This window comes from Nocardioides sp. (assembly GCF_044226305.1).
Lineage (GTDB): Bacteria > Actinomycetota > Actinomycetes > Propionibacteriales > Nocardioidaceae > Nocardioides.
Genome location: NZ_JBGAHF010000014.1, coordinates 57,383 through 113,010 on the forward strand (window position 1 = coordinate 57,383; position 55,628 = coordinate 113,010).

At 73.7% G+C, this 55,628-nt stretch carries 57 protein-coding genes (2 of these 57 running past the window's edge); 16 read left to right on the forward strand and 41 right to left on the reverse strand.

Features of this window, described 5'->3' with window-relative positions:
- Window positions 1-925: the 5' portion of an L-threonine 3-dehydrogenase gene (tdh, locus tag ACILQ5_RS15040; protein ID WP_395658832.1), read on the reverse strand. Its footprint begins 116 nt before the window's first position; the window shows 925 of its 1,041 coding nt (coding positions 1-925); it begins with the start codon at window positions 923-925; its stop codon lies beyond the left edge, outside the window.
- 111 nt (window positions 926-1,036) lie between these two features.
- Here tdh and ACILQ5_RS15045 point away from each other — a divergent pair, with 111 nt between their 5' ends.
- From ACILQ5_RS15045 to ACILQ5_RS15055, 3 genes are read left to right on the forward strand one after another with little or no spacing between them, the layout of a single operon-like run.
- A complete protein-coding gene (locus tag ACILQ5_RS15045) occupies window positions 1,037-1,933 on the forward strand; it encodes an alpha/beta hydrolase family protein (RefSeq protein WP_395658833.1) in 897 nt (298 codons plus the stop codon).
- Window positions 1,934-1,978: 45 nt separating this feature from the next.
- Entirely contained in the window at window positions 1,979-2,914 is a 936-nt protein-coding gene (locus ACILQ5_RS15050; RefSeq protein ID WP_395658834.1) for a hypothetical protein, read from the forward strand.
- A complete protein-coding gene (locus ACILQ5_RS15055) occupies window positions 2,911-3,153 on the forward strand; it encodes a hypothetical protein (protein WP_395658835.1) in 243 nt (80 codons plus the stop codon). Before ACILQ5_RS15050 ends, ACILQ5_RS15055 begins: the two co-directional genes overlap by 4 nt.
- Here the strand turns inward: ACILQ5_RS15055 and hisF are convergent.
- The 7 genes from hisF to hisD are packed head-to-tail and all read right to left on the reverse strand — an operon-like array spanning window position 3,113 to window position 8,614.
- Window positions 3,113-3,874: an imidazole glycerol phosphate synthase subunit HisF gene (gene hisF / locus ACILQ5_RS15060; RefSeq protein WP_395658836.1), complete on the reverse strand. Its 762-nt coding sequence runs from the start codon at window positions 3,872-3,874 to the stop codon at window positions 3,113-3,115. The genes ACILQ5_RS15055 and hisF overlap by 41 nt on opposite strands.
- Window positions 3,871-4,626 carry a bifunctional 1-(5-phosphoribosyl)-5-((5-phosphoribosylamino)methylideneamino)imidazole-4-carboxamide isomerase/phosphoribosylanthranilate isomerase PriA gene (gene priA, locus ACILQ5_RS15065; RefSeq protein WP_395658837.1) on the reverse strand — a complete coding sequence of 252 codons (756 nt, stop codon included), beginning with the start codon at window positions 4,624-4,626 and terminating at the stop codon, window positions 3,871-3,873. The genes hisF and priA overlap by 4 nt, the downstream gene beginning before the upstream one ends.
- A 4-nt stretch (window positions 4,627-4,630) precedes the next feature.
- Window positions 4,631-4,960, reverse strand: coding sequence for a hypothetical protein (locus ACILQ5_RS15070; RefSeq protein ID WP_395658838.1), 330 nt, complete (start codon window positions 4,958-4,960; stop codon window positions 4,631-4,633).
- Window positions 4,957-5,589, reverse strand: a complete 633-nt coding sequence (gene hisH / locus ACILQ5_RS15075) for an imidazole glycerol phosphate synthase subunit HisH (protein ID WP_395658839.1) — start codon at window positions 5,587-5,589, stop codon at window positions 4,957-4,959. Before hisH ends, ACILQ5_RS15070 begins: the two co-directional genes overlap by 4 nt.
- 13 nt (window positions 5,590-5,602) lie before the next feature.
- A complete protein-coding gene (hisB, locus tag ACILQ5_RS15080) occupies window positions 5,603-6,202 on the reverse strand; it encodes an imidazoleglycerol-phosphate dehydratase HisB (RefSeq protein ID WP_395658840.1) in 600 nt (199 codons plus the stop codon).
- Window positions 6,199-7,311, reverse strand: a complete 1,113-nt coding sequence (locus tag ACILQ5_RS15085; RefSeq protein ID WP_395658841.1) for a histidinol-phosphate transaminase — start codon at window positions 7,309-7,311, stop codon at window positions 6,199-6,201. The genes hisB and ACILQ5_RS15085 overlap by 4 nt, the downstream gene beginning before the upstream one ends.
- A 4-nt stretch (window positions 7,312-7,315) precedes the next feature.
- Window positions 7,316-8,614 (reverse strand): histidinol dehydrogenase, encoded by a 1,299-nt coding sequence (gene hisD / locus ACILQ5_RS15090; RefSeq protein ID WP_395658842.1) that lies wholly within the window; start codon window positions 8,612-8,614, stop codon window positions 7,316-7,318.
- Between the two features lie 82 nt (window positions 8,615-8,696).
- Here hisD and ACILQ5_RS15095 point away from each other — a divergent pair, with 82 nt between their 5' ends.
- Together ACILQ5_RS15095 and ybaK are read left to right on the forward strand one after the other, a co-directional pair.
- The gene (locus ACILQ5_RS15095; RefSeq protein WP_395658843.1) at window positions 8,697-9,362 is read left to right on the forward strand and encodes an LON peptidase substrate-binding domain-containing protein; all 666 of its coding nucleotides are present in this window, start codon (window positions 8,697-8,699) and stop codon (window positions 9,360-9,362) included.
- Between the two features lie 8 nt (window positions 9,363-9,370).
- Window positions 9,371-9,862, forward strand: a complete 492-nt coding sequence (ybaK, locus tag ACILQ5_RS15100) for a Cys-tRNA(Pro) deacylase (protein ID WP_395658844.1) — start codon at window positions 9,371-9,373, stop codon at window positions 9,860-9,862.
- Here ybaK and ACILQ5_RS15105 read toward each other — a convergent pair.
- The 26 genes from ACILQ5_RS15105 to mraZ form a co-directional block, all read right to left on the reverse strand.
- Window positions 9,849-11,402, reverse strand: coding sequence for a DUF3352 domain-containing protein (locus tag ACILQ5_RS15105; protein ID WP_395658845.1), 1,554 nt, complete (start codon window positions 11,400-11,402; stop codon window positions 9,849-9,851). The two genes, ybaK and ACILQ5_RS15105, sit on opposite strands and share 14 nt — an antisense overlap.
- Before the next feature lie 9 nt (window positions 11,403-11,411).
- Complete coding sequence (locus ACILQ5_RS15110) at window positions 11,412-11,954, reverse strand: hypothetical protein (protein ID WP_395658846.1); 543 nt, start codon at window positions 11,952-11,954, stop codon at window positions 11,412-11,414.
- Window positions 11,951-15,508 carry a DNA polymerase III subunit alpha gene (gene dnaE / locus ACILQ5_RS15115; protein ID WP_395658847.1) on the reverse strand — a complete coding sequence of 1,186 codons (3,558 nt, stop codon included), beginning with the start codon at window positions 15,506-15,508 and terminating at the stop codon, window positions 11,951-11,953. Before dnaE ends, ACILQ5_RS15110 begins: the two co-directional genes overlap by 4 nt.
- A gap of 151 nt (window positions 15,509-15,659) precedes the next feature.
- On the reverse strand, window positions 15,660-16,367 hold the full coding sequence (locus ACILQ5_RS15120; RefSeq protein WP_395658848.1) for a GNAT family N-acetyltransferase: 708 nt from the start codon (window positions 16,365-16,367) through the stop codon (window positions 15,660-15,662).
- Entirely contained in the window at window positions 16,357-17,298 is a 942-nt protein-coding gene (locus tag ACILQ5_RS15125; protein ID WP_395658849.1) for an RluA family pseudouridine synthase, read from the reverse strand. The genes ACILQ5_RS15120 and ACILQ5_RS15125 overlap by 11 nt, the downstream gene beginning before the upstream one ends.
- On the reverse strand, window positions 17,295-17,873 hold the full coding sequence (lspA, locus tag ACILQ5_RS15130; RefSeq protein WP_395658850.1) for a signal peptidase II: 579 nt from the start codon (window positions 17,871-17,873) through the stop codon (window positions 17,295-17,297). Before lspA ends, ACILQ5_RS15125 begins: the two co-directional genes overlap by 4 nt.
- The gene (locus ACILQ5_RS15135) at window positions 17,846-18,973 is read right to left on the reverse strand and encodes a TraR/DksA family transcriptional regulator (protein ID WP_395658851.1); all 1,128 of its coding nucleotides are present in this window, start codon (window positions 18,971-18,973) and stop codon (window positions 17,846-17,848) included. The genes lspA and ACILQ5_RS15135 overlap by 28 nt, the downstream gene beginning before the upstream one ends.
- Window positions 18,974-19,124: 151 nt before the next feature.
- Window positions 19,125-19,865: a DivIVA domain-containing protein gene (locus ACILQ5_RS15140; protein ID WP_395658852.1), complete on the reverse strand. Its 741-nt coding sequence runs from the start codon at window positions 19,863-19,865 to the stop codon at window positions 19,125-19,127.
- A gap of 92 nt (window positions 19,866-19,957) precedes the next feature.
- Window positions 19,958-20,251 carry a YggT family protein gene (locus tag ACILQ5_RS15145; protein ID WP_395658853.1) on the reverse strand — a complete coding sequence of 98 codons (294 nt, stop codon included), beginning with the start codon at window positions 20,249-20,251 and terminating at the stop codon, window positions 19,958-19,960.
- A gap of 6 nt (window positions 20,252-20,257) precedes the next feature.
- Window positions 20,258-20,746, reverse strand: coding sequence for a cell division protein SepF (locus ACILQ5_RS15150; RefSeq protein WP_395658854.1), 489 nt, complete (start codon window positions 20,744-20,746; stop codon window positions 20,258-20,260).
- Between the two features lie 37 nt (window positions 20,747-20,783).
- Window positions 20,784-21,500, reverse strand: coding sequence for a YggS family pyridoxal phosphate-dependent enzyme (locus ACILQ5_RS15155; protein ID WP_395658855.1), 717 nt, complete (start codon window positions 21,498-21,500; stop codon window positions 20,784-20,786).
- Window positions 21,497-22,183, reverse strand: coding sequence for a polyphenol oxidase family protein (locus ACILQ5_RS15160; protein WP_395658856.1), 687 nt, complete (start codon window positions 22,181-22,183; stop codon window positions 21,497-21,499). The genes ACILQ5_RS15155 and ACILQ5_RS15160 overlap by 4 nt, the downstream gene beginning before the upstream one ends.
- The gene (gene ftsZ / locus ACILQ5_RS15165) at window positions 22,180-23,352 is read right to left on the reverse strand and encodes a cell division protein FtsZ (RefSeq protein ID WP_395658857.1); all 1,173 of its coding nucleotides are present in this window, start codon (window positions 23,350-23,352) and stop codon (window positions 22,180-22,182) included. The genes ACILQ5_RS15160 and ftsZ overlap by 4 nt, the downstream gene beginning before the upstream one ends.
- Window positions 23,353-23,602: 250 nt before the next feature.
- Window positions 23,603-24,343 (reverse strand): cell division protein FtsQ/DivIB, encoded by a 741-nt coding sequence (locus tag ACILQ5_RS15170; RefSeq protein WP_395658858.1) that lies wholly within the window; start codon window positions 24,341-24,343, stop codon window positions 23,603-23,605.
- Entirely contained in the window at window positions 24,340-25,680 is a 1,341-nt protein-coding gene (gene murC, locus ACILQ5_RS15175) for a UDP-N-acetylmuramate--L-alanine ligase (RefSeq protein ID WP_395658859.1), read from the reverse strand. Before murC ends, ACILQ5_RS15170 begins: the two co-directional genes overlap by 4 nt.
- Window positions 25,677-26,765, reverse strand: a complete 1,089-nt coding sequence (gene murG, locus ACILQ5_RS15180) for an undecaprenyldiphospho-muramoylpentapeptide beta-N-acetylglucosaminyltransferase (RefSeq protein ID WP_395658860.1) — start codon at window positions 26,763-26,765, stop codon at window positions 25,677-25,679. The genes murC and murG overlap by 4 nt, the downstream gene beginning before the upstream one ends.
- An 11-nt stretch (window positions 26,766-26,776) precedes the next feature.
- Window positions 26,777-28,027, reverse strand: a complete 1,251-nt coding sequence (gene ftsW, locus ACILQ5_RS15185) for a putative lipid II flippase FtsW (protein ID WP_395658861.1) — start codon at window positions 28,025-28,027, stop codon at window positions 26,777-26,779.
- 26 nt (window positions 28,028-28,053) lie between these two features.
- Complete coding sequence (murD, locus tag ACILQ5_RS15190; RefSeq protein ID WP_395658862.1) at window positions 28,054-29,520, reverse strand: UDP-N-acetylmuramoyl-L-alanine--D-glutamate ligase; 1,467 nt, start codon at window positions 29,518-29,520, stop codon at window positions 28,054-28,056.
- Between the two features lie 10 nt (window positions 29,521-29,530).
- Window positions 29,531-30,631: a phospho-N-acetylmuramoyl-pentapeptide-transferase gene (mraY, locus tag ACILQ5_RS15195; RefSeq protein WP_395658863.1), complete on the reverse strand. Its 1,101-nt coding sequence runs from the start codon at window positions 30,629-30,631 to the stop codon at window positions 29,531-29,533.
- Complete coding sequence (gene murF / locus ACILQ5_RS15200; RefSeq protein ID WP_395658864.1) at window positions 30,628-32,004, reverse strand: UDP-N-acetylmuramoyl-tripeptide--D-alanyl-D-alanine ligase; 1,377 nt, start codon at window positions 32,002-32,004, stop codon at window positions 30,628-30,630. The genes mraY and murF overlap by 4 nt, the downstream gene beginning before the upstream one ends.
- Entirely contained in the window at window positions 31,992-33,491 is a 1,500-nt protein-coding gene (locus ACILQ5_RS15205; protein WP_395658865.1) for a UDP-N-acetylmuramoyl-L-alanyl-D-glutamate--2,6-diaminopimelate ligase, read from the reverse strand. Before ACILQ5_RS15205 ends, murF begins: the two co-directional genes overlap by 13 nt.
- A 23-nt stretch (window positions 33,492-33,514) precedes the next feature.
- On the reverse strand, window positions 33,515-35,275 hold the full coding sequence (locus ACILQ5_RS15210) for a peptidoglycan D,D-transpeptidase FtsI family protein (RefSeq protein WP_395658866.1): 1,761 nt from the start codon (window positions 35,273-35,275) through the stop codon (window positions 33,515-33,517).
- A gap of 42 nt (window positions 35,276-35,317) precedes the next feature.
- Window positions 35,318-35,908, reverse strand: a complete 591-nt coding sequence (locus ACILQ5_RS15215; protein ID WP_395658867.1) for a hypothetical protein — start codon at window positions 35,906-35,908, stop codon at window positions 35,318-35,320.
- A complete protein-coding gene (gene rsmH, locus ACILQ5_RS15220) occupies window positions 35,905-36,867 on the reverse strand; it encodes a 16S rRNA (cytosine(1402)-N(4))-methyltransferase RsmH (protein WP_395658868.1) in 963 nt (320 codons plus the stop codon). The genes ACILQ5_RS15215 and rsmH overlap by 4 nt, the downstream gene beginning before the upstream one ends.
- 2 nt (window positions 36,868-36,869) lie before the next feature.
- A complete protein-coding gene (locus ACILQ5_RS15225; RefSeq protein ID WP_395658869.1) occupies window positions 36,870-37,058 on the reverse strand; it encodes a hypothetical protein in 189 nt (62 codons plus the stop codon).
- A 298-nt stretch (window positions 37,059-37,356) separates the two neighbouring features.
- Window positions 37,357-37,791 carry a division/cell wall cluster transcriptional repressor MraZ gene (gene mraZ, locus ACILQ5_RS15230; protein WP_395658870.1) on the reverse strand — a complete coding sequence of 145 codons (435 nt, stop codon included), beginning with the start codon at window positions 37,789-37,791 and terminating at the stop codon, window positions 37,357-37,359.
- A gap of 379 nt (window positions 37,792-38,170) precedes the next feature.
- Between mraZ and ACILQ5_RS15235 the strand changes: the two genes are divergently transcribed.
- From ACILQ5_RS15235 to ACILQ5_RS15245, 3 genes are read left to right on the forward strand one after another with little or no spacing between them, the layout of a single operon-like run.
- Window positions 38,171-39,160: an AAA family ATPase gene (locus ACILQ5_RS15235; protein ID WP_395658871.1), complete on the forward strand. Its 990-nt coding sequence runs from the start codon at window positions 38,171-38,173 to the stop codon at window positions 39,158-39,160.
- A gap of 7 nt (window positions 39,161-39,167) precedes the next feature.
- On the forward strand, window positions 39,168-40,442 hold the full coding sequence (locus ACILQ5_RS15240) for a DUF58 domain-containing protein (protein WP_395658872.1): 1,275 nt from the start codon (window positions 39,168-39,170) through the stop codon (window positions 40,440-40,442).
- Window positions 40,439-42,841, forward strand: coding sequence for a transglutaminaseTgpA domain-containing protein (locus tag ACILQ5_RS15245; protein ID WP_395658873.1), 2,403 nt, complete (start codon window positions 40,439-40,441; stop codon window positions 42,839-42,841). The genes ACILQ5_RS15240 and ACILQ5_RS15245 overlap by 4 nt, the downstream gene beginning before the upstream one ends.
- A 256-nt stretch (window positions 42,842-43,097) precedes the next feature.
- Here the strand turns inward: ACILQ5_RS15245 and ACILQ5_RS15250 are convergent, their stop codons facing one another.
- From ACILQ5_RS15250 to ACILQ5_RS15265, 4 genes are all read right to left on the reverse strand, one after another.
- Complete coding sequence (locus ACILQ5_RS15250; protein ID WP_395658874.1) at window positions 43,098-43,538, reverse strand: DUF3040 domain-containing protein; 441 nt, start codon at window positions 43,536-43,538, stop codon at window positions 43,098-43,100.
- A 170-nt stretch (window positions 43,539-43,708) separates the two neighbouring features.
- Entirely contained in the window at window positions 43,709-44,449 is a 741-nt protein-coding gene (locus tag ACILQ5_RS15255) for a class I SAM-dependent methyltransferase (protein WP_395658875.1), read from the reverse strand.
- A gap of 74 nt (window positions 44,450-44,523) precedes the next feature.
- Window positions 44,524-44,955: an SAV_6107 family HEPN domain-containing protein gene (locus ACILQ5_RS15260; RefSeq protein WP_395658876.1), complete on the reverse strand. Its 432-nt coding sequence runs from the start codon at window positions 44,953-44,955 to the stop codon at window positions 44,524-44,526.
- 189 nt (window positions 44,956-45,144) lie between these two features.
- Entirely contained in the window at window positions 45,145-45,594 is a 450-nt protein-coding gene (locus ACILQ5_RS15265; RefSeq protein ID WP_395658877.1) for a hypothetical protein, read from the reverse strand.
- A 62-nt stretch (window positions 45,595-45,656) separates the two neighbouring features.
- Here ACILQ5_RS15265 and ACILQ5_RS15270 point away from each other — a divergent pair, with 62 nt between their 5' ends.
- The 4 genes from ACILQ5_RS15270 to ACILQ5_RS15285 all read left to right on the forward strand — a co-directional run bounded on the left by ACILQ5_RS15270 (window position 45,657) and on the right by ACILQ5_RS15285 (window position 49,292).
- Window positions 45,657-46,130, forward strand: coding sequence for a YbaK/EbsC family protein (locus tag ACILQ5_RS15270; RefSeq protein ID WP_395658878.1), 474 nt, complete (start codon window positions 45,657-45,659; stop codon window positions 46,128-46,130).
- A gap of 3 nt (window positions 46,131-46,133) precedes the next feature.
- Window positions 46,134-47,510, forward strand: a complete 1,377-nt coding sequence (locus ACILQ5_RS15275; RefSeq protein WP_395658879.1) for a hypothetical protein — start codon at window positions 46,134-46,136, stop codon at window positions 47,508-47,510.
- A gap of 23 nt (window positions 47,511-47,533) precedes the next feature.
- On the forward strand, window positions 47,534-48,814 hold the full coding sequence (locus ACILQ5_RS15280; RefSeq protein ID WP_395658880.1) for a phytoene desaturase family protein: 1,281 nt from the start codon (window positions 47,534-47,536) through the stop codon (window positions 48,812-48,814).
- 79 nt (window positions 48,815-48,893) lie between these two features.
- Entirely contained in the window at window positions 48,894-49,292 is a 399-nt protein-coding gene (locus ACILQ5_RS15285) for a hypothetical protein (protein WP_395658881.1), read from the forward strand.
- A gap of 17 nt (window positions 49,293-49,309) precedes the next feature.
- Here the strand turns inward: ACILQ5_RS15285 and ACILQ5_RS15290 are convergent, their stop codons facing one another.
- Complete coding sequence (locus ACILQ5_RS15290) at window positions 49,310-49,888, reverse strand: SIMPL domain-containing protein (protein WP_395658882.1); 579 nt, start codon at window positions 49,886-49,888, stop codon at window positions 49,310-49,312.
- An 11-nt stretch (window positions 49,889-49,899) separates the two neighbouring features.
- Complete coding sequence (gene metF / locus ACILQ5_RS15295; protein WP_395658883.1) at window positions 49,900-50,781, reverse strand: methylenetetrahydrofolate reductase [NAD(P)H]; 882 nt, start codon at window positions 50,779-50,781, stop codon at window positions 49,900-49,902.
- Between the two features lie 62 nt (window positions 50,782-50,843).
- Here metF and ACILQ5_RS15300 point away from each other — a divergent pair, with 62 nt between their 5' ends.
- Window positions 50,844-51,917, forward strand: coding sequence for a polyprenyl synthetase family protein (locus ACILQ5_RS15300; RefSeq protein ID WP_395658884.1), 1,074 nt, complete (start codon window positions 50,844-50,846; stop codon window positions 51,915-51,917).
- An 11-nt stretch (window positions 51,918-51,928) separates the two neighbouring features.
- Here ACILQ5_RS15300 and ACILQ5_RS15305 read toward each other — a convergent pair whose 3' ends face one another.
- On the reverse strand, window positions 51,929-52,315 hold the full coding sequence (locus ACILQ5_RS15305) for an Rv2175c family DNA-binding protein (protein ID WP_395658885.1): 387 nt from the start codon (window positions 52,313-52,315) through the stop codon (window positions 51,929-51,931).
- Window positions 52,316-52,437: 122 nt separating this feature from the next.
- On the opposite strand from ACILQ5_RS15305, the gene pknB reads away from it, so the two are divergent.
- The 3 genes in view from pknB to ACILQ5_RS15320 are tightly spaced (at most 31 nt apart) and all read left to right on the forward strand, a layout consistent with a single transcriptional unit that may run on beyond the window.
- Entirely contained in the window at window positions 52,438-54,480 is a 2,043-nt protein-coding gene (gene pknB / locus ACILQ5_RS15310; protein ID WP_395658886.1) for a Stk1 family PASTA domain-containing Ser/Thr kinase, read from the forward strand.
- A 31-nt stretch (window positions 54,481-54,511) separates the two neighbouring features.
- Entirely contained in the window at window positions 54,512-55,417 is a 906-nt protein-coding gene (locus ACILQ5_RS15315) for a deoxyribonuclease IV (RefSeq protein WP_395658887.1), read from the forward strand.
- Window positions 55,414-55,628, forward strand: the beginning of a protein-coding gene (locus ACILQ5_RS15320; protein WP_395658888.1) for a DMT family transporter. 799 nt of this gene lie beyond the right edge of the window; the window shows 215 of its 1,014 coding nt (coding positions 1-215); its start codon is at window positions 55,414-55,416; its stop codon lies off the right edge, out of view. The genes ACILQ5_RS15315 and ACILQ5_RS15320 overlap by 4 nt, the downstream gene beginning before the upstream one ends.

Below are 55,628 nucleotides of genomic sequence, written 5' to 3' on the forward strand. Positions count from 1 at the left end.
GGGCCGGGGTCGTCGCGAGCATCGCGCCCATGAGGTACCAGGTCTCGAACATCTCGCGGCCGTAGATCCCGCGCAGCGTGATCATGTGGGTGATCACCTTCCCCCAGTCGACCTCGTACGACGACTGCGGCAGGCCGAGCATCGCGACCCGGGCGCCGTGGGTGAGGTTCGCCAGCAGGTCGCGCACCGCAGCAGGCGCACCCGACATCTCCAGGCCGACGTCGAAGCCCTCGAGCATCCCGAGGCGCTCCTGAGCCCAGGCGAGGTCCTGGCCCTCGGAGACGTCGACGGTGAGGTCGGCGCCGGCGCGGGCGGCCAGCGCCAGCCGCTCGGGCCGGAGGTCGGTGACCGCGATCCGCCGAGCACCCGCGTGGCGCACGACGGCGGTCGCCATGACTCCGATCGGGCCGGCCCCGGTGATGGCGACGTCCTCCCCCACGACCGGCCACTGGAGGGCGGTGTGGGTGGCGTTGCCGAGCGGGTCGAACAGCGCGCCGAGGTCGGGGTCGAGGTCGGCGGGCTGCACCCAGGCGTTGGTGGCCGGGATGACGACGTAGTCGGCGAACGCACCGTCGCGGTTCACGCCGACCCCGATGGTGTGGATGCAGAGCTGGCGCCGTCCCGCGCGGCAGTTGCGGCACGCGCCGCACACGATGTGCCCCTCGCCGGAGACCTTGTCGCCCACGGAGACGTGGTCGACGTCGGCGCCGACCTCGACTACCTCGCCGAAGAACTCGTGGCCGATCGTCATCGGCGGGTGCACCGTCGCTGCCGCCCAGTCGTCCCACGACCACAGGTGCAGGTCGGTCCCGCAGAGGCCGGCTCGGAGCACCCGGATCTTCACGTCCCGGTCGCCGCAGACCGGCTCGGGGAGGTCGACGAGCTCGAGGCCGGGTCCGTCCTTCGTCTTCACCAGCGCGCGCACGTCCTCATCCTGCACCGGTCGTCGACCCGGCGCGGTGGTTCCAGCTCAGGACCTCGGTCCCTGGCGGGCGCGCCCCGTCCGGTCGGAGGATGGGTGGCGAGGTGATGAGCGATGACCGGCAGGCGCCCAGCAGGTCGCGCCGGGGCTGCCGCGGTCGTGCTCGCCGTGGCTGCCTCCCTCGCCGCGTGCGCGAGCGGGCCGACCGCCGCGCCCACCCCGCCGGCGCCGACCAGGTCGCCGACGTCGACCGTCGAGTACTCCCCCGGCCTCACCGAGGACGTCTACCTGCCCGACGGCCCCGGCCAGGACGGCGGACAGGACGGCGGCCGGGTGCCCCTGGTCGTGATGGTGCCGGGCGGCTCGTGGACCACCGCCGACCCCGCGGGCTTCGCCGGGCTGGCAGCCGCGCTCGCGGACCACGGGGTCGCCGCGGCGCCGACCCACATCCGGGCGGCCCAGGACGGGGTCACCTACCCGGTGCCGGTCGAGGACGTCCTGTGCGCCGCGGCCACGGCCGCCCAGGACGTCCGCCGGGCCGGGTTCGTGCCCGACCCCGTCGCCGTCCTCGGGCACTCGTCCGGGGCACACCTGGCCGCGCTCGCCGTCCTGGCGGTGGACGACTACGCGCCCACCTGCGACGCCCCCGCCGTCCGGCCGGACGCGCTCGTGGGGCTCAGCGGCCCCTACGACATCGCGCAGGTCCCCGACCTGGCGGTGGCGCTGCTGGGCAGCGACCCCGACGACGACCCGGACGCCTGGGCGAGCGCGAACCCGGTCGACCGCGCCGACCTGCGTCCCGACGTCCCGGTCCTGCTCCTGCACGGCGAGGCCGACACGACCGTCCCGGTCGCCTTCACCGACCAGTTCGCCGAGGCGCTCCAGGACGGCGGGCACCCGACGACCGTGGCCGTGGTGGCGGACGCCGACCACCAGACGATCTACACCGCCGAGGTCGCGGCCGACCGGGTGGCGTCCTGGCTGCTCTCACAACGAATGCGTCACGACTGAGCGCCGACCGGTCCCGCGGGCGGGATCGTCGACGACACTCTCCCCATGCGTGGTGTCGGAGCAGGTGTGGTCGCGCTCGCGCTCGCCCTGGCCGGCTGCGGCGGGTCCGAGGACGAGGCAGCGGACCCGGCACCGTCCTCCTCCGGGCCGGCGCAGGTGACCGAGCTGGACGACGGCGCGGTCGGCATCGCCGACGTGGGCGGCGAGCCGTGGCTGGTGCAGGTCGACGCCGGCACCGTCCTCCCGGGCACGGGTGACCCGGTCGAGGTCGGCAGGGCCCCGCTGCGGATCGTGGACACCCCGGGCGGCGTGTGGGTGAGCGTCATCCAGGACGGCACCGTGGTGCGCATCGACCCCGACAGCGGGCAGGTCGACACGACCGTGCACCTGAAGCCGGGCGGCAGCGAGCCCGAGGGGCTGGCCTGGGACGGCTCCCACCTGTGGGTCGTCGACCAGGCCGGCGGCCGGGTCGTCGAGCTCGACGCCGACGGCGGGGTCGTCGCGTCGTACGCCACCGACGACGAGCCACGCCTGGTCGCGGCCGGCGACAGCGGGATCTGGGTCGCCAACTACGGCGGGACGTCGGTCACGCGGGTGGCCGACGGCAAGGTCCGCACCGCGCACCTGACCTCGTGCTCCGGGCCGCAGGGCATCGCCGAGACCGCCGGCCGGGTCTGGGTGTCCTGCACGCTCAGCGGCAAGGCGATCGCGCTCGACGCCGGCACGATGAAGCAGGTCGCCGAGGTCCCCGGCATCCCGGACGCCGACGCGGTCGTCGCGGATGGCGACACCGTCTACGTCGTCGGCCAGACCGGGCCGACCGTCTACGTCATCGACTCCGCCGCCGGCACCCTGACCGACACCGTGCGGCTGGACGACGCGCCGCCCACCAGCGAGAACGTCGGGGCGGCGGTGGTCGGCGAGGACCTCGTCGTCACCCACCCCGACGTACGACGGGTGTACACCTGGCCGCTGCCGTGACCGCCGACCCGGGGCCGGCGCCGGGCGTCGAGCGCTCCTTCGTCCTCGTGCGGGTGGTCCGGGGCTCGCTGCTGCTGGTCTTCGTCGTGCTGGCGGTCGTCGGCGTCGAGGCGCGCGGCTGGTCGTCCTGGATCTCGGTCGCGCTGGTCGTCGTCGGCCTGCTGCTCCTCGTGCAGCTGGCGCGCGACGTCCGGCGCCTCAGCGGACCGGGTGACCGGCCGCCGCCAGGGCGCTCTTGACGTCGGCGATCCGCAGCGTGCCGAAGTGGAAGACGGTCGCGGCCAGGACCGCGTCCGCGCCGGCCTCGACCGCCGGCGGGAAGTGCTCGGTCGCGCCCGCGCCACCGGAGGCGATGACCGGGATCGTCACCTCGCGGCGCACCGCGCGGATCAGCTCGAGGTCGAACCCGTCCTGGGTGCCGTCGGCGTCCATCGCGTTGAGCAGGATCTCCCCGGCCCCGAGCTCGGTGGCGCGCGCCGCCCACTCGATCGCGTCCAGCCCGGCCGACTTCCGGCCGCCGTGCGTGGTGACCTCGAACCCGGACGGGGTGCCGGTCGCGCGGCGGGCGTCGACGGAGAGGACCAGCACCTGGTTGCCGAACCGGTCCGCGATCTCCGCGACCAGCTCGGGACGGTGGATCGCCGCGGTGTTGACGGCGACCTTGTCGGCACCGGCGCGCAGCAGCCGGTCGACGTCCTCCACCGACGACACTCCCCCGCCGACGGTCAGCGGGATGAAGACCTCCTCGGCCGTGCGCGACACGATCTCCATCGTGGTCGCCCGGCCCTCGTGGGAGGCGGAGATGTCGAGGAAGGTCAGCTCGTCGGCACCCTCGGCGTCGTAGGCCCGCGCCAGCTCGACCGGGTCGCCGGCGTCGCGCAGCTCCTGGAAGTTGATGCCCTTGACCACGCGCCCGGCGTCGACGTCCAGGCACGGGATGACGCGGACGGCGAGGGTCACGGGGTGCTCCCCTGCGCGCCCCGGGTGAGCGCCAGCGCGTCCTCGAGCGTGAACCGGCCCTCGTAGAGCGCGGTGCCCGCGATCGCGCCCTCGACCCCCTCCGGGACCAGCGTCATCAGCGCCCGGATGTCGTCGAGCGTCGTGACGCCGCCCGACGCGACGACCGGCGCCGCCGTGGCGGCGCAGACGGCACGCAGCAGCTCCAGGTTCGGCCCCTGGAGCATCCCGTCCTTGTTGACGTCGGTGACGACGTAGCGGGCACAACCCTCGGTGTCGAGGCGGGCCAGCGTCTCGTAGAGGTCGCCGCCCTCCCGGGTCCAGCCCCGCGCGGCCAACGTCCGACCGCGGACGTCCAGGCCGATCGCGATCCGGTCACCGTGCTCGGCGATCACCCGGGCGCACCACTCCGGCTCCTCCAGGGCGGCGGTCCCGATGTTGACCCGGCGGCACCCGGTCGCCAGCGCCGAGGCCAGCGACTCGTCGTCGCGGATCCCGCCGCTCATCTCCACCTGGATGTCGAGCGCCCCCACGATCTCGGCCTGCAGCTCACGGTTCGACCCGCGGCCGAACGCCGCGTCGAGGTCGACGAGGTGGATCCACTCCGCACCGGCGTCCTGCCAGCGCAGCGCGGCCGCGACCGGGTCGCCGTACACCCGCTCGGAGCCGGCGACGCCCTGGGCCAGCTGGACGGCGCGGCCCTCGGTGATGTCGACGGCAGGCAGCAGCTCGAGGTAGTCGCTCACGGTGGTCATCTCTTCACGATCGGCGGAACAGGAGGGTGTGCAGGACAGGTGCGGCGAGCAGGCTGACCACCAGCGCGGCGAGGCGGAGGGCCCAGTCGTCGCTGAGGATCCAGACCAGGACGTTGATCGCGAGCAGGACCGCGACGAGCGCGCCGTTCTGCTTGCGCCGGCGCTCGGCGAGGATGCCCGACGGGCCCCGGCGGCGCTGCGGGAGCCGCGAGGTGACGGCCTGCACCCGCGCCTCGCGGCGCTCCTTGCGCTCGGCCTCGGCGGCGCGGGCGGCGGCGAGCACCGCCGCCTCCCGCTCGCGCTCGGCGCGCCGCCGCGCCCGCTCCTTGCTCACAGCGCCGCCACCCAGTTGCGCAGCAGCGCGGCGCCCGCGTCGCCGGACTTCTCCGGGTGGAACTGCGTGGCGGTGAGCGGGCCGTTCTCGACGGCCGCCACGAACCGGTCGCCGCCGTGCTCGGCCCAGGTGACCAGGGGCGCCCGGGTGCGGTCGTTGGTGACGAGCGTCCAGTCGCGGACGCCGTAGGAGTGCACGAAGTAGAACCGCTCCCCCTCGACGCCCCGGAACAGCGTGCTGCCGTCCGGGACCTCGACGGTGTTCCAGCCCATGTGCGGGACGACCGGCGCCTGGAGCCGCTCGACGACGCCGGGCCACTCGTCGCACCCGGCGGTCTCGACGCCGTGCTCGACCCCGCGCTCGAAGAGGATCTGCATGCCGACGCAGATCCCCAGCACGGGGCGGCCGCCCGCGAGCCGGCGGCCGATGACCTCGTGGCCGCGGATCGCCCGCAGTCCCCGCATGCAGGCCGCGAACGCCCCCACTCCCGGCACGACGAGGCCGTCGGCGTCCTGCGCCAAGGCGCGGTCCGAGGTCAGCGTCACGTCCGCACCGGCGCGCTCGAGCGCACGCACGGCCGAGCGGAGGTTCCCCGACCCGTAGTCGAGGACCACGACCTGCTTCGTCACACGGCGCCCTTCGTCACAGGCTGCCCTTGGTCGAGGGCACACCCGTCTCCCGCGGGTCGAGCGCGACCGCGTCGCGGAACGCCCGGGCGAACGCCTTGAACTGGGTCTCGACGATGTGGTGCGGCTCCCGCCCGGCGAGCACGCGGACGTGCAGTGCGAGGTGGGCGTGGAACGCGACGGTCTCGAAGACGTGCCGGGTCAGGGAGCCGAGGTAGTCGCCACCGAGCAGGACGTACTGCTGGCCCTCGGGCTCGCCGGTGTGCACGCAGTAGGGCCGGCCCGAGACGTCGACGACGGCCTGCACCAGCGCCTCGTCGAGCGGGACGGTGGCGTCACCGAAGCGGCGGATCCCCTGCTTGTCGCCCAACGCCTCGCGCAGCGCCTGGCCCAGCACGATCGCGGTGTCCTCGACGGTGTGGTGGGCGTCGACGTGGGTGTCGCCCGCGGTCTGCACCGTGAGGTCGACCAGGGCGTGCCGGCCGAAGGCCTCGAGCATGTGGTCGTAGAACCCGACCCCGGTCGAGACGTCGGTGCGTCCGGTGCCGTCGAGGTCGACCTCGACCAGCACCTTCGACTCCTTGGTCTGCCGCTCGACGCGTGCCGTCCTGCTCATCGCCCGTCCTCCCTGTGTAGCGCCATGACCTGCGTGAGTGCGTCCTGGAACGCCTGCATCTCCTGCGCGGTGCCGATCGACACCCGCAGCCACCCGTCGGGGCCGGTCTCCCGGACCAGCACGCCCCGGTCGAGCAGCCCCTGCCAGACAGCATGACGGTCGGCGAACGTCCCGAACAGCGCGAAGTTCGCGTCGGTGTCCGCGACCGTGAGCCCCTGGCCGCGCAGCCAGTCGACGGTGCGGTCGCGCTCGGCGCGCAGCTCGTCGACCTTCCCGAGCAGCTCCGGGGCGTGCCGGAGCGCCGCGAGCGCGGTCGCCTGGGTCACCGCGGAGAGGTGGTAGGGCAGCCGGACCACGCGGATCGCGTCGCAGATCTCGGGGGCCGCCGCGAGGTAGCCGACCCGGGCGCCGGCGAGCGCGAACGCCTTGCTCATGGTCCGGGTGACGACCAGGTTGCGGTGCCGCGGCAGCAGCTCGAGGGCGCTCGGCGTGCCGGCGCGGCGGAACTCGCCGTACGCCTCGTCGACCACGACGACGCCGCTCTGCCCGGTGCCGGCGGCCGCCTCGCAGAGCGCCGTGACCGCCTCGAGCGGCAGCGCGGTGCCGGTCGGGTTGTTCGGGCTCGGCAGCAGCACGACGCTCGGCTGCCGCTCCTTCACCAGGTCGTGGGCGTGGTCGAGGTCGAGCGCGAAGTCGGTCTCGCGGTGCCCGACCACCCACTCGGTGACCGTGTCGCGGGCGTACTCCGGGTACATCGAGTAGGTCGGCGCGAAGCTCAACGCCACCCGCCGCGGGCCGCCGAAGGCCTGGAGCAGCTGGAGCATGACCTCGTTGGAACCGTTGGCCGCCCACACCTGGTCGGCCGTGACGCCGTGACCGAGGTACGACGCCAGCGCCTCGCGGAGCGCCGTGAACTCGCGGTCGGGGTAGCGGTTGAGCGTGGTCGCCGCCTCCGCGACGGCGGCGGCGATGTCGGCCGCGCACGCCGCCGACGGACCGTAGGGGTTCTCGTTGACGTTGAGCTGGACCGGCGCCTGCTCGAGGGAGAGCTGGGGCGCGCCGTAGGGCTCGACGCCTCGCAGCTCCTCCCGGAGCGGTGGGAAGTCCATGGCGTCAGCCCTCGAAGCGCACGCGGACCGCGGCACCGTGGCCGGGCAGGTCCTCGGCCGCGGCGAGCGTCACGACGTGGTCGGCGACCTCGGCGAGCGCCGCGCGCGAGTAGTCGATGACGTGCACCGACTTGGTGAACGCCCGCACCGACAGGCCGCTGCTGTGGCAGGCGCAGCCACCGGTGGGCAGCACGTGGTTGGAGCCGGCGCAGTAGTCGCCGAGGCTGACCGGCGCGTAGGGGCCGACGAACACCGCCCCGGCGTTGCGCACCCGGGCGGCCCACGCGGCGGCGTCCACGGTGTGGATCTCGAGGTGCTCGGCGGCGTAGGCGTCGACCACGGCGAGGCCCTGCTCGAGGTCGTCGACGAGGACGATGCCCGACTGCGGGCCGGAGAGGCTGGTGCGGATCCGCTCGACGTGGCGGGTCACCGACACCTGCTTGTCGAGCTCGGCCTCGACCTCGTCGGCCAGCCGCTCGGACGGGGTGACCAGGACGGCGGCGGCGAGCGGGTCGTGCTCGGCCTGGCTGAGCAGGTCGGCGGCGACGTAGGCCGCCTGGGCGGTGTCGTCGGCCAGGATCGCGATCTCGGTCGGGCCGGCCTCGGAGTCGATGCCGACCAGGCCCTTGAGCAGCCGCTTGGCGGTGACGGTCCAGATGTTGCCGGGCCCGGTCACCAGGTCGACCTTGGCGCACGGGCCGGTGCCGTAGGCGAACATCGCGATCGCCTGGGCGCCGCCGACGGCGTACACCTCCTCGACGCCGAGCAGCGCGCACGCGGCCAGGATCGTCGGGTGCACGGCACCGCCGAACTCGCGCTGCGGCGGGCTGGCCAGCGCGATCGACGCCACCCCGGCGGTCTGGGCGGGCACGACGTTCATCAGCACGCTGGAGACCAGGGGCGCGAGGCCGCCGGGGACGTAGAGGCCGACCCGGCCGACGGGCACCTTGCGGTGCACCACGCGGGCGCCGTCCGCGAGGTCGGTGACGGCGTCCTGCTCCAGCTCGTTCGCACAGGTGGCGCGCAGCCGCCGGATGGACTCCTCGAGACCGGCACGGATGTCGGGGTCGAGCTGCTCGAGCGCGTCCCGGATGTCCGCGACCGGGACCCGGATGTCGTCGACGACGACGCCGTCGAAGCGCTCGGAGAGCTCCCGGATCGCCTCGAGCCCGCGGACCCGGACGTCCTCGCAGATCGCGTGCACCGCCGGCACCGCAGCCTCGACGTCGAAGTCGGAGCGGGGCACGGCTGCGCGGTAGTCGACGTCACCGTCGGCGCCACGCAGGTCGATGCGGGAGATCATGGCCCCGATTCTACGAGCGCGGACCCGGCGACCCCGAACCGCGACAGTCCCTGGACGGGGAGCCATGCCCTAGGTTGGTCGCGTGGCCGATCCGCTGCCGATGTTCCCGCTGAACACCGTGCTCTTCCCCGGCGTGAGCGTGCCGTTGACCGTCTTCGAGGACCGCTACCGGGCGATGGTCCACCACCTGCTCCGGGTCGAGGACCCCGCCGAGCGGCTGTTCGGGTCGGTGGGCATCCGGGAGGGCTACGAGGTCGGCGACCACGGCGCCCAGTCGCTCTACCGGGTCGGCGTCCGGATGCAGCTGACCGAGATCGAGGCCAACCCCGACGGCACCTTCGAGGTCGTCGCGGTCGGGCAGGAGCGGATCCAGCTGGACCGGCTGGTGACCTCCGGGCCGTTCCCCGTCGGCGAGGTCTCCGACCACCCCGACCCGGACGCACCGGTCCCGGAGTCGATCCTCGAGAAGGCGCGGGTCGCGTTCACGGCGTACCGCGCGGCGCTCGCCGACATCCGTGCCGACCCGTACGCCGGCACGCTGCCGCGGGACCCGACGTACCTGTCGTGGACGCTGGCGGCGGTCGCGCCGCTGCCGATGCAGGAACGGCAGGCGCTGCTCGAGGCCGAGGACGCCGCCGTGCGGCTGGTGATGGTCACCGACCTGCTGCGCTCCGAGCTGCGGGCGATGAACGTGATCCCGTCGCTGCCGGCCACCGAGGTGGCCCGGACCCGCTGGTCGCCGAACTGAGCGGACCGATGGCCAGGAAGAGGTCCGCCGGCAGCACACCGGCCACGGTCGCCCTGACCGCGGCGGGCATCGCCTTCACCCTGCACGAGTACGACCACGACCCGCGGGCGGCCTCCTACGGGCTCGAGGCCGCCGCCGCCCTGGGCCTGGACCCGGCGCAGGTCTTCAAGACGCTGATGGCGACCGTCGACGGCCGGCTCGCCGTCGGCATCGTGCCGGTCGCCGGGCAGCTCGACCTCAAGGCGCTGGCCCGGGCGCTCGGCGCCAGCAAGGCGTCGATGGCCGACGTGACCGCGGCCGAGCGCGCCACCGGGTACGTCGCCGGCGGCATCTCCCCGGTCGGCCAGAAGCGCGCGCACCCGACCGTGCTCGACCGGAGCGCGCTCGGCTTCGCGACCGTCTACGTCTCGGGCGGCCGGCGCGGCCTCGACCTCGGCATCGCCCCCGACGACCTGGTCCGGGTCATCGGCGCGACGGTGGCCCCGATCAGCCGGTCGTGACCCGCAGCACCAGGTGCGTCGTCCCGTCGGCGGTCCGCAGGCTCGCCCCGAGCCCCTGGAGCGGCGCGAGGTTGTCCGCGACCTCCTGGTCGTCGCCGGCCAGGCTGTCGAGCCAGCTGCCCGCGTCGAAGTCGACGAACAGCACGGCCGAGGCGTCCTCCGCGTCGGGCACCGCCCGCTGGAAGACGTCGGTGTCGCCGAGCCCCCCGTCGGCGAGCAGGGCCTCGCGGTAGTCGGGGTCCGGCCCGATGGCCACGACGTCGCCCTCGCTGTCGCTCCCGAACGGCTCTCCGAGGTCCTCGAGGACGGACGAGATCGCGTCGGCGTCGCCCTCCACCTTCAGCCCCACCGGGACACCGGCGCCGTCCGGGCTGTCGAGCAGGCTGTCGGGGTCGATGTCACCGCTGACGGCCAGCGCGGCGGACCGGCCGGCGAGCGTCTCGGCGTCCTCGGGCAGGTCGAGACCGGTCTGCGCCGCGAGCTCGCGCAGCGCGTCCTCGCCGACGAGGTCGGTGAGCCAGCCCTCCACGAAGCCGACGCCGATCGCCACCCCCGTGTCGTCGGGGAGCGTCGCGAGGACGTCGTCCCCGGCCTCGCTGCCCTCGAGCGCGGACTGGGCCGAGCCGGCGTCCCCGGCGACCTCGAGCTCCAGGGACCCGTCGGAGAACCGGAGGGTGGCGGCCATCCCGCCGAAGCCGTCGAGCGCGTCCGCGGCCTCGGAGGGCAGGTCCTCCGGCCCGGTCCACGAGTAGCCGGTGCAGGGCGCCTCGCACGTGCCGTACTCCTGCGGCATCGCGGCGAGCGGATCACCGGGCAGCAGGCCGCCGAGCTCGTCGGCGAGCAGCTCACCGGCCCTCGGCGAGACGTAGACGGTGGCGATCCCGTCGCCGCCGGACTCGTCGGTCCAGTGCTCGAAGTCGGCGTCCTCCGAGAGCGGCTCGTCGGTGGCGTCGGCGGCCACGCCGTCGACGACCTCCTGCGTCTCGCCGAGCAGCGCCCAGTCGCCGTCGATCGTCCAGGCCAGGTCGCCGCCGCAGTCGCGCAGCGTCGCGAGCGCCTCGTCGGCGGCGTCCTGGTCGCTGACCTGCAGCACGACCACGGGGACCGGGGAGTCCTCGCCGCGGTCGACGGCGGCGACCGCCATCCGGTCGCCCAGCCAGGGCTCGATGTCGTCGCCGTAGTCGACGTCGGGACAGGTCCCGGAGTCCTGGACCTGCTCGAAGACCCACTTCCGCACGTCGTCGTCGGTGCTCAGACCGACCTGGTCGCGGAACGCCGGGAACTTCCTCAGGGTGCGCAGCGCCTCGATCTTCTGGCCGCCGCTCGGGTCGAGGTCCACGCTGGCGTAGGCGACCGTCGAGGCCGGCAGCGCCTCGGCCGGCTGCGGCCCGGTCGAGAAGAACGACCACGCCGCCCAGGCGCCGGCGCCGAGCAGGGCCACCACGGCGACCGCGCCACCGACGATCCACGGCGTCCTGCCCAGCCCGGTGGGCGTGGGCTGACCGTCGTGGCTGTCGAGGTACTCCGTGGTCCCGGACACCCCGGAATCCTAAGCCACGTGACGAGGAGGCGGCGGGTGCTCCGTGCTCCGGTGCACGGCCGACAGGCCGAGGAACACCAGCGTGAGCGCCACCAGCGCACCGGCCGGCAGGGCGATCCACGGGCTCGCGCCGGACACGTCCAGCGAGCCCAGGAGGTGGGTGCCGTCCTTGGCCGTGCGGGCCGCCTCGACCTGGTCGTCGGGTCCGAGCGCCACCCCGACGACGTACATCAGCCAGGCACCGAGCGCGGAGCCCACCAGCACCCCGAGCAGGGTGACCAGCGGCTGGCGGTCGAGGAACAGCGCCACGAGCGCACCACCGACGAGACCCGCGATGCTGCCGACGACGACGTACCAGCCGGTGCCGGTGAACTGGCCGCGCAGGCTCGACTCGTCGAGCGGCTTCCAGGTGTGGTCGAGCACGGCACCGTGCGGCGGGGTCCACACCCACTCCCAGACCACGCCGGCGAGCACGCCGGCGACGGCGAGCACGGCGATCGCGAGCGCGAGCTGGACGAGCGCGGGACGGAGCGACGCGCGGTCCGGGCTCACCCGGTCAGGCATCCGGGCCCCAGCAGCTGCTTGAGGTCCGCGAAGAGCGCCGGGCTCGGCGTGACCCGCAGCCCGTCGTCGAGCCGCATGACCATGGTCTGCTCACGCGTCAAGAGTCGCAGGCGGACCTCGGTCATCCCGCGGTGGGTGCCGAGCACCTCCTTGAGCTGCTCCACGACCGGTGGGGTGCACCGCGTCGACGGCAGGCTGATCACCACAGGGCCGGAGGGACCGTCGGAGAGGTCCGGGACGCTGACCTCCTGCCCGTGCACCTCCGGCTGGTCCTTCTGCCGGGAGAGGCGGCCGCGGACCGTGATGATCGCGTCCTCGACCAGGTGCGGGCCGGCGAGCTGGTAGGCGCTGGGGAACAGCAGCACGTCGATGGCGCCGTCGAGGTCCTCGAGCGTCACCATCGCCCAGGCGTCACCGCGCTTGGTGATCTTGCGCTGCACCGACGTCACCAGCCCCGCGATGGTGATCGAGGCGCCGTCGGGACGCTCCTCGTCGAGCATCAGCTGTCCGATGGTGCAGTCGGTGCCGTTGGCCAGCACGTGCTCGAGACCCAGCAGCGGGTGGTCGGAGACGTAGAGGCCGAGCATCTCCCGCTCGTGGCCGAGCAGGGTCGTCTTGTCCCACTCGTCGATGTCGGGGATCGCGACGCTGACGCCGAACCCGCCGTCGGCGTCGTCGAGGCCGCCGAAGAGCGAGTCCTGCCCGATCGCCTCGTTGCGCTTGATGTCGACGAACTGGTCGACCGCGCTCTCGTGCACCGCCACCAGCGCGCGGCGCCGGTGCTTCATCTCGTCGAACGCCCCGGCCTTGATCAGCGACTCGATGACCCGCTTGTTGCAGACCTGGGCGGGCACCTTCTCGAGGAAGTCGTTGAAGTCGGCGTACCGGCCCTTCTCCTCGCGCGCCGACACGATGCCGTCCACGACGTTGGCGCCGACGTTGCGGACCGCGGTCAGGCCGAAGCGGACGTCGCGGCCGACCGGGGTGAAGTTGTGGGCGGACTCGTTCACGTCGGGCGGGAGCACCTGGATCTTCATCCGGCGGCACTCGTTGAGGTAGATCGCGGACTTGTCCTTGTCGTCCTTGACCGAGGTGAGCAGGGCGGCCATGTACTCGGCGGGGTAGTTCGCCTTGAGGTAGGCGGTCCAGTAGGAGACCAGGCCGTACGCCGCGGAGTGCGCCTTGTTGAACGCGTAGTCGGAGAACGGCAGCAGGATGTCCCAGAGCGTCTTGACCGCCGCCATGGAGTAGCCGCGGTCCTGCATGCCCTGGGAGAAGCCGGCGAACTGCTTGTCCAGCTCCTCCTTCTTCTTCTTGCCCATCGCCCGGCGCAGGATGTCCGCCTGTCCCAGGCTGTAGCCCGCGAGCTTCTGGGCGATCGCCATGACCTGCTCCTGGTAGACGATCAGACCGTAGGTCTCACCCAGGATGTCCGCGAGCGGCTCGGCCAGCTCGGGGTGGATCGCCTCGACCGGCTCCCGGCCGGTCTTGCGGCGGGCGTACTTGTTGTGCGAGTCCGCGCCCATCGGACCGGGGCGGTAGAGCGCGCCCACGGCGGAGATGTCCGCGAACGTGTCGGGCCGCATGCTGCGCAGCAGCGCACGCATCGGACCGCCGTCGAGCTGGAAGACACCGAGGGTGTCCCCGCGCTGGAGGAGCTTGTAGGTCGCCTCGTCGGTCAGCGGCAGGTCCTCGAGGACGACGTCCTCGTCGCGGTTCATCTTGATGTTCTTGACCGCGTCGTCGAGCACGGTGAGGTTGCGCAGCCCGAGGAAGTCCATCTTGATCAGGCCGAGGCCCTCACAGGTGGGGTAGTCGAACTGGGTGATCATCGCGCCGTCGGCGGGGCGCTTGAGCATCGGGATGATGTCGAGCAGCGGCTCGCTGGACATGATCACGCCCGCCGCGTGCACGCCCCACTGCCGCTTGAGGCCCTCGATGCCGATCGCGGTGTCGACCACGCGCTTGACGTCGTTGTCGGACTCGTAGAGCGACCGGAACTCGCCGCCCTCGCCGTACCTCTTGTGGGCGGGGTCGAAGATCTCCTGGAGCGGGACGTCCTTGCCCATCACCGCCGCGGGCATCGCCTTGGTGATCCGGTCACCCATCGCGAAGGGGTAGCCGAGGATCCGGCTGGAGTCCTTGACCGCCTGCTTCGCCTTGATGGTGCCGTAGGTGACGATGTAGGAGACCCGGTCGTCGCCGTACTTCTCGGTGACGTACTTGATCACCTCGCCGCGCCGGCGCTCGTCGAAGTCGATGTCGAAGTCGGGCATCGAGACGCGGTCGGGGTTGAGGAACCGCTCGAAGATCAGACCGTGCTCGAGCGGGTCGAGGTCGGTGATCCGCATCGCGTAGGCGACCATCGAGCCCGCGCCGGACCCGCGGCCCGGACCGACCCGGATGCCGTTGTCCTTGGCCCAGTTGATGAAGTCGGCGACGACGAGGAAGTAGCCGGGGAAGCCCATCTGGGTGATGACGCCGACCTCGAAGTCGGCCTGCTTGCGCACCGCGTCGGGGATGCCGTTCGGGTAGCGGAACCGCAGCCCCTTCTCGACCTCCTTGACCAGCCAGGAGTCCTCGTTCTCCCCCGGCGGGCAGGGGAACCGGGGCATGAAGGTGCCGTTGCCCTCGGTGAAGGAGACGTCGCAGCGCTCGGCGATCAGCAGCGTGTTGTCGCAGGCCTCGCGGAGCTGGTACTTGTCCGCCCAGAGCGCCCGCATCTCCTCGGCCGACTTCACGTAGTAGCCGTCGCCGCTGAACGCGAACCGCTGGCCCGGGCCGTCGCCGGCCGGGATGTCCATGGTGGACCCGGAGTTGATGCAGAGCAGGTGCTCCTGCGAGGGGGCGTCCTCGCGCATGACGTAGTGGGAGTCGTTGGTCGCGACCATCGGGATCCGCAGGTCCTTGGCGAGGCGCAGCAGCCCGTCGCGCACCCGCGACTCGATGTCGAGCCCGTGGTCCATCAGCTCGAGGAAGTAGTTGTCCCGGCCGAGGATGTCCTGGAAGTCGGCCGCGGCCTGGCGCGCGGCGTCGTACTGCCCGTGCCGCAGGTGCACCTGCACCTCGCCCGAGGGGCAGCCGGTGGTGCCGATGATGCCCTTGCTGTGCTGGGCGAGCAGCTCGCGGTCCATGCGCGGCTGCTTGAAGAACCCGTCGCGCCACGCGCCGGTGCTCAGCCGGAACAGGTTGTGCATCCCCTCGGTGGTCTCCGAGAGCAGCGTCATGTGGGTGTAGGCGCCGCGCGCGGAGACGTCGTCGGGGCCGCCGCCGTAGAAGTTGACGCCCTTGCGCTCGAACCGGGAGATGTTGGGCGCGAAGTAGGCCTCGATGCCGATGATCGGCTTGACCCCCGCCGCCTTCGCCTTCTTGTAGAACTCGTGGGCGCCGAACACGTTGCCGTGGTCGGTCATCGCGATCGCGGGCATCCCCAGCTCGGCCGCCCGCTCGGCCAGCGGGCCGAGCCGGGCCGCCCCGTCGAGCATGGAGTACTCGGTGTGGACGTGGAGGTGGACGAAGGAGTCCTGGGAGCCGTTCGCCATCGTCGCGGGCCACTCCTCGAGTACGTCGTGCGGGCATGCCGGAGAGAGCCGCGGTTGCGTCGCGGCGTCGCTCGTGGGGGAAGGACGCCAGACTACGCGACCGCTGAGGCCACGGTAGAGAGACGCACCGACAGCCGTGTCGTCCGGCCGCTCAGAGCTCGCTGGCCGCGTCCAGGCTCTCGGTGATGATCGCGTTCACGATCCGCGCCAGCCGCTCGTGACCGAGCGCCGGCGCCCTCCGGGCGAGGCCTGCGGCGATCTCCTGCTCCCGCTCGGGGTCGCGGGCGGCGGTCGGCTTGTGCGCCTGGACCGCGCGGGTGAGCGCGGCCCGCCGGGCGAGCAGGTCGCCCAGCTGGTCGTCGACCTCGTCGATCAGGCCGCGGTAGAAGGCCAGCGGCTCGACGCCCGGCCAGGCCATCCGGACGTCCGGCGACCTCTCCTCGTTGGCCGAGCCGTCGGTGCGCTCGAGCTCGACCAGGCCGTGCCGGGCGTAGAAGCGCCGGGCACCCGCGTTGCTCTCGAACACCCAGAGGCAGAACCCGCCGGGGTGCAGCCCCTTGGCCACGTCCAGCAGCGCGGTGCCGACCCCCTGACCGGCCGCCTCGGGCGCGACGTACAGCGAGTCCAGCCAACCGTCGTCGACGACCAGGAAGCCGACCGGCGTCCCGGACCGCTCCGCCAGCCAGACGTCGCGCCGGTCGAGGTCCCACCCGCCGACGTACGCGTGCACCTCCTCGACCGTGTGCACCTGCGGCGGCATCGACGGGACGGCGCTCTCGCGGACGTGCAGGTAGAGGTCGGCGACCGCCGGCAGGTCCTCGGCCGTCGCGGGCCGGAGGAGGAGCTCGTCAGTGGGCATCGCGGATGATCTCGAGGGCGTCGGCGAGGTCGTCGGGGTAGGGGGACTCGTACTCGACGTGCTCCCCCGAGTCCGGGTGGTCGAAGCCGAGGCGCACGGCGTGCAGCCACTGCCGCTGGAGCCCGACGCGCTTGGCGAGCTTGGGGTCGGCCCCGTAGGTCAGGTCGCCGACGCAGGGGTGCTTGAGCGCCGCCATGTGGACCCGGATCTGGTGGGTGCGCCCGGTCTCCAGGTGCACCTCCAGGAGGCTCGCGAACCGGTGCGCCTCGAGGGTCTCGTAGTGGGTGACGCTGTGCCGGCCGTCGGCCATCACCGCGAACTTGTAGTCGGCCTTGGGGTGCCGTCCGATGGGCGCGTCGATGGTGCCCTCCAGCGGGTCGGGGTGCCCCTGCACGAGCGCGTGGTAGACCTTGTCGACGGTGCGGTGCCGGAAGGCGTTCTTGAGCACGGAGTAGGCGTGCTCGGACTTGCAGATCACCATCACGCCCGAGGTGCCGACGTCCAGCCGTTGCACGATGCCCTGCCGCTCCGACGCGCCGCTGGTCGAGATCCGGAACCCCGCGCCGGCGAGGTGGCCGACGACGGTCGGGCCGGACCAGCCCGGCGAGGGGTGGACGGCGACGCCGACCGGCTTGTCGATCACGACGATGGCGTCGTCGTCGTGGATGATCTTGATGCCCTCGACCACCTCGGGGACGACCGCCAGCGGGTCGGTCACCGGCGGGATGGCCACGTCCAGCACCGAGCCGGGGACGACCCGCTCGCTCTTGCCGCCGACGGTCTTGCCGTCGATCTCGACGTGCCCCTGCTCGATCAGGTCGGCGGCCCGGGTGCGGGACAGGCCGAACAGGCGAGCCATCGCGGCGTCGACGCGTTCGCCGTCGAGGCCCTCCGGCACGGTCAGGCTGCGGTGGTCGGCGCCGGTGGTCATGCGCGGCTCTCGTCGCGTTCGTTCCGGGTGCCGTCGAGGCGGACGCCGCGGTAGACCTGGACCAGGATCAGCGCGGCGGCCACGTCGATGCAGATGTCGGCGACGTTGAACACCGGCCAGTGCGGCAGCATGAAGAAGTCGACGACGTGCCCGCGCAGCGGGCCCGGCTCGCGGACCAGGCGATCGGTCAGGTTGCCGGCCACGCCGGCCAGCAGCAGGCCCAGGGCCACGGCCCACCCCGCACTCCCGATCCTGCGGGCGAACCAGACGATCACCACCAGCGCCGCGACCGCCACCAGGCTGAAGACCTCGGTGTAGGCGGTGCCGGTGCTGAACGCCGCGCCCGGGTTGCGCACCAGGTGGAGCTTCAGCAGGTCGCCGACCAGCTCGACGTCCGGTCGGTCGGTCAGCTTCTCGACGGCCAGGACCTTGGTGACCACGTCGACGGCGTACGCCGTGAGCGCGACACCCGCGAAGAGGGCGAGGTGCCGGGCACGGGACCGGGCGGGTGGGGCGACGTCGAGGTCGGACCCGTTCTCGTCGCCGGTCAGCGACGCTCCTCGCGCTGCTTGCATGTCATGCACAGTGTGGCACGCGGGAACGCCATGAGCCGCATCTTGCCGATGGGGTTGCCGCACGACTCGCACACGCCGTAGGTCCCGTCGTCGATGCGGCCCAGGGCCCGCTCGATCTGGGCGAGCTTGTCGCGCTCGCTGTTGAGGACCGTCAGCTCCTGGTCGCGCTCGAAGGTCGTGGCACCGACGTCCGCCTGGTCCTGACCGGCGCCGTCGCCCGCGTCGCGCATCAGCCCGCTGAGCTCGTTCTCCTGCGCCTGCAGGACGGCCTTGCTGTGCTCACGCTGCTCGTTGAGCTCGGCGAGGACCTCCTTGAGCTCGGCCTTCGTCCAGGCAGCCTCCCCCTCCTTGACGACCAGCGCGCTCGCCGGCGCCTTGCGGGCGGACGCGGACGCCGGAGTCTTGGCAGCGGTCTTGGGGGCGGACGCCTTGGTCACAGGGGCAGCCTTCTTCGCGGGGGTGGACTTCGCGGGGGTGGACTTCGCGGCAGGAGCCTTGGTGGCGGGCGCCGTGGTCACCGCGGCGGCCTTCTTCGCAGGGGCGGCCTTGGTGGCGGGGGCCGCCTTCTTCGCGGGAGCGGCCTTCTTGGCCGGAGCCGCCTTCTTGGCCGGAGCCGCCTTCTTCGCGGGAGCCGCCTTCTTGGCCGGAGCCGCCTTCTTCGCGGGAGCCGCCTTCTTGGCCGGAGCCGCCTTCTTCGCGGGAGCCGCCTTCTTCGCCGGAGCCGCCTTCTTCGCCGGAGCCGCCTTCTTCGCCGGAGCCGCCTTCTTCGCCGGAGCCGCCTTCTTCGCCGGAGCCGCCTTCTTGGCCGGAGCCGCCTTCTTGGCCGGAGCCGCCTTCTTGGCCGGAGCCGCCTTCTTGGCCGGAGCCGCCTTCTTCGCGGGAGCCGCCTTCTTCGCCGGAGCCGCCTTCTTCGCCGGCACGGCCTTCTTGGCCGGGGCCTTCGTCGGCGGGGCCTTCTTCGCGGGGGCCTTCTTCGCCGGAGCCGAGGCGGCGGTCGTGGTCGCCTTCGCGGCCTTCGTGGACGCGCCCGAGCGACCCATCACCTTCCGGGCGGCAGACGCCGCCTGACCGGCGAGCGACTTCCTCGTGCTGCGAGCCATGATCGGCCTCCCTCGGGCCTCGGCAGCCGTGGTGGAGACCACAGCGTGTGCGGGGAGGGTAGCGGGTGACCCCAAGGCCCTCAAATCCGCCGCACCGAGGAACACCGCACCAGTCGAGCCGCCCGAGCGGCCCGACCGACGTGGAGCAGGGTCAGGCGTCGTCCTCGCCGAGGATCGAACGGAGCCGCTTGGGCGCCGGGGCGTCGTCGCCGGCCGGGAGGCCGGAGTCCGAGCCGGTGTTGAGCGCCTCCAGCTGCTGGCTGAAGTAGCTCTTGAGCCGGGAGCGGTACTCGCGCTCGAACGAGCGCAGGTTCTCGACCTCGCTGTTGAGCTTGTCGCGCTCCTTCTCCAGGTCGCCGAACATCTGGCGACGGCGCTCGGCCGTCTCCGAGTCCAGCATCTGCGCACGGGTGCGGGCGTCGGACTCCAGGCGGTCGGCCTTGGTCTTGGACTCCGCCTCCAGGCGCTCGGCCTTGGTGCGCGCCTCGCCGACGATCTTGTCGGCGTCGTTCTTGGCTTCCTCGACCAGCTCGTCGGCGTTCCGCGTCGCGATCTCGAGCAGCCGGGCCGCGGCGTTCGACGCCTCCGGGACGGTCTCCACCCGCAGCGTCTCCACCGGACCGGTGACGACCGCGGCGGCGGGGGCCGCGACCGGGGCCGGCTCGGGCTCGGGTGCCTTCTCCTCGACGCGCGGCTGGGGTGCGGTCTCGACCGGCGCACCGCCCTGGGCCGCGCTCAGCTTCGACCGGAGGTCGTCGTTCTCCTTCGTGAGACGGGCCAGCTCGGCCTCCACCTCGTCGAGGAACTGGTCGACCTCACCCATGTCGTAGCCCTCGCGGAGCCGGACGGGAGTAAAGCGCTTGTTGCTCACGTCCTCAGGCGTCAGCGGCATGACCTCACCCATTCTCAATCGTCAGAGTTGCTGTCGGTCGAACAATAGCGCCTGCCCAGGTGAACGACTCACCGGCGCCCGACGCCTCCCGGTCAGGCCAGGAAGATCTCGCGGTTGACCCGGAGCAGCACGTACGCCGCGATCATCACGATCAGGAAGCTCAGGTCGAGCGAGATGCTCCCGATCCGCAGCGGCGGGATCACCCGGCGCAGCGCCTTGATCGGCGGGTCGGTCGCGGAGTACACGCCTTCGAGGCCGACCAGCAGCACCCCGTGGGGCACCCAGGCCCGCGCGAACACCTGCACCCAGTCCACGACGAACCGGATCCACAGCAGCGCGATGAAGACCCAGAGGACGATCTCGATGACCGACCCGACTACCTGCACGTGCCCTCAGCTCTGGTTGAAGAACCCGCCCTCGACGATCCGCGCCTTGTCCTCGGCGGCCACCGTCACGTTCGGCGGCGAGAGCAGGAACACCTTGTTGGTGACGCGCTCGATCGTGCCACGGGTCGCAAAGACCAGGCCAGCGGCGAAGTCGACGAGCCGCTTCGCGTCCGCGTCGTCCATCTCGGAGAGGTTCATGATCACCGGGACGCCCTCGCGGAAGTTCTCGCCCACGGTGCGCGCCTCGTTGTAGGTGCGCGGGTGCAGCGTGGTGATCCGGGACAGCTCGGCGACGACACCCACCGGACCGGAGGCCGGGCGGCGGCGCTCGGAGATGTCGGAGACCGGGGCGGGCCGGACCTCGCGCTTCGGGGACCGCACCGGAGCGGTCTCCTGGGTCTCGTACTCCCCCTCGTAGCCGTACTCGTCGTCGTACCGCCCGGTGTCCTCGAGCAGGCCGAGGTACTCGCCGATCCTGCGCATCGCGCCGCTCATGACTGTGTCCTCCGGAAAAGGGTTGGTGGTTGGGACATTACTTGACCTGTGGCCTCGAACCGAGGACCGCGGACCCGACGCGCACGTGTGTCGCGCCGACCCGGACGGCGTGCTCCAGGTCCCCGCTCATGCCGGCCGAGAGCCAGGTCGCGTCGGGGTGGTCGACGAGGTGCTCGGCCCGGATCGCGGCCAGCCGCTCGAAGGCCGGCCGGGGGTCCGCACCGAGCGGCGCGACGGCCATCAGGCCGCGCAGCCGGAGCATGCCGGCGGCGTCGACCGCGGCCGCCAGGCCCGCCAGGTCCTCGGGAGCGGCGCCGGAGCGACCCTCGCGCCCGGGCGGGTCCAGGCTGACCTGGAGCAGGACGTCGACGACGTGGTCGCGGGCGTGCGCCCCCCGGTCCAGCGGCGCGACGAGCTTCGCGCGGTCGACGGACTCGACGACGTCGGCGTACGCCGCGACGGCCGCCGCCTTGTTGCTCTGCAGGCCGCCGATGAAGTGCCAGGTGAGGCCGAGGTCGGCACACTCCGCCGCCTTCGCCTCCGCCTCCTGGTGCCGGTTCTCCCCGACGTGGGTGACGCCGAGGTCGGCCAGCACCCGGACGTCGGAGGCCGGGAAGAACTTGGTGACGACGACCAGGGTGACCTCCGCCGGGTCGCGACCGACGTCGGCGCAGGCCGACGCGATCCGGTCGCGCACGGTCGCCAGCCCGGTGACGATCTCGTCGCGGCGCCCGCCGGCGTCCGGGGTGGTCATGCCGTCCTCCACACGACGCCGGCCATCCGTCCGGCTGCGGTGCCGTCACGTCGGTGCGAGTGCAGGCGGCCGTCCTCGCGGGTGCAGCCGCCGACCTCGGTGGCCCCGACCCCGGCCTCGGCCAGCTGGGCCAGGACGCCCGCGCCGAGGTCGAGGGCGGGCGTGCCCCAGCTCGTCGTCGCGCTCGTCGCCGGCACGGCCGCGGCGACCTCGTCCCGCATCTCCTCGGGCACCTCGTAGCAGCGGCCGCAGATGTGCGGGCCCACCCACCCGTGGATGCCGTCGGCGCCCAGCTCGCGCATCCGGCCGACCGCGGCGCCCACCACGCCGCGGCGTACCCCCTCGCGGCCGGCGTGCACGGCACCCACGGTCCCGGTGTCGGCCGCGAGCAGCACCGGCACGCAGTCCGCGGCCCGGGCCAGCAGCGCGACCCCCGCCTCCTGGGTCACCAGCGCGTCGGCGTCGGGGAACGGGTCGTCCGGGTCGGGGACGACGTGCACCTCCACCCCGTGCACCTGGTGCATGAGGTACGGCGTCGCACCGGTCGCGCCCGCGATCTCGCGCAGGGCGGCGGCGCGCTCGTCGTCGGGCGCGAGGTCACCGAGGTCGAGGCGTCGGTCGGTGAACGCGACCGACACCGTGCCGGCGTCGACCGGCACGGTGTGGCGGACGAGGAAGGTCACTTGAGGAAGTCGGGCACGTCCAGCTCGTCGTCGTCGAACTGCACCTGGCGCGGGACCGGGCGCGGCGCGACGACCTGGGGAGCGGTGCCGACCTTCTCCTTCTCCCTCTCCTTACTCTCGGCAGGAGCGCTCGCCGTGGGCGCCGGGGCCTTCGCCTCGGCCGGCGCCTGCTGGGCGCGCGGCTCGCGACGCAGGACGGTGCCCTCGTCGCGACGCTTGGGCTGGCCACCGTCGAAGCCGGCGGCGATGACCGTCACCCGCACCTCGTCACCGAGGGCGTCGTCGATGGTGGCGCCGAAGATGATGTTGGCCTCGGGGTGCACCGCCTCGGCGACGAGCGCGGCGGCCTCGTTGATCTCGAACAGGCCGAGGTCCGAGCCGCCGGCGATCGAGAGCAGCACGCCGTGCGCGCCGTCGATGCTGGCCTCGAGCAGCGGGCTGGAGACCGCCATCTCCGCGGCCGCCACCGAGCGGTCCTCGCCGCGCGCCGAGCCGATCCCCATCAGGGCGGACCCGGCGTTCGACATCACCGACTTCACGTCCGCGAAGTCGAGGTTGATCAGGCCCGGGGTGGTGATCAGGTCGGTGATGCCCGAGACGCCCTGGAGGAGCACCTGGTCGGCCTGCTTGAACGCATCGAGCACCGAGACGCTGCGGTCGCTGATCGAGAGCAGCCGGTCGTTGGGGATCACGATGAGGGTGTCGACCTCCTCGCGCAGGGCGGCGATGCCCTCCTCCGCGGAGTTGGCGCGGCGCCGGCCCTCGAAGGCGAACGGCCGGGTCACGACACCGATCGTGAGGGCGCCGAGGCTGCGCGCGATGCGCGCCACGACCGGGGCGCCGCCGGTGCCGGTGCCACCGCCCTCGCCGGCCGTCACGAACACCATGTCGGCGCCCTTGATGACCTCCTCGATCTCGTCGGAGTGGTCCTCGGCGGCCTGCTCGCCGACGTCCGGGTTCGCCCCGGCGCCGAGGCCGCGGGTGAGCTCGCGGCCGATGTCGAGCTTGACGTCGGCGTCGCTCATGAGAAGGGCCTGGGCGTCGGTGTTGATGGCGATGAACTCCACGCCCTTCAACCCGACCTCGATCATCCGGTTGACGGCGTTGACACCCCCGCCTCCGATGCCCACGACCTTGATGATGGCCAGGTAGTTCTGCGCTGCTGCCACGGCTCTCGCCCTTCGCTGCTCGTGTGGTCTACGGATGTCCGCCTGCTGATCCATGCCGGGGAAGTCGGCTCGGCCTGTCGACAACTCTGACCCTCAACCTGAGGGTTATAGTTATGTCAACCTCGCCGTGGTCACGACAGTAGGCAGCGCTCGCCCGCGATCGTCGGCGACACGCCGCGTGTCCTGCGTGCGTGCGGTCCTGGGGGGCCGTCCGTCGCAGCACCACGGCAGCCACCGAGACACCGAGGGGTCAGCGCGTGGTGGGCTGGCTGGGGACGGACACGTCGTAGTACTGCGCCTTGCGGGCGGCGATGAGCTTCGCGAGCACCTCGGCCTTGAGGTCGGACTCGTCGGAGCTCCCCCACCGCACGGTGCGCTCGTCGCGGAGCACCAGGGTGATCTGGTCGACGGTGTCGACCTGGACGTGGTCGACCGTCGCGGCCAGGTCGGTCGGCAGGGCCCCGACGACCAGGGCGGCCTCGCGCAGCGCGTCGCTGCCGGTGTCGGTGCCGGTCTCCACGCGCGGCAGGCCGGGCGGGGCCTTGGCGTAGTCGCGGAACACCACGCCCTCGTCGTCCATGCCCTTGAGCTTCCCCGCGATCGAGACGACGGCGACCGGGACCCGCTCGGTGACGTCGATGCGCACCTGGTCCGGCCACTCGCGGGAGACGTCGGCCGACCGGACCGGCGCCAGCGCCTCGACCCGGGTGCGGATCCGGTCGAGGTCGACCCGGGCCAGCGCCTGGCCCTCGGGCACCGCGGCGGCGGACCGCACCTGGCTCGCCTGGAGCTGGGAGACGCCGCGCACGTCGACGCCCTGGACCGCGAGGTAGGAGGAGAAGAACACCAGCCAGACCAGGACACCCGCGAGCACGACCAGGAGCACGACGCCGACGACCGGCTTCCAGGCCAGCCACCGGCGGGCCCACTGCCGGCGCGCGAACCGCTTGCGGGTGCGCTCGGTGGTGTCCTGGACGTCCGTGTGGGTCATCGGGCCAGCAGCTCCAGGACCCGGGGACCGATCTCGGTGACCGTCCCCGCACCGAGGGTGAGCACCACGTCGCCCGGCTCGGCACGGGCCACCAGCTCGGCGGCCACCGCGTCGAAGTCGGGCACGAAGGCGACCCGGTCGGCGGGCAGCGGCACCGCGCCGGCGACCAGCGCGCCGGTCACCTCCGGGTCGGCGTCCTCCCGGGCCAGGTAGACGTCGAGGACGACGACCTCGTCGGCCGCGCCGAGCGCCTCGCCCATCCGGGTGCCGAAGACCCGGGTCCGCGAGACCAGGTGCGGCTGGAAGGCCACCACGACCCGCCCCTCCCCCGCCATCGCGCGGGCAGCGGCCAGGTCGCCGGCGATCTCCGTGGGGTGGTGCGCGTAGCTGTCGTAGACGCGCACGCCCCCGACCTCGCCCTTGCGCTCCATGCGCCGCTTGGTGCCGGTGTACGACGCGATGCCGCTCACGAGCGCGTCGACGTCGTACCCGAGCTCGGTGCCGGCGGCGAGCGCCGCGAGCGCGTCGGCGAGGTAGTGCTCCCCCGGCGACCAGAGCCGGACGTCGGCGAGCGCCCCGGGCTCGCGCGCGGACACCGTCACCACCCGCCGGCCGGCCACCCGGGCCCGGTCGGCCAGCGCCGCGGCTCCCGGGTCGTCGGCGACGCAGACCAGGAACCCGTCCGGGTCGAGGGTGTCGACGAACTCGTCGAACGCCGCGCGGTAGGCCTCCTCGGTGCCCCAGTTGTCGAGGTGGTCGGCCTCGACGTTCGTCACGACCGCGGCGTACGGCGCGTAGTGGAGGAAGGCGCCGTCGCTCTCGTCGGCCTCGGCGACGAAGACCTCGCCGGTGCCGTCGGCCGCGTTCACGCCGGTCGCGGCGAGGTCGCCGCCGATGGCGTACGCCGGGTCGGCACCCGCCGCCTGCAGGGCGACCGTGAGCAGCGAGGTCGTGGTCGTCTTGCCGTGGGTGCCCGCGACGGCGACGACCCGGCGCCCGGCCATCACCGCGGCCAGCGCGGCCGAGCGGGGCAGCACCCGCAGGCCGCGGCGGACCGCCTCGGCGTACTCCGGGTTGTCCTCGCGGACGGCCGTCGACACCACCACCGTGTCGGCGTCGGCGACGTGGGCGGCGTCGTGGCCCAGGTCCACCCGCGCACCGAGGACGCGCAGGGCGTCGAGGGTCGGTGAGTCGGCGCCGTCGCTGCCGCTGACGGTGATCCCGCGGGCCAGCATGATCCGGGCGATGCCGGAGAGGCCGGCACCACCGATGCCGACGAAGTGGACCCGGCCGAGCCGGTCGGCGGGCAGGACCTGGTCGGGGACGGGGACCTTCATCCAGCCGCCGCCTCGAGGACGATCCGGGCCAGCTTCTCGTCGGCGTCGCGCGGGATCAGCGCCGCGGCGGCAGCGCCCATGGTGGCCAGCCGGGTGGCGTCGGCCGCCAGTGGTGGCACGGTGGCCGCGACCCAGTCGGAGGTGACCGCGGCGTCCTCGACCAGGAGCGCGCCCCCGGCCTCGACGACCGGTGCGGCGTTCCGCACCTGCTCGCCGTTGCCGATCGGCAGCGGCACGAACACCGCCGGCAGCCCGACCGCGGCGGCCTCCGTCACGCTGTTGGCGCCGGCGCGGCAGACCACGAGGTCGGCGGCGGCGTAGGCGAGGTCCATCCGGTCGATGTACTCGACGACGACGTACGGCACGTCGGTGCCGGCCGGACGGCTCGGCGCCGGGTCGGCCCCGCCGTGCTTGCCCTGCGCGTGCAGCACCTGCACCCCGGCCCGCGCCAACGCACCGGCCGCGCCGGAGACCGCCTGGTTGAGCCGGCGGGCGCCCTGCGACCCGCCGGTGACCAGGAGCGTGGGCCGGTCCGGGTCGAGGCCGAAGAACGCCCGGCCCTCCGCGCGCAGCGCCGCGCGGTCCAGGCCGGAGATCATCGGCCGGATCGGCAGGCCGACGTACTCCGCGTGCCGCAGCGGGGTCTCGGGGAAGCTCACGGCGACGCGCTGGGCGAACCGCGCGCCCAGCTTGTTCGCCACGCCGGGCACCGCGTTCTGCTCGTGCACGACCAGCGGCAGGCGCCGCTTGCGCGCCGCGAGGTACGCCGGCACCGACACGTAGCCGCCGTAGCCGACGACCACGTCGGGCTGCACCCGGTCGAGGACGGCGTGCGTCGCCCGGACCGCGACGCGGAGCCGGGTCGGCACCTTGAGCAGGTCGACACCGGGCCGACGCGGCAACGGCACCGGTGGCACCAGCTCGAGCGGGTAGCCGGCTTCGGGGACCACCTTGTTCTCCAGGCCCCGCGGGGTGCCCAGGCAGGTGATCTCGACGTCGGGGTCCAGGCGGCGCAGGGCGTCGGCGGTGGCGAGCAGGGGCGAGGTGTGGCCGGCGGTACCGCCGCCGGCGAGAAGGACACGCATCGCGGGCAAGACTAGGAGACGCGACCGGCGGAGAGCCCGGCGGACCGGGCCTTCTTCCGCTGCGCCAGGGCGCGGGCGGCCTCGGGCTCGCGGCGCGCGAACCCGACCAGCAGGCCGAGCGCCACCAGCGACGGCACCAGCGCCGAGCCGCCGTAGGAGACCAGCGGGAGTGGGATGCCGATGACCGGCAGCAGGGCGAGCACCATGCCGACGTTGATGATCATCTGGCCGAGCAGCCAGACCACGATCCCGAAGGTCATGTAGCGGACGAACGGGTCCTGGGTGTGCGTGGCGACGCGGACGGCGGCGTAGGCGATCGTGAGGAACAGCGCGATCACCAGCAAGGTGCCGACCAGGCCGAGCTCCTCGCCGAGCACCGCGAAGATGAAGTCGGTGTGCGCCTCGGGGAGGTTGCCCCACTTCTGCTGACTCGCGCCGATGCCCTGCCCGAAGATCCCGCCGTGCGAGAGTGCGAACAGGCCGTGGGCGGGTTGCCAGCCGGCGTTGTGGAAGTCCTTGAACGGGTCGGCGAAGTTGGTCAGCCGCTGCCGGCGCTCCGGGCTGGTGGAGGCGAGCCAGAGTGCGACGGCGCCGATCACGGTCAGGGAGATCGTGAACAGCCGGGCCGGGGCGCCGACCACCCAGAGCATGGCGAGCAGGATCGCGAACAGCACGAGCGCGGTGCCGAGGTCGTGGCCGACCACGACGAGGAGGATCACGGCGAGGATGCCGGGCACGACCGGCATGAACACCTCGTGGAAGCTGTCGAGGCGCTTGTCCTTGCGGGCGTAGATGTGCGCGGCCCACAGCACGATCGCGAGCTTGGCGATCTCGGCCGGCTGGACGACGATCGGGCCGACACCGAGCCAGTTGGTGTTGCCGTTGACCTCGCGCCCGAGGCCGGGGACCCGCACCAGTGCGAGCAGCACGATGGCGACCAGCAGCGCGGGCCACGCGAACCGGCGCACCGCGCCCAGCGGCAGCCGGGAGGCGACGAACGCGCAGGGGATGCCGATCGCGACCCACATCAGCTGCCGGGTGACGACGGCGTAGGAGTTGTGGTCGTTGTGCTCGTAGGAGTAGACGCTCGACGCGCTCAGCACCATCACCAGGCCGATCGTGAGGAGCAGGCCCGACGCGCCGAGGAGGAGGTAGTAGGCCGTCAGCGGCCGGTCCAGGGCCGCCCGCGCCGCGGCGTACCACCCGCGCACGGACGAGCGACGCCGCGTGGCCACCGGGTCGAGGGGATCGGCGGTGGTCATCGCGTCCCTCCTCGAGAACGTGGTGTCTAGAGCCTGCGTCGTACGGCGGCGGCGAACGCGTCACCGCGCTCGGCGTAGTTGGTGAACATGTCCATGGAGGCACACCCCGGGGCCAGCAGGACCGTGTCGCCGGGTCGAGCCAACTCGGCTGCGGCCCCCACGGCGCGCTCCATGGCATGTCCACCGTCTACGGCTCCAGTCTCGTCGCCGTCGACCACGATCACCGGAACATCGGGCGCGTGTCGCGAAAGGGCCGCGGCGATCACGTCGCGGTCCCGGCCGAGCAGGACGACGCCCCGGAGCCGGCTCCGCACCGCACGCACCAGGTCGTCGAACTCCGCCCCCTTCGCCAGCCCGCCGGCCACCCACACGACGGGGTCGTAGGCGCGCAGCGACGACTGCGCGGCGTGCGGGTTGGTGGCCTTGGAGTCGTCGACCCAGGTCACGCCGTCGCGCTCCCCCACGACGGCGATGCGGTGCCCGTCGGGACGGAAGGAGCGCAGCCCCTCGCGGACCGCCGCCTGGGAGACGCCGTGGGCACGCGCCAGGGCAGCGGCGGCCAGCGCGTTCTCCACGACGTGCGGCGCGGGCCCGCCCGGCGAGTCCGGTGCGAGGTCGGCGAGCGTGCACAGCTCGGCGGCGCTGGACTCGCGCTGCTCGATGAAGGCCCGGTCGGCGAGGATGTCCTCGACCACGCCGAGCATGCCGACGGCCGGCATCCCGAGGGTGAACCCGACCGCCCGCGCGCCCTCGACGACGTCCGCCTCGCGGACCAGCCGCTCGGTCTCGGGGTCGGCGACGTTGTAGACGCAGGCCCGTTGCACGCGCTCGTAGATCCGGCCCTTGTCGGCCGCGTAGTCGCGCATCGAGGAGTACCAGTCGAGGTGGTCCTCGGCGATGTTGAGGACCGCGGCCGACTCCGCGCTCATCGAGTCCGTGTAGTGGAGCTGGAAGCTGGAGAGCTCGACGGCGAGGACGTCGTACGGCTCGGGGTCCATGACGGCCTCGACGATCGGCAGCCCGACGTTGCCGGCGGCGATGCTGCGCAGCCCGGCGGCGCGCAGGACGGAGTCGAGCATCTGCACGGTCGTCGTCTTGCCGTTGGTGCCGGTGACGCACAGCCAGGGGGTCCGGTGGTCGGGGTCGCGCAGCCGCCACGCCAGCTCGACCTCGCCCCAGACCGGCACGCCGCGCGCGCGGGCCTGGGCGAGCAGCGGCGCGTCCGGTCGCCAGCCCGGCGAGGTGACGACCAGGTCGACGTCCTCGGGCAGGGTCGCGGTCGCCCCGGCACCGAGGCGCACGTCGGCACCCAGGACCTCGAGCAACTCCGCCTTCGCCGGCCGGTCGCCGGCGTCGGACTCGTCGAGGACGACCACGCGCGCGCCGAGGTGGTTGAGGTTGTCGGCCGCCGCGAAACCGGAGACACCGAAGCCGGCGACGACGGCGCGCACACCCTCCCAGGAGTCGTGGCGCCCGAGGTGCTGCGGGTTCATCGGGCTCCCATCAGATGCCGGTACCGGCCACCCACTCGGCGTAGAAGACGCCGAGCCCGGCCGCGACGCAGATGCCGGTGATGATCCAGAACCGGATCGTCACCGTGACCTGCTCCCACCCGAGCATCTCGAAGTGGTGGTGGATCGGTGCGATGCGGAAGACCCGCCTCCCGGTGCCGGTCAGCCTCTTGGTGACCTTGAAGGTCGCGACCTGGAGCATCACCGAGACCGTCTCGAGGACGAAGAGCCCGCCGAGGATGATCAGGAGGAGCTCGGTGCGGGTGAGGATCGCCAGGCCGGCGAGGGCGCCACCGAGGGCCAGCGACCCGGTGTCGCCCATGAAGATCGCGGCCGGCGAGGCGTTCCACCACAGGAAGCCGAAGCACGCCCCGGTGATCGCGGCGGCGACGACCGCGAGGTCGAGCGGGTCCCGCACCTCGTAGCAGAGGTTGGGCTGGTCGAGCCCGGACTGGCCGCACCACTGGTTGTTCTGCCAGATGTTGATGAGCATGTAGGCGCCGAACACCATCACGCTGGCGCCGGACGCGAGCCCGTCCAGGCCGTCGGTGAGGTTCACGCCGTTCGTGGTCGCGGCGACGATCAGCCAGATCAGCAGCAGCACGACGATGGTCGGCAGCGTGATCCAGCCGATGTCGCGGATGAACGAGATGTGCTTCGAGGCCGGCGTCTGCCCCCGGTCGTCCTCGAGCCACGGCGACAGCGACAGGATCCCGAAGACCACGGCGACGATCGTCAGGCCGATCATCTTCGCCTTGCTGCGCAGCCCCAGGCTGCGCTGCTTGGAGATCTTGATGAAGTCGTCGAGGAAGCCGACGAGGCCGGTGCCGACGAAGAGGAAGAGCAGCAGCAGCGACGAGGCGCTGGGCATGTCCTGGGTGATGAGCTTCGCGCCGAAGTAGCCGATCACGGTCGCGAGGATGATCACGACCCCACCCATCGTGGGCGTGCCGCGCTTGGTGTGGTGGCTGGTCGGGCCGTCGTCGCGGATCTCCTGGCCGTAGCCCCACTGGGTGAACAGGGTGATCGCGACCCGGGTGCCGAGCAGCGAGATGATCAGGGCGAGGCCGCCGCCGAGCAGGATGGCTCTCATGGCGCGGTCCGGTCTCCCTTCGTCTCGGGCTGCTCGAGCAGCGCGTCGGCAACGACCCACAGGGCGCCGCCGTTCGACGCCTTGACGAGGACGACGTCCTCCGCGGCGACATTCTGCCGAACCCACGCCACCGCCTCGTCACGCCCCGCCGTGACGACCGCCTGCGGACCGAATCCGTCCGCGATCGCCGCCGCCTCGGGACCGACCACGACGACCACGTCGATGCCGAGCGTGGCCGCGACCTCGCCCACCTCCTGGTGCCCGGCTCGGGCGGTCTCGCCGAGCTCCCGCATCTCGCCGAGCACGGCGACGGTACGACGCCCCTGGCGCTGCCCCATCGCCCACAGCGTGTGCAGCGCGGCGGCCGTGGACGCAGGGTTGGCGTTGTAGGCGTCGTTGATGACGACCAGGCCGTCGGCCCGCTCGTGGATCTCCATCCGCATCGGCGAGGCGCTCGCCGCGGACCCGAGGGCGTCGGCGACCTGCTCGAGGGGCAGGCCGACCGCCAGCGCCATCGCGGCCGCCGCGGCGGCGTTCTCGACCTGGTGCAGGCCGGACTGCTGGAGCCGGACCGGTCGCCACTCCCCGGCGTGCCCGAGGCCGAAGGACGGGCGCACCTGGTCGTCGACCTCGACGTCCCGCGCCTGGACGTCGGCCTCGCGGTCGACCCCGAAGGTCAGCACCCGGGCCCGCGTCCGCGACCGCATCGGCGCGACCAGGTCGTCACCGGCGTTGAGGACCGCGGTGCCGTCCGCCGGCAGCGACTCGACGATCTCGCCCTTGGCGATCGCGATCGCCTCGCGGGAGCCGAACTCCCCGACGTGGGCGGTGCCGACGTTGAGCACGGCCGCGACCTGCGGCGGGGCGATCTCGCACAGGTAGGAGATGTGGCCGATCCCACGCGCTCCCATCTCGACGACGAGGTAGCGGGTCCGGCGGTCGGCGCGCAGCACGGTGAGGGGGACGCCGATCTCGTTGTTGTGGTTGCCGGCCGTGGCGACGGTCGGCCCGGCCGTGGCGAGCACCTGGGCGAGGTAGTCCTTGGTGCCGGTCTTCCCCTGGGAGCCGGTCAGCGCCAGCACGACCACGTCGAGCCGGTCGACGACGTACCGGGCCAGGCGGCCCAGGGCGACGACGGGGTCGTCGACCACGACGGTGGGCGCCTCGGTCGGACGGCTGCCCAGGACCGCGTGCATGCCGGCGGCGTAGCGGTGGCCGTCGACCCGCTCCCCCACCACGGCGACGAACAGCCCGCCGGGCAGGGCGAGGCGACTGTCGACGAACGGGGCCTCGCTCACCACGACGTCGGCGACCGCGGGGTCGACGCTGCCTCCGACCGCCTCCGCGATCTCGGCCAGGCTCAGCTCAAGCACGCCAGCTCCTCCCGTGCGACCTCACGGTCGTCGAAGGGGTGCACCACACCCCGCACCTCCTGGCCGGTCTCGTGGCCCTTGCCGGCGATCAGCACGATGTCGCCCGGACCCGCCCGGCGGACGGCCTCGCGGATCGCCGCGCGCCGGTCGCCGATCTCGAGGACCTCGCCCGCCCCGACCCCGGCCAGCATCGCGGCCCGGATCGCTGCCGGGTCCTCGGTGCGCGGGTTGTCGTCGGTGACGATGAGCAGGTCGGCGAGCTCCGCGGCGACGCCGGCCATGATCGGGCGCTTGCCGGGGTCCCGCTCCCCACCTGCGCCGAGCACCACGATCACCCGGCCGTCGGTCAGGGGCCGGAGCGCCCCGATGGCGGCCTCGACCGCGTCGGGCTTGTGGGCGTAGTCGACGACCACGACGAAGTCCTGGCCGGCGTCGACGCGCTCCAGGCGCCCGGGCACGCCGGCCGCAGCGGCGACGCCCGACGCCACCCGGACCGGGTCGAGGCCCGCCTCGCCGGCCGCCGCGACGGCGGCCAGGGTGTTGACGACGTTGAACGCCCCGGGCAGGGGGCAGGCGGCGGCGATCCTGCTGCCGTCCGGCGCGACCACCGTGAACGACGAGCCGTCGGCGCGCACGTCGACGTCCACGGCCCGCCAGTCGGCGTCGGCCCCGCTCGCCGAGAACGTGCGGACCGGCACCACGGCCTCGCCGGCCAGCCGGCGGCCGTGCTCGTCGTCGGCGTTGACGAGCGCCGACCGGGCCCGCTCGGGGGTGAACAGGGCGGCCTTGGCGCGGTAGTAGTCCTCGAGGTCGGTGTGGAAGTCGAGGTGGTCACGGCCGAGGTTGAGGAAGACCGCGACGTCGAAGACGACCCCGTCGACGCGCCCGAGGACCAGGGCGTGGCTGGAGACCTCCATCGCGCACACCTCGACCCCGCGCTCCCGCATCACCGCGAACAGCCCGTGCAGGTCGGGGGCCTCGGGTGTGGTCAGCGCGGTGCGCACGTCCTCGCCCCGCACCCGGGTCCCGATGGTGCCGACGACGGCGGCAGGGACGCCGACGCGCTCCAGCCCGCCCTCGAGCAGCCGGGTGGTCGTGGTCTTGCCCTGGGTCCCCGTCACGCCGACCATGCGCATCGCCCGCGCCGGCTCGCCGTAGACCCGCGCCGCCAGCCCGCCGAGCACCGCGCGGGGCCGGTCGACGACGAGCAGCGGCAGGTCCCCGCCGGCCCGCTCCGCGCCCGCCGGGTCGGTCAGCACGCCGACGGCGCCGGCCTCGACGGCGGCCGCCAGGAAGTCGATCCCGTGCACCTTCGCGCCGGGCACCGCGGCGTACAGGTCACCGGGCCGGACCCGCTGGGAGGCCAGGGAGACGCCGGTCACCTCGACCCCGTCGACGGGTCCGCGGACCTCCGCGCCGAGCCACGCGGCGAGGGTCGCGAGCGGGGTCCGGGACGGATGCTCGGGCCTGGTGGAGTCGCGCACCACGTGAACCTATCGGGGCACGGCCCTCACCACTCCGTCGGGAGTCGCGAGGGCTCGGCGCCGGTCGGCGGGATGGCGTAGCGCTTGAGCGCGTAGCTCATGATCTTCGCGAACGCCGGGCCGCCGACCGAGCCACCGCCGCCGCCGTTGCTCGGGTTCCTGACCACGACGTAGACGGTGAACCGCGGGTCGTCGGCGGGGGCGAACCCGGCGAACGAGACGTCGAAGGTGCCGTCGTAGCAGCCGCAGCCCTCGCCCACGGCCTGCGCCGTGCCGGTCTTGCCGGCGACGACGTAGCCGGGCACCTGGGCGTAGGGCGCGACGCCGGCGTCGGGGTCGACGACCCGCTCCATCATCGCCGTCATCTGCTTGGCGGCCCGGGTGCTCACCACCCGGCGCTCGGTCGTCTCGTCGGTGCCGACGACCGTGCCGTCGTCGGTGGTCGCGTGGCCCTGCACCAGGCTCGGCGAGACGCGGACGCCGCCGTTGGCGATGGTGTTGATGGCGGCGGCCATCTGCACGCCGTTGACCGAGATCGACTGGCCGAAGGCGATGCGGTCCTGGGTCTGGTGGGTCCACTGGGAGAGCGCCGGCAGCAGGCCCTGGGTCTCGCCGCGCACCCCGATGTCGGTGGGCTGGCCGAGCCCGAACCTGCGGAGGTAGTCGTAGAGCTGCCCGCGCTTGAACCGGTCGGCGGCCAGGACGGTGGCGATGTTCGAGGACTGCGCGATCGCGCCGGTCATCGTCAGGTGGATGGTGCCGTGCGTGAACCAGTCGTGGATCGGGCGGTCCTCGCGGTCCAGCTCGGGAGGGACGACGATCCGGGTGCGCGGCGTCACGAGCCCGAGGTCCAGCAGCGAGCTGACCGTCAGCACCTTCTCGACCGAGCCCGGCTCGTAGACGTTCTGCATCGCCCGCGAGCCGAGGTCGTCCTTGGGCGCGTCCGTCGGGTCGTTGGCGTCGTAGGTCGGGTCGTCGGCGAGCGCTAGCAGCTCACCGGTGTGGCTGTCCATGACGACGGCGAAGCCGGAGTCGCCGCCGGCGTCCTCGACGGCCTGGCGCAGCACCCGCTGGGTGTACCACTGCAGCTGCGCGTCGATCGTGGTCCGGAGGTCCTGGCCGTCGACGGGCTCGGTGATGGTGCTCTCGCCCAGCGGGATCCGGTTGCCGCCGCCGACCTGGTAGCGGGCGGAGCCGTCGGTGCCGGACAGCAGGCGGTCGAAGGTGCGCTCCATGCCGGCGAGCGGCTCGTCGGTGCCCATGAAGCCGACCAGGTTGGCCGCGACGTCGCCGTACGGGTAGTCGCGCAGCGGGTCCCGGCGGGTGTCGAGCCCCTCGAAGCCGCGCTTCAGCGCGTCCGTGACGACCGCGGTCGCGACCGTCGACGGGACCCGGCGGGCGATGTACTCGAACCGGCTCCCGTCGGCGCGCAGCTTGGTCAGCGTGCTCGCGTAGTCGATGTCGAGGCGGTGGTAGAGGAAGCGCGCCAGCTGCGGGGCCTTGGCCGCGGTGAGCTCGGGGTCGGCGACGACCATCATCCCGTCGACGGAGTCCGCGAGCGCGTTGCCGTTGCGGTCGAGGATGTCACCGCGCTCGGCCGGCAGCTCGACCCGGACCAGCCCCTCGGCGGCCGCCATCGCGGCGTAGGAGTTGGGGTCGAGGCCCTGGAGCTGGACCAGCCGTGCGCCGAAGACCGACAGCACCATCGCGATGACCACGAAGCCGACCCGCAGCCGCAGCTGCGGGGTGCCGCGGCGGGAGCCGCGTGGAGGCCGGGGCTGGCGCACTCGGTGCTCGCTTCTCGTCTGGGGCCAGTGGGACGCGTGGGGCTACCGGTTCTTCATATCCCGGTGGCCGTGGTTTCCGCCGCCGCTCCGGCCCGTGTCGCCCGACGAGTTGCCGGATGAGCTGCCGGACGAGCCGCCGTCGGTCTCCGGCGCGGGCACCGTCACGACGTGGGGTGCCGGGTTGATCGCGGCCGGCTTCGGCGGCGGGAGCTGCCAGATCCGGAACGGCGTGGCCGCGGTGCCGACCGACGGCTCGCCGACGACCTTGCCGGTGCCGAGCTCGAGGAACGCGGGGTTGCCGGACTGCACCATGCCGAGCTTCTGGGCCCGAGCCGCGATCCGCTGGGGGTCGCGCAGCGCGTCGAGGTCCATCTCGAGGCTCTGCTGGCGGGCGGCCAGCGTGTCGGCCTGCTGCTGCAGCGCGGTCGCCGCGAACGACGCCTGCTGCATCGAGGTGTTGAACAGCAGCAGCCCGACGACACCTCCGAGCAGCACGATCGACACCAGGGCCACGAACGGCATCCGGGTGGCGCGGGTGCGCCGGCGCGGGACGACCGTGAGCCGGGCGCGCTCGACGGCGACCTCGGCGATCCGCGGCATCCGGCTCCGGACCTGGGCGACCGTACTGCTCATGCTGCGACCCCTCCCTGGGTGACACGCTCGATCGCTCGCAGCCGGACGGAGGAGGCGCGCGGGTTCTGCGAGATCTCCTCCGGGGTCGCCTTCTCGGCGCCCCGGGTGACCAGACGGAGGGCCGGCTCGTGGCCCTCCGGGATGAACGGCAGGTCCTCGGGGACGTCGAGCCGGGTCGCGGCGACGAACGCCTGCTTCACCAGCCGGTCCTCGAGGGAGTGGTAGGACTCCACGACCACCCGGCCACCGACGTCCACGGCCTCGATCGCGGCCGGGATCGCGCGGCGGAGGACCGCGAGCTCGTCGTTGACCTCCATGCGGAGCGCCTGGAAGGTGCGCTTGGCGGGGTGGCCACCGGTGCGCCGGGCCGGCGCCGGGATCTCGGCGTAGAGGAGCTCGACGAGCCGGCCCGAGGTCGAGAACGGCTCCCGCTCGCGCTCCCGCACGACGGCGGCCGCGATCTTGCGCGCGAACCGCTCCTCGCCGTACTCCCGCAGCACCCGCGTCAGCGCGGCGGCGTCGTAGGTGTTGAGCACGTCGGCGGCCGTGATCCCGGTGCTGCCGTCCATGCGCATGTCCAGCGGCGCGTCCTCGGCGTAGGCGAAGCCGCGCTCGCGGACGTCGAGCTGCATCGAGGAGACGCCGAGGTCGAAGAGGACCCCGGCGACCGGGCCGATGCCGAGGTCCCGCAGGACGTCGAGGAGCTCGTCGTAGACCGCGTGCACCGGGGTGAAGCGGTCCCCGAACGGCGCCAGCCGGTCGGTGGCCAGGGCGAGCGCCTCGGGGTCGCGGTCGATGCCGACGACCCGCAGGGTCTCGAAGCGGGTGAGGACGGCCTCGCTGTGGCCGCCGAGGCCGAGCGTCGCGTCCACCAGGACCGCACCGTCGCGGCCGACCGCGGGCGCGAGGAGGGCGACGACCCGGTCGAGGAGCACCGGGACGTGGGAGGGGCTGCTCATCCTCAGGCCTGACGCGCCACGACTGCGAGGAGCAGGAAGACCGCCGCCACCCCGACCGAGGTGGCGGCGGAGAAGGCCATCAGGGTGGCGGCGTCGCGCGCCTGGTGGCGGACCCGGCGCACGACCGGAGCCTCCTCCACGGCCCGGACCTCCGTCCGGAGCGGCGGGACCGCCGCGTGCACGATGCTCATTCGACCCTCGACCCTCGATGTCTGCTGGTGTGGTGCCTGGTGCTGCCGGGTGCTGCATGTCCTGAAGGTGCTGCTGGGAGTGCTGCTGGGAGTGCTGCTGCGATCCGCCTGACCAGGTCCCTGCCCGCTCCGGCGGGAAGTGCCGTCTGGAACCGGGGAAGGTGCCCCAGACGTGCGGTGCCGTCTGGGGCCGGGGAAGGTGTCCCAGAAGGCGCGGGAGCGGGCACGAGACCTCGTCCTGCGGATCGCTGTCGTGTTGTGGGTGTGGTGCGGTCCTGCGGGGTGCTGCTGGTCCTGCTCAGCCCTGCTGCGGGTTCGGCTGCTCGTCGAGCTCGGCGAACTTGGCCTGGGCGTCGCTGCTGTACTCGCGCCACCGGTCGGGGTTCCAGATCTCGATGCGGTCCATGACGCCGATCACGACCACGTCCCGGTCGAGGCCGGCGTACTCGCGCAGCGAGGCCGGGATGCCGATCCGGCCCTGCTTGTCGAGCGAGCCCTCGTCGGCGCCGGCGAACAGGATGCGGGCGTAGTCACGCGCCCCCCGCACCGTCAGCGGCGTCGCCTGGGCCCGTCGGGCCTCCTCCATGAAGACGTCCCGCGGCCACGCGACCAGGCAGTTCTCCTGACCTTGTGTCACCACGAGCCCCTCCGCGAGTCGGTCCCTGAACTTCGCCGGGAGGAAGAGCCGCCCCTTGTCGTCGAGCTTCGGTGTGTACGTGCCCATGAAGAACATCGAGCACCTCCACCCCTCACCCTTCCTCCACTGCGCCCCACTCTACGCCACTTTCCCCCACCGTCAACCATTCCACGCGTGTCGCAGCGCCCGATTGCCCCGTCCGACCGATCTCGCTCAGACCGGGAGGACCGCGCGTTTGCGCAGGTCACGCCGCGTGCAGCAGCACCAGGGGCGCGCGGGTGGGGCGTGGTGGAGCAGGAGGTGGGGCACGGTGGGGCGGATGGTGGGGAACCAGCCCGGCCGACGACTGCAACCAATTCGTGACCCGGGGAGTCGAACGCAGCGACGGTTCGGGCACGTAGGTTTCTGCGGCACGACTACGGTGGGAGACCGACGTGGTGCGGATCACGCGACGGCATTCGGGGAAGGGACGGCAGTGGTCACAGAGTCAGACAGCGCGACCGGAGGAGCGACGGGCGGGGCGGACCTCCACACGCTGGCGCGGGTCGTCGGCCGGGTGCGCTCGAACGTCGAGCGCGTCATCGAGGGCAAGCCCGACGTCGTCAACTCCGCGCTGGCAGTGCTGCTGGCCGAGGGCCACCTCCTGATCGAGGACGTCCCCGGCGTGGGCAAGACGATGCTGAGCAAGGCGCTGGCCCGCAGCATCGACTGCTCGGTGCGGCGGATCCAGTTCACGCCCGACCTGCTGCCGTCCGACGTGACCGGGGTGTCGGTGTTCAACCAGAACACCCGCGAGTTCGAGTTCCGGCCCGGCGGCGTGTTCGCCAACATCGTGGTGGGCGACGAGATCAACCGCGCCTCGCCGAAGACGCAGTCGGCGCTCCTGGAGTGCATGGAGGAGCGTCAGGTCACCGTCGACAACGCGACCTACCAGCTCGAGCAGCCGTTCATGGTGATCGCGACCCAGAACCCGATCGAGATGGAGGGCACCTACGCCCTCCCCGAGGCGCAGCGCGATCGGTTCATGGCTCGTGTGTCGGTCGGCTACCCCGTCGAGGCCGCCGAGATGGCGATGCTGACGTCGCACACCGGCGCCAACCCGCTCGACGACCTCGAGCCGGTCACCGACGCGGCCGAGGTGCGCAAGCTGATCGGGATCGTCGGCCAGGTGCACGTCTCCGCCGACGTCCAGCGCTACACGGTGGCCATCACCTCCGCGACCCGCCGCTCCGACGAGCTCACGCTCGGCGCCTCGCCGCGGGCCTCGCTGCACCTGCTCCGCGCGGCCAAGGCGGTCGCCGCCATGGACGGCCGTGACTACGTGCTCCCCGACGACGTGCTCCGGCTCGCCCGGCCGGTGCTCGCCCACCGGCTGCTGCCGAGCGTCGAGGCGGCGATGAGCGGCCGCTCCACCGGCGCCATCCTGGACGCCGTCCTCGCCGGCGTCCCGGTCCCCCAGCCGTGAGCCTGACGTGAGGGAGGCGCTCGCCGGGATGACCGTCCGCGGACGGGCGTTCCTGGCTGCGGGCGTCACCGCCCTGGTGTGCGCGATCGTGCTCGACCAGACGGCGCTGGCCCGGGTGGGGGTGCTCGTGGTCGCGCTCCCCCTGATCACGGCCTGGGTCGTCGGCCGCAACCGCTACCGGTTGGCCCTGGTCCGCACCGTCACCCCGCAGCTGGTCGCGGCCGGCCAGCCGGCCCGGGTCACCCTGTCGCTGACCAACGAGGGCCGGACGCCCAACGGCGTGCTGCTGCTCGAGGACCAGGTGCCCTACGTCCTCGGCACCCGGCCCCGGTTCGTGCTCGAGGGCATCGGCGCCGGCTGGAAGCAGACGGTGTCCTACCAGGTCCGGTCGGACGTGCGCGGGCGCTTCGAGATCGGTCCGATGTCGGTGCGCGTCACCGACCCCTTCGGGCTGGTCGAGCTCGGCCGGGCCTTCCGCACCACGGTGCCGCTGACCGTCACCCCCCGCACCGTCGTGCTCCCCCAGATCCCCCTGGGCGGCGCCTGGACCGGCTCGGGCGACAACCGGCCACGTGCGTTCGCGACCGGCAGCGCCGAGGACGTGACCGTGCGCGAGTACCGCCGCGGCGACGAGCTGCGCCGCGTGCACTGGCGCAGCTCGGCCCGGGTCGGCGAGCTGATGGTCCGCCGCGAGGAGCAGCCCTGGCAGTCGCGGGCGACGCTCTTCCTCGACAACCGCGCCCAGTCGCACCGCGGGCACGGGATCGCGTCCTCGCTCGAGGCGGCGGTGTCGGCCGCGGCGTCCATCGCGGTGCACCTGACCCACCGCGGCTTCGCCGTCCGTCTGGTCCTGGCGACCGGCGAGGACCCCAGCAGTGCGTGGCACGTGCGCGGGGCGGAGCTGAACACCGGCCCCCTGCTCGAGGCGCTGGCGGTCGTGCAGTCCGCCCGACAGGCCCACCTCGACACCGGCTGGCTCGCCGAGGGCGGCCACGGCGGGCTGACCGTCGCGGTGTTCGGCGACGTCGACTCCCGCGACCTCCCGGTGATCCGCCGGATGCAGCACCACGCAGGGTCGGCACTCGCCATCGCGCTCGACACCGAGGCCTGGGCGGGGGCGGCCGCCGGCAGCGGTGCGACGCGTGCCCTGGCCCAGCAGGGCTGGCGCTCGGCCGTGCTCGGACCGCGGGACCGTCTCGACGCGGTCTGGCAGGAGCTCGGTCACTCGAGCGCGCAGAGCTCGCGCGCGGTCGGCCACCCCCGGCAGGAGGTGGTCGGGTGATCCGCCCGTCGACCCGCAGCCGCGGCAGCGCCGGGACCGCCGTCGGCCTCCCGGCCGTCGCCGCGGCCACCGTGTGGATCGCGATGTACTCCTGGCGGGGCTTCACCGAGACGCCCGGCGGGTTCCTGAACCCCCTCTTCCTGCTGGCGATCGTGGTGGCCGGCACCGGCGCGACCCTGCGCTGGTGGCGGGTGCCGACCGGGCTGGTCGTGCTGTCCGAGGTCGTCGCGTCCGGGGTCGTCGCGATGCTGCTCATCACCGGCTCCCCGCTCCCGGTCGGCGACGGCTGGACCGAGCTGCGCCAGGCGCTCTCCGGCTCCCTGGACAGCGCCCAGGGGTACGCCGCGCCGGTGCCCGACAGCGCGCCGTCGGTCGACCCGCTCCTCATCCTGTGCGGCCTGCTGTGCCTGCTGCTGGTCGACCTCCTTGCGTGCACGCTGCGGCGGGTGCCGCTCGCCGGTCTGCCGCTGCTGGCGATCTACAGCATCCCGATCGGCATGGTCGGCGACTCGATCAGCTGGTGGGTCTTCGCGGCGACCGCGGCCGGCTTCCTCACCATGCTGTTCCTCCAGGAGAGCGACCACGTGGCGCGCTGGGGGCGCCCGATCGGGATCGACCGCGAGACGGGAGACCCGATCGCCTTCGGCGCCGGCACCCACGTGGTCCGCAGCACCGCCGGCACCGTCGGCGGCGTCGCCACGGCGCTGGCGATCTTCCTGCCGGCCCTGGTCCCCACGGCGGGCGTGCACCTCTTCGACTTCGGACCCGGCGGCGGCGGTGGCGACGAGATCACGGTCGACAACCCGACCGCCGACCTGGTGCGCGACCTCAAGCGTGGCGACGACACCCCGCTGGTGCAGATCACGACGACCGACCCCGACCCGTCGTACTTCCGGATCCTGACGCTCACCCGGTTCAGCGACGTCGAGTGGAGCCCCGGCAACCGCGACGTGCCCGCGGACCAGCGGGCCAACGGCACGATGCCGCCGCTGGACGGGGTGGCCGCCGCCGTCGGGCGCCACGAGGTCCCCTACGACGTCACCATCCTGCCGGCGTTCAGCTCCACCTGGCTCCCGACCCAGTCCCCGATCAGCCGGATCGACGCCGAGGGCGACTGGCGCTACGACACCCAGACGATGGACTTCCTCGCGGTCCCCGACGACCTGACGACGTCGAACCTGCACTACACGATGAGCGCGCTCGACCTCGACCTGACCAGCGCCCGCCTCGAGAACGCCGGCACGTCGGCCGGGGACGTCAGCGAGGTCTTCACCGACGTGCCCGCCGACCTCCCCGAGATCGTGCGCGAGCTCGCGGTCGACGTGACCAAGGACGCGACGACCCGTTTCGACAAGGCGGTCGCGCTCCAGGACTGGTTCCGCGAGGACGGCGGCTTCGAGTACTCCCTCGACACCGCGGAGGGCAGCGGCTACGACGCGCTCGTCGACTTCCTGACCGACGCCCCCGGCGGCCGGACCGGCTACTGCGAGCAGTTCGCCGCGTCGATGGCCGTGATGGCCCGGGTCCTGGGCATCCCGGCCCGCGTCGCGATCGGCTTCCTGCACCCGCAGCCCGCCGGCCCGGACACGTGGGTCTACAGCTCCGACGACATGCACGCCTGGCCCGAGCTCTACTTCGACGGCGCCGGCTGGGTCAGGTTCGAGCCGACGCCCTCCGACCGCGCCGAGGACGTGCCCGACTACACCGTCCTCACCAACACCCCCGACCTGCAGCCCACGAACCCCTCGGAGCCCAGCGGCGCGCGCTCCTCGCTCCTGCCGAGCAACCGACCCACCGAGGAGCGCCCGGACTCGACCGGCGCGGCCGCCCCGGTGAACGACGGCAGCGGGCCCTGGTGGCCGCTGGGCGGCGCCCTGGTCGGCCTGTGCCTGGTGGCGCTCGCCCTGCTGACGCCGCGGGTGGTGCGTCGCCGTCGGCGGGACCGCCGGCTCGCCACCGGAGAGCCGGAGGCGGCGTGGGCCGAGCTGCGCGACACCGCGCTCGACCTCGGCGTCCCGTGGCCGGAGCGACGCTCGCCCCGGGCCACCCGCAACGCCCTGGTCGACCACCTCGGCGTGCCGCTCGGGCCGCAGACCGGCGACCGGCCGGCGCACGGCCCGATGGTCGCTCCCGCCGCGGTCGCCGCGCTCGACCGCCTGGTGCACGCCCTCGAGCTGCTGCGCTACGCCCGCCCCGGCGAGGCAGGGTCGGACCCGGAACGGGTCCGCACCGACACCGAGATCCTGGTCGCCTCGCTCCTCGGCGGCGCGGTGCGCTCCGCCCGTCGCCGGGCCGCCTGGTGGCCCCGCTCGGTGCTGAGGGCCGCCCGCCGGCGTCCCCGGGTCGCGCCGACCACGGTCGAGGCACGGTACGGCGGCGTGGTCGACCACGCGTCCTAGCGGACCTGGTCAGCGGCCCGGGGTGCGCCCGGGGTGCGCCCGGGCGATCGGTCCCGGGCGCGCGCCCCGGGCGATCCGTCACAGGTTCACCATGGGATGGTGCTGGACCGGCACCTCCCACGGTGAGCACGCCGTGGGATGTGCTGGTTCACCTGCAGACCATGGTGAACCGGCAGCAGACCGGCAGCAGACCCGCAGCAGACCCGCAGCAGACCGGACGCACCGATGCGTCGGCCGACTCGTCGAGCAGGTCCGGCTAGAAGCCGCCGTCGGTGCGGCGGCGGCGCCACCGCTCCTCGACCCGCTCCATGAAGCTGCCGGAGCTGCGGCGGTTGCGCCGGCTGCGGCCGGAGCGACCCGTGCGGCCGCCGTCGATGACGGTGAAGCCGTGGCTGGGGTGGGCGGCCCGCGGGTCCGGGCCGTGCGCCTGGCGGCCGCGGAGCGCGGTCAGGGCGACGGTGGCCGAGGCCAGCATGATGACGAAGCCGATGATGCCGACCGGCGTGATGCGAGCGACGGCGCCGGTCATCAGCACGACGACCCCGAGGACGAAGCAGACGCCGGCGATGATCGCGCGACGGCGGGCGGAGCGGCGGAACGCGGTCCCGCGCAGGGTCGAGGCGAGCTTGGGATCCTCTTCGACGAGGGCGCGCTCCATCTGCTCGAGCAGTCGGAGCTCCTCTTCCGAGAGTGGCACCGTACCTCCCCTGCACTGTCCGACCCGGCCTGGAGCGCCCGGGGTACTGCAAGTCTAGGCAGCGGGCGGTCACCGCGGTAGGCGGGTTCGGGAAATTCGTGACTGAACCGTTCCCGGCGGCGCCGCGCGGGAAACAGGTGGTGCGGACCGGTGGGGCCTCGACCGGCGGCTCAGCGGGCCAGCACGTGCAGCTGGGTCGCGAGCGGCCGGAACTCCGGGCGCTCGGAGACGGCGCGCTCGAGCTCGACGAGCGCGGCCGTCGACCCGGGCTCGAGGTCGAGCAACGAGCCGGGCACCAGGTCGGCGAAGACCCGGATGCCGTGCACGGACCCGACCTCGAAGCCGGCCGCGGACATCAGGTCCCGGATCTCGTCCTCGGTGAAGCGCCGCCCGGCCCGGCCGCTGCCGGCCGGGTCGCGCTGGGCGTCGTCGGGGGTGCGCTCCAGCAGCGCGAGCGCCTGCCCGAAGTGGCCGGCCATCGCGCGGGCGACGACCGCCGCGTGCCGCTGCGCGACCAGCAGGCTCAGGCTCCCGCCGGGGCGCAGCACCTCCCGGATGGTCGCGAGCGCGGCAGCCGGGTCGTCGACCACCTCGAGCACCCCGTGGCACAGCACGACGTCGGCAGCGCCGGGCCCGGCGACCTCCAGCAGCGAGGAGAGGTCGCCCTGCCGACCGGTGACGTCGATCCCCGACTCGCGGGCGCGGCGGTCCAGGGCCGCCAGCGCGTCGGGGCTCGGGTCGACGACCGTCACCCGGTGGCCGAGCCCGGCCACCCGCACCGCGAAGCCGCCGGTGCCGCCCCCGATGTCGAGCACGTCGGCAGCGCCCTCGAGCACCGGGAGCAGTGCCTCCCAGACCAAGGAGGTGCGTGCCGCGCCGCGGCGCTCGGCCGGCTTCAGGCTCTCGGGCATGGCTCCACCCTAGAGCCCGGCCGGCCGGTGCTCGACGCGGCGCCCGCGGTCGCCGCGAGCGACCTCCGGCCGGCTCAGCCGGCGCGCATCGCGACGGCCCGCCCGGGAGCGGCGACGTGCGGGGCCAGGCCGAGCGAGCGCTCGACCACGGCGAGGAACCGGTCGGCCTCGCGCACCAGGTCGTCGGCCTCCCGCTCGGTCACCGCCCGGGTCGAGCCGGCCTCGGCGGCAGCGCGCTTGGCCGCTCCCCCGGCGAAGAACCGCGCCCACTCGGTCAGCTCGGGCGCGACCTCGGCCAGCAGCACCCACGCGTTCTTCTGCCGGCGTCCGCGAACGGGTCCGGGCTGGGCGCGGGCGGCGAGCAGGGCCGCTGCGGCCCGCAGCGCCGCCACGTGGGCGCAGGCGTAGCGGGCCGGGACCTCGGGCGACGCGATCGCCTCGCTCAGCGACTCGGCGGCGAGCGCGAGGTAGGAGTGCGTGGTGGCGGGCAGGGAGTACGGGTTCATCACTGACCTCTCCTCGACCCCGGACCGGCGACCCCACCACGACCCCGGACCCGGCGGGGACGGGGGTCGAGGTCGTCCCCACCGGGTGAAGTGTTCGAACACGTGTTCGAACACACGCCGAGGCTACACCCGACCGTGGACAGCACGTCAAGGCCACGACCCTGCGGGTCCGCGGGGAGGCCGGACCGGTCAGGGCGTGGGGGTCGAGGACCGCGGGTGCCGGCAGTAGGCCCGGGTGTCGCGGTGCCAGAGCACGACGACGGCAGCGACGTCGACGACCAGCGAGACGGCCGCGACCACGAGGAAGACCGGCGGCGGGTCGGTGCGCACGATCGCCAGGGTGGCGACCCCGACCAGGACGACGATCCCGCTCATCAGGATCCGGGCCCACTCGTGGCCCTCGCGCATCATCGAGATCAGCACGGCGGCCAGGAGTGCGACGACCACGAACATGGTGATCGCGACCGGCACGAACGCCGGAGGCTCCACCGCGCTCGACTCCGACCGGCTGGACGCCCAGGCGTCGACCAGCTCGTCCTTGAGCACCAGCGTGAGCAGCGCGGTCAGGCCGGTCATGGCGACGACCGCCACGGAGAGCCAGGTCGCACCGGTCACCGCCGGCGGCCGGTCGCGAGTCATCGGCGCTCCTTCTCCTTCGGTCCGCTGCAACTCCTGCCGGGGACACCCTAGGGTCTCAGGACATGACGACCGAGCACCCCTCGATCACCCGGTTCCGCGACGACCACGGCGCGCGCGGCGGGACCGGCGAGATCGTCATCCTGCCCGACGCCGTCCACACCGCCGCCCTGGCCGCCGAGGCGCTCGGCTGCGAGGTCGGTGCGATCGCCAACAGCCTGCTCTTCGACGCCGGCGGCACCCCGGTGCTCATCCTCACCTCGGGGGCGCACCGGGTCGACACCGCGAAGGTGGCGGCGACCATCGGCGTCGAGCGGCTCAAGCGTGCGACCCCCGAGTTCGTGCGCGAGCACACCGGGCAGGTGATCGGAGGCGTCAGCCCGATCGCCCACCCGAGGCCGGTGCCGACGTACCTCGACTCCTGGCTGCGCCGCTACGAGGTCGTCTGGGCGGCGGCCGGGCACCCGTCCGCGGTCTTCTCGACCACCTTCGACGAGCTCGCGACGCTCACCGGGGCCACGGAGATCGAGGTCGACTGACCGGTGCCGGCCCCCGAGCTCGAGGAGCGCCTCGCGCGGCTGTACGCCGGCCGGCCGGTCGTGCTCGGTCCGGGGGTGCTGGCCGGCTGGACCCGGTGGACGACCTGGCTGGGGGAGCTCGGCTGCCCGACCCTCGTGCTGGCGACGGGTCGCGGCGCGGGGCCGGTGCCGGGGCCGGGCACGCAGGTCGTGGAGGTCGAGATCCCGGCGACCGCGCTCGTCACCGACGAGCTCCGCCTGCACGACCGCCTCCTGCACCACCTCCCCGAGCCCGCCGCCGCGGCCGTCGAGGCGTTCGACCCGGAGCGCCGCGGCGTGGTGCTGGCCTCGCCGTTCGTGTCGACCGACGAGCCGGTGCTGGGCCGGCCGGTCACCGGCGGCCGGCCACGCGCCTGGCTGGCCCTGGAGGACAAGCTGCGCGCCGACGCGACCTGGGCCGCCGTCGGGCTGCCGGCCGCGCCGTCCCGCATCGTCGACCTCGACGAGGACGACCTCGCGGCCGCCACGCGCGAGCTCTCCGGCCCGTTGGGCGCGGTGTGGGCGGGCGACGCCCGGGACGGCTTCAACGGCGCCGGCAACTACGTGCGCTGGGTCCGCGACGACCGCGACGCGCGCACCGCGCGGGCGTTCTTCGCGCCGCGCTGCGACCGGGTCCGGGTGATGCCGTTCCTCGACGGCGTGCCGTGCTCGATCCACGGCATCGTGCTGCCGGACGGCACCGCCGTCCTGCGCCCCGTGGAGATCGCGGTGCTGCGCAACAGCGCCCACCGGACGTTCGTGTACGCCGGGCTCGGGACCTCGTGGGACCCTCCGGCGGCCGACCGGGCGGTCATGCGGGCCGCGGCGCGCCGCGTCGGCGAGCACCTCCGCGCCGAGCACGGCTACCGCGGCGCGTTCGGGATCGACGGCGTGCTCACCGCGGACGGCTTCCTGCCCACCGAGCTCAACACCCGAATGTCGGCGGGCGCGACGACCGCGGCCGAGGTGGCCCCGCGGTTCTTCGCCCTGCTGCAGGCCAACCTGGTCGCCGGGGTGGACACCGGCGTCACGGTCGCGGACGTGGAGGCGCTGGTCCCGCGCATGGACGCCGAGCGCGCCGGCAAGGTCGTCGCGATCGGCGAGGGCATGCGGGTGGGCGGCGCCTACTCCTACCCGGTCGACTTCGACGGGACCGCGTTCCGCCGGTCCGGGCACGAGACCGGCAACGTCCTCGAGATCGCCGACACCCCGACCGGGTTCTTCGCGCGCGTCGAGCCGTGCGTCGCGCTGGCGCCGGGGCGCCGGCTGGCCGAGGTGACCGCCGCCCTGCTGCGCTTCGTCGACGCCGAGTACGGCGCCGGGTTCGGCCCGCTCGAGGTGCCGCCCGACCTGCGGGCCTAGGGGGTGGCCCTAGTCTCACCCGCATGCGGGTCGTGGTCGTGGGCGGAGGGTTCGGCGGCCTGGCCGCCTCCGTGCGGCTGGCCAAGCTCGGGCACGAGGTCACGCTCGTCGAGCGGTCACCGACCCTGGGCGGCGCGCTCTCCTCGGTGAGCGAGGACGGCTTCACCTGGGACGCAGGGCCGACGTACACCCTGCTGCCCGCCGTCGTGCGCGACCTGTTCCGGAAGTCCGGGCGTCCCCTCGAGCGCGAGCTGGAGCTGGTGCCCCTGGACATCGTGCGCGAGCACCGGTTCGAGGACGGCTCGTCGGTGCGGGTGCCGAACGGGCGCGCCGCGCAGCTGGCCGCCTTCGACGGGCTCGGGGCGGGGCTCGGGCAGCGCTGGGTCGACCACGTGGCGTCGTACGGCGACGACTGGGACGTGCTGCGCCGCGGCTACCTGGAGAACCCCTGGGACCCGGCCGCGCTCCCTCGCGAGCTCGCGGCACGGCTCGACAGCCGCGAGACGCTGCACAAGCGGCTGCGCCGCACGTTCAAGGACGAGCGGCTCCGGCTGGTCGCGGGCCAGCCGCTGGTCGCGGAGGGCCACGACCTGCGCAACGTGCCCGCCTGGCTCGGCGTGACGGCCTACGTCGAGCAGCGGTTCGGCGCCTGGACGGTCGAGGGTGGCATGGCCCGGCTGGGCGAGGTGCTCACCGCCCGCCTCGGCACCCGCGGCGTCACCACGCTGGTCGGCACCGAGGTGCGCGACCTGGTGGTGCGCGAGGGCCGGGTCGTGGCGGTGCGGACGACCACCGGCGAGATCGGCGCGGACGCCGTGGTCTGCGCCGTCGACCCACGGCGGCTCCCCGCGCTGGCGTCCTACGTCGAGCGGACGATGCCGGCGATGCCTCCGGTCGTCGTGCACGTGGGCCTCGACGGCGAGGTGCCGGACCTGCCCCACGAGCTGGTCCTGCACGGCGACCCGGTGCTGGTGGTGCGCCGCAACGGACCGCGGACCCTCACCGTGCACGGCCGTGGCCGTCTCTCCGAGGACATCCTGCGGGCGCTGGCCCGCCACCGGATCGACGTGCGCGCCCAGGTCGTCGCCCGGGTCGACCGCAGCCCGCGCGACCAGGTCGAGCTCTGGGGCAGCTCGCCCTACGGCGTGCTCTGGCAGGGCCGCGGGACCGCGCGGCAGCGGCTCGGCCCTCGGACGCCGGTCGCCGGCGTGTACGCCGCCGGGGCGCACGCCACGCCGGGAGCGGGGCTGCCGTTCGTGGGGCTGTCGGCGGCGCTGGTGGCCGCGGTGATCGGCCCGGCCTGACGGTTCGTCCCTGCTCGCTACCGCGGCAGCTGCGGCGTCCCGCGCGGCAGCGGCACCACCGCATCACCCGACTCAGGGGATGACAGGTCGCCGTGGCGTCGAGGATCCTGCCGAGGACAGCGACAACGACAACGACGACGACGTGATCTCGGGCCGGGCAGAGGTGTGGCAGATGGTGCGACGATCCCCGTCAGGGGCGCCTACCGCGGACGACGCTCGTGGGTCGAGCGACCCGGCAGCAGGTGGGATCTCGCAGGTCGAGTCGCCAGGAGCAGACGAGGTCGCGACGGCGTCGGGCGGCTGGACCGTACGCCGCGCGAGCAGGCAGCTGACCCGGTTCGTCGCCGACGGCACCGGCAGGTCGGAGGCCGAGGTCCGGGTCCTGGTCGTCGCCGGCGCCGTGCCGGTCCTCGTCGCCGGCACCGTGGCCGCATCCCGAGGTGCGCTGCGCCTGATCGACTTCCTCGTCGACGGTTGACCCGCGGCCAGGTACGGCTACACCAGCTCGAAGGTGACCGTGAGCTGCTGCTCGACGGTGGTCTCCCCCGGCTCGAAGTGGGCCGAGGCCGCCAGCGCGCGGGCGAACCGCGGGCTGCCGGGTGTCCCGCCCTCGGTGACGCTCTCGACCTGGCCGAGGGTGCCGTGCGCCTGGGCCGCGAGGTGCTCGGCCTTCTCGCGAGCGTCGGTGAAGGCGGCCTCGCGCGCCAGCCGCTCGGCGTCGGCGGTGTCGGAGACCTCCAGCCCGACGTGGTCGACCGAGAGCCGGTCGCCGACCTCGTCGGCGAGGGCGGTGACGAGAGCCCCCGCCTCGTCGAGGCCGGCACACCGGACGAGCAGCGCGTGCCGGGCGTGGTAGCCCGGGCCCGGGTGGTCCTCGCGACCCACCGAGAGGTGCTGGCTGGCGATCTCGTCGGTGAACCGGCGGGCGACCGTCACGACCGACGCCCGGGCCGACTCCGCCCCGGCGAGCGCCTCGGCGAGCGACGCGGCGCTGAAGGTGGCCGCGACGTGGACGACCGCGGTGTCGGGCGCGACCCGGCTCGCGCCGTGTCCGACGACGGTGATGGTCCGCACGCGGAGCCTCCTCAGACCGAGAGGTTGAGCGCGGCGAAGATCTCGCGCGTCGCCTTGGACCGGTTGAGCGTGTAGAAGTGCAGGCCCGGCGCGCCCCCGTCGAGGAGCGCGTCGCAGAGCTCGGCGGCGAGCTCGATGCCCGCCGCGCGCATCGCCACGGGGTCGCCGTCGTGCACGGAGATCCGCTCGATCACCGAGGCCGGCACGTCGGTGCCGATCAGCTCGCCCTGGCGGCGGATGTTCGCGAGGTTCAGGATCGGCATGATGCCCGGCAGGATCGGGATGTCGACCCCGCGGGCGCGCACCCGGTCGACCAGGGCGAAGTAGTCCTCGGCGCGGAAGAACATCTGGGTCACCGCGAACTCCGCCCCGGCCCGTGCCTTGGCGACCAGCACGTCGGCGTCGTGGTCCAGGGACTCCGACGAGGGATGCTTCTCGGGGAACGCCGCCACGCCGATGCTGAAACCACCGCGCTCGCGCACCAGCTCGACCAGCTCGGTCGCGTAGGTGAACCCGCCCTCCGTAGGCGTCCACGGCGCGCGCGGACCCTCGTGCGGGTCGCCCCGCAGGGCCATCACGTTGTGGATGCCGGCCTCGGCGTAGGAGTCGAGGACGCCCTCGAGCTCCTGGCGGGTGTGGCCGACGCAGGTGAGGTGCGCCATGGCGGTCATCGACGTCTCGCGCGCGATCCGGCCGGTCACCCGGACGGTAGTGCTGCGCGTGGCCCCGCCGGCGCCGTACGTGACCGACACGAAGGTCGGCCGGTAGGGCTCCAGCTCCCGGATCGCCTGCCAGAGCGTCTCCTCGCCGGCGGCATCCTTCGGCGGGAAGAACTCGAACGAGAACGACCGCTCTCCCTCGCGCACGAGGCTCCCGATCCTGCGGCTCGTCATGGCAGGAGTCTAGGGACGGGGGCCCGACGGTCCGGGCGCTGTCCACTGGTTAGTCTCGTCGCGTGACGGGCCGGAGCGGGTGGGACAGCGCCGAGTTCCGCGACCGCGTCCAGGCCGCCCTCGACGTCTTCGTCGACGAGCAGGCGGCCGTCCTCACCCCCCTCGGCGACGACGCCGACCGTCTCGTCCGCGAGGCGCACACCTCGGTCTCGGGCGGCAAACGGTTCCGTGCCGCCTTCTGCTACTGGGGCCACCGGGCCGTGCACCCCTCGCCGGACGACGAGGACGCCCTCGTGCGCGCCTGCGCCGCGCTGGAGCTGCTGCACGCCAGCGCGCTCGTCCACGACGACTACATGGACGCCTCGGACACCCGGCGGGGCCGCCCGGCCACGCACCGGCAGTTCGGGGCCGAGCACCGCGCCTCCGGCTGGCGCGGCGACCCCGAGCAGTACGGCGCCGCCGCGGCGATCCTGCTCGGCGACCTGCTGCTGAGCTGGTCCGACGAGCTGCTGCGCCGCTGCGGGCTGCCGATCACCCAGGTCGCCCCTGCCCTCGAGGTCTTCGACCGGTGCCGCTCGGAGGTGATCGCCGGCCAGTTCCTCGACGTGTCCGTGCAGGCACGAGGGCGGGCCGACGTCGAGACCGCGATGACCGTGCTGCGCTACAAGTCCGCCCGCTACTCGATCGAGCGGCCGATCCACATCGGCGCGGCCCTCGCCGGCGCGTCGCCGGAGACGATCGCGGAGCTGGCCCGGTTCGGCCTCCCGCTGGGCGAGGCGTTCCAGCTGCGCGACGACCTGCTCGGCGTCTTCGGCGACCCGAGCGCCACGGGCAAGCCGGCCGGGGACGACCTGATCGAGGGCAAGCGGACCGTCCTGGTCGCGCTGGCGCTGGACGCCGCCCCTCCCGCCGAGGCGGCCCGGCTCGACGCGGCGCTGGGCACCGCGCTGTCGCCCGACGAGGTCGCCGAGCTGTGCGCGATCATCGACGACTCCGGGGCGCACGCCCAGGTCGAGGCGGTCATCGAGGAGCTCGCCACGCACGCCGTCACGGCGCTCGACCGCGCGCAGGTCGACGACCACGCGCGCGAGGTGCTGCGCGGGCTCGCGGCCGCCGCCACCCAGCGCGCCGTCTGAGCCGCGTCGCCCTAGAACCCCAGCGCCTGGGCGCGGCGCTTGACCTCCGAGCCGCGGTTCTCCCGGAGCGCGTCGATGGCCCGGCCGGGGAAGTCGTCGTCGCGGAAGATCCAGGCGATGCACTCGCGGTCGTCGTACCCCGCGTCGTGGAGCACCGTCAGCAGCCCGCCGAGCCCCTTGACCGGGAGCCCGTCCTGGAGGAAGTCGGCGGGGACCTGCTGGCCGGCGCCCGGGACGGGTACGGCGGCGGCGAGCTCGTGGTCGCGGATCATCGTGCGCACCTTGGCGACGGTGACACCGAGCTGCTCGGCCACGGCGGCCCAGTCCAGCCACGCGGGCACGAGAGCGGCCAGGTCGGCGTCGGCGAGCTGCTGGTGCGTGTTGAGGCCCTGATCCATGTGCACCAGTGTCCCACCACCACCACGCGCCACGCCGGGGGCGCCTGAACCCGCCCTGGACGCCGCGCGTCCGTACGATTGGGACCCCGGACCCTTCCCCGTCCGGACACAGGAGGGTCGCTGTGACGCCTGACCGGCGCTCGGAGCGGCGCGCCCCACGGGGCGTCGCCGAGGCCGTCAGCGACCCCATGACCGGGCGGCTGCTCGACGGCCGCTACCGGATCGGCCCCCGCATCGCGCGCGGCGGCATGGCCAGCGTCTACGAGGCCACCGACCTGCGGCTGGACCGCACCGTCGCGGTCAAGGTGATGCACCCCGGGCTCGGTGACGACGACGAGTTCGCGGCCCGGTTCGTGCGCGAGGCGCGCGCCGCCGCCCGCCTGTCCCACCCCAACGTGGTCGCGGTCTACGACCAGGGCGACGACCACGGCACCGTCTTCCTCGCGATGGAGCTGATCGACGGCATCACGCTGCGCGACGTGATCCGCAAGGAGGCGCCGCTGCCCCCGGCCCGCGCGCTGGCGCTGGTCGAGCCGGTGCTCTCCGCCCTCGCCGCCGCACACCGGGCCGGCCTCATCCACCGCGACATCAAGCCCGAGAACGTCCTCATCGCCGACGACGGGAGGATCAAGGTCGCCGACTTCGGGCTGGCCCGGGCGGTGAGCGCCGACACCCAGCACACCGCCACCGGCGGCGTGCTGATCGGGACCGTCTCCTACCTCGCCCCCGAGCTCGTCGTGGACGGCCGGGCCGATGCCCGGGCCGACGTGTACGCCGCCGGCGTCGTCCTCTACGAGCTGCTGACCGGCACCAAGCCGCACGAGGGCGAGTCGCCGATCCAGGTCGCCTACAAGCACGTCCACGAGGACGTGCCGCCCCCGTCCGCGGTCGTGCCCGGCATCCCGGCGTACGTCGACGCGCTGGTCGCCCGGGCCACGGCCCGCGACCGCAGCCTGCGTCCCGCGGACGCGGGCGTCCTGCTCCACCAGGTGCACCGCGTGAGCCACGCGCTCGCCGAGGGCGCCGTCGACGACCCCGACCTCACCGCCGACCTGACGCCGCTGATGTTCCACGGCCGCTCGGCCGAGGCGCCCTCGCCCGACGACACCGCACCGGACCCGTTCGACTCGGCCGAGATCGCGACGCTGCTCTCACCGGCCCAGGCGGCCGCCCAGCCGCCGGGCGCCCACCCGGCCGAGCGCACCACGATGATCCGCACCGAGCCGCCGCCGCCGGTGTCCCGCCCGGGCGGTCCTCCCCCGGGCGGTCGGCCGCGACGACGCCGCGGCCTGCTGGTCATGGTCCTGGCACTGCTGCTGGCCGTCGGCGTCGGCGTCGGCTCCTGGTGGTTCCTCGACGGTCGCTACACCTCGACGCCCGGCGTGCTCGGCCTGACGAAGGCGGCCGCGCAGCAGGAACTCGAGGACGCCGGCCTCACCGCGGACTTCGGCGAGAAGGCGTACTCCGAGACGGTCCCGGCAGGCCGGGTCGTCTCCACCGACCCCGAGCCCGGGGCCAAGGTCGTCGACGGCGGCACCGTCGCCGTCACGCTCTCGCTCGGCAAGGAGCGCTACGACGTCCCGAAGCTGGTCGGCATGACCGAGGCGAAGGCCGAGGCGGCGCTGGGCGACACCCACCTCGCCGTCGGCACCACCGACGGCGCCTGGTCCGACACGGTGGCCCGGGGCACGGTGATCTCGACCGACCCGAAGGCGGGCACGACGGTCCGCCCGGACACCCCGGTCGACCTCGTGGTCAGCAAGGGACCGGCACCGGTCAAGCTCAAGGACTGGGTGGGCAAGAGCTCCGACGACGCGCTCGCCTGGTTCGACGCGAAGGGGCTCGAGGGCGAGGTCGCGAGCGAGGAGTACTCCGACACCGTCGACGACGGTGACGTCATCTCGATGGACCCGCCGGCGGGGACCACGCTGCACCGCGGCGACGGCGTCCAGCTCGTCGTGTCGAAGGGTCCCGAGCTGGTCGAGGTCCCCAGCGTCCGGGCCCAGGGGGTCGACGCGGCCACCGCGACGCTGGAGGCGCTCGGGTTCAAGGTCGTCACCGAGCACGCCCCGGGCTACCTCGGGCTCGGCTTCGTCTTCTCCCAGTCCCCCGGCGGCGGCGACATGGCCCCCCCGGGTGCGACGATCGTGCTGAGCCTGATCTGAGCGACGCCGCGGCCACCGGTAGGTTGGGCCGGTGCTCGACCCGGCCGCCCGCAACCCGATCGGCACCCACGTCCTGGTCGGCAAGGGCCTGGTGGCGGGTGCGGTCGACCAGGCCGACCGGCTGGGGTGCGAGACCTTCCAGGTCTTCACCGGCAACCCGCGCGGCTGGGCGCTGAGCGAGGGCCGGCCCGCCGAGGACGCCCGGTTCCGGGAGCTGATGGCCGAGCGCGGCACGCGCACCTTCATCCACGCGCCGTACCTGGTCAACCTGGGCAGCCCGACCCCCGCGACGGCCGAGCGCTCCGCCGCCTCCGTCGCCCACAACCTGCGTCGGGCGGTCGAGATCGGCGCCGAGGGCGTCGTCGTGCACACCGGCTCGTACGTCGACCCGGGCACCGGCGACCCGGTCGCCCGGTACGACGCCGCGATGCGCCAGGTGCGGGAGGCGCTGCTGCCGCTGCTCGACACGCTGCTGGCGGCCGGCGACGACGCCCCCTGGGTGCTGCTCGAGCCGACGGCCGGCCAGGGCCGGTCGCTGTGCGCCGGGGTCGAGGACCTCGCGCCGTACCTCGCCGCCCTCGAGCACCACCCGCGCGCCGGGATCTGCCTGGACACCTGCCACGTCTTCGCCGCCGGCGCGCCGCTGGACGAGCCGGGTGGGACCACGGCGACGGTCGACCGGATCGTCGAGATCGGTGGACCGGGCCGGCTCCGGCTGGTCCACGCCAACGACTCGATGGACGTCCGCGGCGCCTTCAAGGACCGGCACCAGCGGATCGGCGAGGGCCACGTCGGCGAGCAGGCCTTCGTCGAGCTGTTCGCGCACCCGGCCACCGCCGGGGTGCCGTTCGTCCTCGAGACGCCGGACTCCCGCACCGTCGACAACCGCGACATCCCGCTGCTGAAGCGGCTGCGCGAGCAGGCGCGGGCTCGATGAAGCGGCTCGCCACCCTCGTCCTGCTCGGGGTCACCGCGTCCTGGGGCAGCTCGTTCTTCATGATCCACGACCTGGTCGAGCGGGTCCCGCCGCTCGACTTCATCGCGGTCCGGTTCGCGATCGCCGGCGCGCTGCTGCTCCTGGTCGCGCCCCGCTCGGTGCTGCGCCTCTCCCCCGCCGCCCAGCGGCAGTCGGCGGTCCTCGGCCTCGT

What these genes read in the sequence shown, in the direction of transcription:
- ACILQ5_RS15045 (WP_395658833.1), top strand. Translation starts at nt 1,037, where the DNA reads ATGACCGGCAGGCGCCCAGCAGGTCGCGCCGGGGCTGCCGCGGTCGTG.
- rsmH (WP_395658868.1), bottom strand. Translation starts at nt 36,867, where the DNA reads ATGAGCAGCCCCTCCCACGTCCCGGTGCTCCTCGACCGGGTCGTCGCC.
- ACILQ5_RS15270 (WP_395658878.1), top strand. Translation starts at nt 45,657, where the DNA reads ATGACGACCGAGCACCCCTCGATCACCCGGTTCCGCGACGACCACGGC.
- murG (WP_395658860.1), bottom strand. Translation starts at nt 26,765, where the DNA reads ATGCGTGTCCTTCTCGCCGGCGGCGGTACCGCCGGCCACACCTCGCCC.
- metF (WP_395658883.1), bottom strand. Translation starts at nt 50,781, where the DNA reads ATGACGAGCCGCAGGATCGGGAGCCTCGTGCGCGAGGGAGAGCGGTCG.
- ACILQ5_RS15305 (WP_395658885.1), bottom strand. Translation starts at nt 52,315, where the DNA reads ATGGATCAGGGCCTCAACACGCACCAGCAGCTCGCCGACGCCGACCTG.
- ACILQ5_RS15225 (WP_395658869.1), bottom strand. Translation starts at nt 37,058, where the DNA reads ATGAGCATCGTGCACGCGGCGGTCCCGCCGCTCCGGACGGAGGTCCGG.
- ACILQ5_RS15215 (WP_395658867.1), bottom strand. Translation starts at nt 35,908, where the DNA reads ATGAGCAGTACGGTCGCCCAGGTCCGGAGCCGGATGCCGCGGATCGCC.
- murC (WP_395658859.1), bottom strand. Translation starts at nt 25,680, where the DNA reads ATGAAGGTCCCCGTCCCCGACCAGGTCCTGCCCGCCGACCGGCTCGGC.
- ACILQ5_RS15170 (WP_395658858.1), bottom strand. Translation starts at nt 24,343, where the DNA reads ATGACCCACACGGACGTCCAGGACACCACCGAGCGCACCCGCAAGCGG.
- ACILQ5_RS15120 (WP_395658848.1), bottom strand. Translation starts at nt 16,367, where the DNA reads ATGCCCACTGACGAGCTCCTCCTCCGGCCCGCGACGGCCGAGGACCTG.
- ACILQ5_RS15265 (WP_395658877.1), bottom strand. Translation starts at nt 45,594, where the DNA reads ATGACTCGCGACCGGCCGCCGGCGGTGACCGGTGCGACCTGGCTCTCC.
- mraY (WP_395658863.1), bottom strand. Translation starts at nt 30,631, where the DNA reads ATGAGAGCCATCCTGCTCGGCGGCGGCCTCGCCCTGATCATCTCGCTG.
- ACILQ5_RS15085 (WP_395658841.1), bottom strand. Translation starts at nt 7,311, where the DNA reads ATGGACTTCCCACCGCTCCGGGAGGAGCTGCGAGGCGTCGAGCCCTAC.
- ybaK (WP_395658844.1), top strand. Translation starts at nt 9,371, where the DNA reads ATGGCCAGGAAGAGGTCCGCCGGCAGCACACCGGCCACGGTCGCCCTG.
- ftsW (WP_395658861.1), bottom strand. Translation starts at nt 28,027, where the DNA reads ATGACCACCGCCGATCCCCTCGACCCGGTGGCCACGCGGCGTCGCTCG.
- mraZ (WP_395658870.1), bottom strand. Translation starts at nt 37,791, where the DNA reads ATGTTCTTCATGGGCACGTACACACCGAAGCTCGACGACAAGGGGCGG.
- ACILQ5_RS15285 (WP_395658881.1), top strand. Translation starts at nt 48,894, where the DNA reads ATGACAGGTCGCCGTGGCGTCGAGGATCCTGCCGAGGACAGCGACAAC.
- ACILQ5_RS15125 (WP_395658849.1), bottom strand. Translation starts at nt 17,298, where the DNA reads ATGACCACCGGCGCCGACCACCGCAGCCTGACCGTGCCGGAGGGCCTC.
- lspA (WP_395658850.1), bottom strand. Translation starts at nt 17,873, where the DNA reads ATGCAAGCAGCGCGAGGAGCGTCGCTGACCGGCGACGAGAACGGGTCC.
- ACILQ5_RS15280 (WP_395658880.1), top strand. Translation starts at nt 47,534, where the DNA reads ATGCGGGTCGTGGTCGTGGGCGGAGGGTTCGGCGGCCTGGCCGCCTCC.
- ACILQ5_RS15255 (WP_395658875.1), bottom strand. Translation starts at nt 44,449, where the DNA reads ATGCCCGAGAGCCTGAAGCCGGCCGAGCGCCGCGGCGCGGCACGCACC.
- dnaE (WP_395658847.1), bottom strand. Translation starts at nt 15,508, where the DNA reads ATGGCGAACGGCTCCCAGGACTCCTTCGTCCACCTCCACGTCCACACC.
- ACILQ5_RS15155 (WP_395658855.1), bottom strand. Translation starts at nt 21,500, where the DNA reads ATGACCACCCCGGACGCCGGCGGGCGCCGCGACGAGATCGTCACCGGG.
- murD (WP_395658862.1), bottom strand. Translation starts at nt 29,520, where the DNA reads ATGAACCCGCAGCACCTCGGGCGCCACGACTCCTGGGAGGGTGTGCGC.
- ACILQ5_RS15135 (WP_395658851.1), bottom strand. Translation starts at nt 18,973, where the DNA reads ATGGCTCGCAGCACGAGGAAGTCGCTCGCCGGTCAGGCGGCGTCTGCC.
- ACILQ5_RS15050 (WP_395658834.1), top strand. Translation starts at nt 1,979, where the DNA reads ATGCGTGGTGTCGGAGCAGGTGTGGTCGCGCTCGCGCTCGCCCTGGCC.
- priA (WP_395658837.1), bottom strand. Translation starts at nt 4,626, where the DNA reads ATGACCACCGTGAGCGACTACCTCGAGCTGCTGCCTGCCGTCGACATC.
- ACILQ5_RS15140 (WP_395658852.1), bottom strand. Translation starts at nt 19,865, where the DNA reads ATGCCGCTGACGCCTGAGGACGTGAGCAACAAGCGCTTTACTCCCGTC.
- hisB (WP_395658840.1), bottom strand. Translation starts at nt 6,202, where the DNA reads ATGAGCAGGACGGCACGCGTCGAGCGGCAGACCAAGGAGTCGAAGGTG.
- ACILQ5_RS15260 (WP_395658876.1), bottom strand. Translation starts at nt 44,955, where the DNA reads ATGAACCCGTACTCCCTGCCCGCCACCACGCACTCCTACCTCGCGCTC.
- ACILQ5_RS15150 (WP_395658854.1), bottom strand. Translation starts at nt 20,746, where the DNA reads ATGAGCGGCGCGATGCGCAGGATCGGCGAGTACCTCGGCCTGCTCGAG.
- hisD (WP_395658842.1), bottom strand. Translation starts at nt 8,614, where the DNA reads ATGATCTCCCGCATCGACCTGCGTGGCGCCGACGGTGACGTCGACTAC.